Source organism: Chryseobacterium sp. R2A-55, assembly GCF_021401085.1.
Lineage (GTDB): Bacteria > Bacteroidota > Bacteroidia > Flavobacteriales > Weeksellaceae > Kaistella.
The window spans coordinates 115,344-173,014 of record NZ_JACBFP010000003.1; the positions used below are offsets into that span (position 1 = coordinate 115,344).

General features: G+C 40.8%; 44 protein-coding genes (2 of these 44 cut by a window edge). 28 read left to right on the top strand and 16 right to left on the bottom strand.

Annotated elements, in window-relative coordinates; genetic code table 11:
* A protein-coding gene (locus L0951_RS05750; RefSeq protein WP_234110203.1) for an ABC transporter ATP-binding protein crosses the window boundary here: on the top strand, nucleotides 1–636 show its 3' portion. The gene continues 60 nt to the left of window position 1, outside the view; 636 of the gene's 696 nt are visible here — the last part of the coding sequence; its start codon lies off the left edge, out of view; it ends in the stop codon at nucleotides 634–636.
* Nucleotides 637–718: 82 nt separating this feature from the next.
* On the opposite strand, the gene L0951_RS05755 is transcribed toward L0951_RS05750, so the two are convergent.
* Nucleotides 719–1,105: an SRPBCC family protein gene (locus tag L0951_RS05755; protein ID WP_234110206.1), complete on the bottom strand. Its 387-nt coding sequence runs from the start codon at nucleotides 1,103–1,105 to the stop codon at nucleotides 719–721.
* 32 nt (nucleotides 1,106–1,137) lie between these two features.
* On the opposite strand from L0951_RS05755, the gene L0951_RS05760 reads away from it, so the two are divergent.
* On the top strand, nucleotides 1,138–1,755 hold the full coding sequence (locus L0951_RS05760; RefSeq protein ID WP_234110209.1) for an NUDIX hydrolase: 618 nt from the start codon (nucleotides 1,138–1,140) through the stop codon (nucleotides 1,753–1,755).
* Nucleotides 1,756–1,768: 13 nt separating this feature from the next.
* Here the strand turns inward: L0951_RS05760 and L0951_RS05765 are convergent, their stop codons facing one another.
* Both L0951_RS05765 and gldJ read right to left on the bottom strand, forming a co-directional pair.
* Complete coding sequence (locus L0951_RS05765; RefSeq protein ID WP_234110210.1) at nucleotides 1,769–3,043, bottom strand: UDP-N-acetylmuramoyl-tripeptide--D-alanyl-D-alanine ligase; 1,275 nt, start codon at nucleotides 3,041–3,043, stop codon at nucleotides 1,769–1,771.
* 63 nt (nucleotides 3,044–3,106) lie between these two features.
* Nucleotides 3,107–4,711: a gliding motility lipoprotein GldJ gene (gene gldJ, locus L0951_RS05770; protein ID WP_234110212.1), complete on the bottom strand. Its 1,605-nt coding sequence runs from the start codon at nucleotides 4,709–4,711 to the stop codon at nucleotides 3,107–3,109.
* Between the two features lie 161 nt (nucleotides 4,712–4,872).
* On the opposite strand from gldJ, the gene porU reads away from it, so the two are divergent.
* From porU to L0951_RS05830, 12 genes are all read left to right on the top strand, one after another.
* Nucleotides 4,873–8,778: a type IX secretion system sortase PorU gene (gene porU / locus L0951_RS05775; RefSeq protein ID WP_234110214.1), complete on the top strand. Its 3,906-nt coding sequence runs from the start codon at nucleotides 4,873–4,875 to the stop codon at nucleotides 8,776–8,778.
* A 33-nt stretch (nucleotides 8,779–8,811) separates the two neighbouring features.
* Nucleotides 8,812–9,939 (top strand): type IX secretion system outer membrane channel protein PorV, encoded by a 1,128-nt coding sequence (gene porV / locus L0951_RS05780; protein WP_234110217.1) that lies wholly within the window; start codon nucleotides 8,812–8,814, stop codon nucleotides 9,937–9,939.
* Between the two features lie 75 nt (nucleotides 9,940–10,014).
* A complete protein-coding gene (locus tag L0951_RS05785) occupies nucleotides 10,015–12,270 on the top strand; it encodes an FUSC family protein (protein WP_234110219.1) in 2,256 nt (751 codons plus the stop codon).
* 222 nt (nucleotides 12,271–12,492) lie between these two features.
* Entirely contained in the window at nucleotides 12,493–14,007 is a 1,515-nt protein-coding gene (locus tag L0951_RS05790; RefSeq protein ID WP_410686105.1) for a catalase, read from the top strand.
* Between the two features lie 151 nt (nucleotides 14,008–14,158).
* Nucleotides 14,159–14,821 carry an NAD(P)-dependent oxidoreductase gene (locus tag L0951_RS05795; protein ID WP_234110222.1) on the top strand — a complete coding sequence of 221 codons (663 nt, stop codon included), beginning with the start codon at nucleotides 14,159–14,161 and terminating at the stop codon, nucleotides 14,819–14,821.
* A 100-nt stretch (nucleotides 14,822–14,921) separates the two neighbouring features.
* Nucleotides 14,922–15,971: an LLM class flavin-dependent oxidoreductase gene (locus L0951_RS05800; protein WP_234110225.1), complete on the top strand. Its 1,050-nt coding sequence runs from the start codon at nucleotides 14,922–14,924 to the stop codon at nucleotides 15,969–15,971.
* Between the two features lie 90 nt (nucleotides 15,972–16,061).
* Nucleotides 16,062–16,379, top strand: coding sequence for a GNAT family N-acetyltransferase (locus L0951_RS05805; RefSeq protein ID WP_234110227.1), 318 nt, complete (start codon nucleotides 16,062–16,064; stop codon nucleotides 16,377–16,379).
* Nucleotides 16,380–16,437: 58 nt separating this feature from the next.
* A complete protein-coding gene (locus L0951_RS05810) occupies nucleotides 16,438–17,337 on the top strand; it encodes a pirin family protein (protein ID WP_234110230.1) in 900 nt (299 codons plus the stop codon).
* A gap of 416 nt (nucleotides 17,338–17,753) precedes the next feature.
* Nucleotides 17,754–18,413: an MgtC/SapB family protein gene (locus L0951_RS05815; protein WP_234110232.1), complete on the top strand. Its 660-nt coding sequence runs from the start codon at nucleotides 17,754–17,756 to the stop codon at nucleotides 18,411–18,413.
* A 172-nt stretch (nucleotides 18,414–18,585) separates the two neighbouring features.
* Entirely contained in the window at nucleotides 18,586–20,022 is a 1,437-nt protein-coding gene (locus tag L0951_RS05820; RefSeq protein ID WP_234110233.1) for a sodium:solute symporter, read from the top strand.
* Between the two features lie 262 nt (nucleotides 20,023–20,284).
* Nucleotides 20,285–21,136 carry a transketolase gene (locus L0951_RS05825; RefSeq protein ID WP_234110236.1) on the top strand — a complete coding sequence of 284 codons (852 nt, stop codon included), beginning with the start codon at nucleotides 20,285–20,287 and terminating at the stop codon, nucleotides 21,134–21,136.
* 99 nt (nucleotides 21,137–21,235) lie between these two features.
* Nucleotides 21,236–22,183, top strand: a complete 948-nt coding sequence (locus L0951_RS05830) for a transketolase family protein (RefSeq protein ID WP_234110240.1) — start codon at nucleotides 21,236–21,238, stop codon at nucleotides 22,181–22,183.
* Between the two features lie 185 nt (nucleotides 22,184–22,368).
* On the opposite strand, the gene ric is transcribed toward L0951_RS05830, so the two are convergent.
* Nucleotides 22,369–23,088: an iron-sulfur cluster repair di-iron protein gene (gene ric / locus L0951_RS05835; RefSeq protein ID WP_234110242.1), complete on the bottom strand. Its 720-nt coding sequence runs from the start codon at nucleotides 23,086–23,088 to the stop codon at nucleotides 22,369–22,371.
* Between the two features lie 144 nt (nucleotides 23,089–23,232).
* Here ric and L0951_RS05840 point away from each other — a divergent pair, with 144 nt between their 5' ends.
* Nucleotides 23,233–23,694 (top strand): DUF1801 domain-containing protein, encoded by a 462-nt coding sequence (locus L0951_RS05840; RefSeq protein WP_234110245.1) that lies wholly within the window; start codon nucleotides 23,233–23,235, stop codon nucleotides 23,692–23,694.
* 21 nt (nucleotides 23,695–23,715) lie between these two features.
* Here the strand turns inward: L0951_RS05840 and L0951_RS05845 are convergent, their stop codons facing one another.
* Genes L0951_RS05845 through metG form a run of 3 tightly spaced genes read right to left on the bottom strand, consistent with a single transcriptional unit; the run spans nucleotide 23,716 to nucleotide 26,833 of the window.
* Complete coding sequence (locus tag L0951_RS05845) at nucleotides 23,716–24,264, bottom strand: L-threonylcarbamoyladenylate synthase (RefSeq protein ID WP_234110248.1); 549 nt, start codon at nucleotides 24,262–24,264, stop codon at nucleotides 23,716–23,718.
* A 7-nt stretch (nucleotides 24,265–24,271) separates the two neighbouring features.
* A complete protein-coding gene (locus tag L0951_RS05850) occupies nucleotides 24,272–24,766 on the bottom strand; it encodes a DinB family protein (protein WP_234110249.1) in 495 nt (164 codons plus the stop codon).
* A gap of 33 nt (nucleotides 24,767–24,799) precedes the next feature.
* Nucleotides 24,800–26,833 (bottom strand): methionine--tRNA ligase, encoded by a 2,034-nt coding sequence (gene metG, locus L0951_RS05855; protein WP_234110251.1) that lies wholly within the window; start codon nucleotides 26,831–26,833, stop codon nucleotides 24,800–24,802.
* A gap of 364 nt (nucleotides 26,834–27,197) precedes the next feature.
* Between metG and L0951_RS05860 the strand changes: the two genes are divergently transcribed.
* From L0951_RS05860 to L0951_RS05895, 8 genes are all read left to right on the top strand, one after another.
* Complete coding sequence (locus L0951_RS05860) at nucleotides 27,198–29,936, top strand: SusC/RagA family TonB-linked outer membrane protein (protein WP_234110253.1); 2,739 nt, start codon at nucleotides 27,198–27,200, stop codon at nucleotides 29,934–29,936.
* Nucleotides 29,937–29,946: 10 nt separating this feature from the next.
* Nucleotides 29,947–31,608: a RagB/SusD family nutrient uptake outer membrane protein gene (locus L0951_RS05865; protein WP_234110256.1), complete on the top strand. Its 1,662-nt coding sequence runs from the start codon at nucleotides 29,947–29,949 to the stop codon at nucleotides 31,606–31,608.
* 26 nt (nucleotides 31,609–31,634) lie between these two features.
* Nucleotides 31,635–32,747 carry a SusE domain-containing protein gene (locus tag L0951_RS05870; RefSeq protein ID WP_234110258.1) on the top strand — a complete coding sequence of 371 codons (1,113 nt, stop codon included), beginning with the start codon at nucleotides 31,635–31,637 and terminating at the stop codon, nucleotides 32,745–32,747.
* A gap of 18 nt (nucleotides 32,748–32,765) precedes the next feature.
* Nucleotides 32,766–34,196: a SusE domain-containing protein gene (locus L0951_RS05875; RefSeq protein WP_234110260.1), complete on the top strand. Its 1,431-nt coding sequence runs from the start codon at nucleotides 32,766–32,768 to the stop codon at nucleotides 34,194–34,196.
* A 78-nt stretch (nucleotides 34,197–34,274) separates the two neighbouring features.
* Nucleotides 34,275–36,431, top strand: coding sequence for a glycoside hydrolase family 97 protein (locus L0951_RS05880; RefSeq protein WP_234110262.1), 2,157 nt, complete (start codon nucleotides 34,275–34,277; stop codon nucleotides 36,429–36,431).
* 2 nt (nucleotides 36,432–36,433) lie between these two features.
* The gene (locus L0951_RS05885) at nucleotides 36,434–38,278 is read left to right on the top strand and encodes a glycoside hydrolase family 13 protein (protein ID WP_234110265.1); all 1,845 of its coding nucleotides are present in this window, start codon (nucleotides 36,434–36,436) and stop codon (nucleotides 38,276–38,278) included.
* A 41-nt stretch (nucleotides 38,279–38,319) separates the two neighbouring features.
* Nucleotides 38,320–38,883 (top strand): nuclear transport factor 2 family protein, encoded by a 564-nt coding sequence (locus L0951_RS05890; RefSeq protein WP_234110267.1) that lies wholly within the window; start codon nucleotides 38,320–38,322, stop codon nucleotides 38,881–38,883.
* Between the two features lie 30 nt (nucleotides 38,884–38,913).
* Nucleotides 38,914–40,308 carry an MFS transporter gene (locus L0951_RS05895; protein ID WP_234110268.1) on the top strand — a complete coding sequence of 465 codons (1,395 nt, stop codon included), beginning with the start codon at nucleotides 38,914–38,916 and terminating at the stop codon, nucleotides 40,306–40,308.
* 61 nt (nucleotides 40,309–40,369) lie between these two features.
* On the opposite strand, the gene L0951_RS05900 is transcribed toward L0951_RS05895, so the two are convergent.
* From L0951_RS05900 to L0951_RS05915, 4 genes are all read right to left on the bottom strand, one after another.
* Nucleotides 40,370–40,801, bottom strand: a complete 432-nt coding sequence (locus L0951_RS05900) for an RrF2 family transcriptional regulator (RefSeq protein WP_234110270.1) — start codon at nucleotides 40,799–40,801, stop codon at nucleotides 40,370–40,372.
* A gap of 11 nt (nucleotides 40,802–40,812) precedes the next feature.
* Nucleotides 40,813–41,187, bottom strand: a complete 375-nt coding sequence (locus L0951_RS05905) for a hypothetical protein (RefSeq protein WP_234110271.1) — start codon at nucleotides 41,185–41,187, stop codon at nucleotides 40,813–40,815.
* 69 nt (nucleotides 41,188–41,256) lie between these two features.
* The gene (locus tag L0951_RS05910) at nucleotides 41,257–41,727 is read right to left on the bottom strand and encodes an Lrp/AsnC family transcriptional regulator (protein ID WP_048498964.1); all 471 of its coding nucleotides are present in this window, start codon (nucleotides 41,725–41,727) and stop codon (nucleotides 41,257–41,259) included.
* Nucleotides 41,728–41,855: 128 nt separating this feature from the next.
* Nucleotides 41,856–46,634: a translocation/assembly module TamB domain-containing protein gene (locus L0951_RS05915; RefSeq protein ID WP_234110273.1), complete on the bottom strand. Its 4,779-nt coding sequence runs from the start codon at nucleotides 46,632–46,634 to the stop codon at nucleotides 41,856–41,858.
* A gap of 2 nt (nucleotides 46,635–46,636) precedes the next feature.
* On the opposite strand from L0951_RS05915, the gene tsaD reads away from it, so the two are divergent.
* Nucleotides 46,637–47,653 (top strand): tRNA (adenosine(37)-N6)-threonylcarbamoyltransferase complex transferase subunit TsaD, encoded by a 1,017-nt coding sequence (gene tsaD, locus L0951_RS05920; protein ID WP_234110275.1) that lies wholly within the window; start codon nucleotides 46,637–46,639, stop codon nucleotides 47,651–47,653.
* 55 nt (nucleotides 47,654–47,708) lie between these two features.
* Nucleotides 47,709–48,404 (top strand): RsmE family RNA methyltransferase, encoded by a 696-nt coding sequence (locus L0951_RS05925; RefSeq protein ID WP_234110278.1) that lies wholly within the window; start codon nucleotides 47,709–47,711, stop codon nucleotides 48,402–48,404.
* A gap of 15 nt (nucleotides 48,405–48,419) precedes the next feature.
* Here the strand turns inward: L0951_RS05925 and L0951_RS05930 are convergent, their stop codons facing one another.
* Complete coding sequence (locus tag L0951_RS05930) at nucleotides 48,420–50,561, bottom strand: S9 family peptidase (protein WP_234110280.1); 2,142 nt, start codon at nucleotides 50,559–50,561, stop codon at nucleotides 48,420–48,422.
* A 99-nt stretch (nucleotides 50,562–50,660) separates the two neighbouring features.
* Complete coding sequence (locus L0951_RS05935) at nucleotides 50,661–51,356, bottom strand: phosphatase PAP2 family protein (protein WP_234110283.1); 696 nt, start codon at nucleotides 51,354–51,356, stop codon at nucleotides 50,661–50,663.
* Nucleotides 51,357–51,738: 382 nt separating this feature from the next.
* Here L0951_RS05935 and L0951_RS05940 point away from each other — a divergent pair, with 382 nt between their 5' ends.
* The gene (locus L0951_RS05940; RefSeq protein ID WP_234110285.1) at nucleotides 51,739–52,248 is read left to right on the top strand and encodes a YceI family protein; all 510 of its coding nucleotides are present in this window, start codon (nucleotides 51,739–51,741) and stop codon (nucleotides 52,246–52,248) included.
* A 106-nt stretch (nucleotides 52,249–52,354) separates the two neighbouring features.
* The gene (gene ygiD / locus L0951_RS05945; protein WP_234110287.1) at nucleotides 52,355–53,182 is read left to right on the top strand and encodes a 4,5-DOPA dioxygenase extradiol; all 828 of its coding nucleotides are present in this window, start codon (nucleotides 52,355–52,357) and stop codon (nucleotides 53,180–53,182) included.
* 47 nt (nucleotides 53,183–53,229) lie between these two features.
* Here ygiD and L0951_RS05950 read toward each other — a convergent pair whose 3' ends face one another.
* The 3 genes from L0951_RS05950 to L0951_RS05960 all read right to left on the bottom strand — a co-directional run bounded on the left by L0951_RS05950 (nucleotide 53,230) and on the right by L0951_RS05960 (nucleotide 56,319).
* Nucleotides 53,230–53,877, bottom strand: a complete 648-nt coding sequence (locus tag L0951_RS05950) for a hypothetical protein (protein ID WP_234110290.1) — start codon at nucleotides 53,875–53,877, stop codon at nucleotides 53,230–53,232.
* 147 nt (nucleotides 53,878–54,024) lie between these two features.
* On the bottom strand, nucleotides 54,025–54,651 hold the full coding sequence (locus L0951_RS05955) for a hypothetical protein (RefSeq protein WP_234110293.1): 627 nt from the start codon (nucleotides 54,649–54,651) through the stop codon (nucleotides 54,025–54,027).
* A 39-nt stretch (nucleotides 54,652–54,690) separates the two neighbouring features.
* Nucleotides 54,691–56,319 carry an acyl-CoA carboxylase subunit beta gene (locus L0951_RS05960; RefSeq protein ID WP_234110295.1) on the bottom strand — a complete coding sequence of 543 codons (1,629 nt, stop codon included), beginning with the start codon at nucleotides 56,317–56,319 and terminating at the stop codon, nucleotides 54,691–54,693.
* Between the two features lie 742 nt (nucleotides 56,320–57,061).
* Here L0951_RS05960 and L0951_RS05965 point away from each other — a divergent pair.
* Nucleotides 57,062–57,671: the 5' portion of a DMT family transporter gene (locus L0951_RS05965; RefSeq protein WP_234110298.1), read on the top strand. 284 nt of this gene lie beyond the right edge of the window; only the first 610 of its 894 coding nucleotides appear in the window; its start codon is at nucleotides 57,062–57,064; its stop codon lies off the right edge, out of view.

The following is a 57,671-nucleotide window of genomic DNA, read 5'->3' on the forward strand; positions in this document are numbered from 1 at the left end:
ATCAATATCCACATTGACCAAGCAGAAATTATCGGCTTGCTAGGTCCAAATGGAGCCGGAAAGTCCACTTTGATGAAATCGATCGTCGGTGCCATAAAAATAGATGTGGGAGAAATTTCTTTCAACGGAAAAGACATCACCAAAAATGAAATTGATTCCAAACGGAAAATTGGATTCCTACCTGAAAACAATCCGCTATATTCCGAAATGTATGTCCGGGAATATTTAAATTTCGTGGCGGAGCTGCACAAACTGCCAAAAACCAGAATAGATCAAGTCATCGAACTGGTTGGAATAAGTCCGGAAAAGTCCAAGAAAATATCGCAACTTTCAAAAGGGTACAAACAGCGTGTCGGTTTGGCTCAAGCTATTCTTCATTCGCCTGATCTGCTGATTCTGGATGAACCCACCAACGGACTTGATCCCAACCAGATCATCGAGATCAGAAATGTGATTAAAGAGATCGGCCGCGAAAAAACGGTGATCCTCTCCACGCATATCATGCAGGAAGTGGAAGCACTCTGCTCCAGAGTGATTTTGATTCATCAAGGTTCGATCGTTTGGGATTCGCCGATTGACCAGTTTAAAGGAAAATTTGAGAGTCTGGAAGACGCGTTTGCCAATTATACCCACTAAATAAAAGAGTACTCCATAATTCAAATAAAATCCCTGAATTCATACAATTCAGGGAATTTTTAATTTTGGTTAAAGAGAATGCTTAGATTTTCTCGATGTTATCTGTCAAAGAATTGATAAAATTTTGCAGCGGTTTTTCAACCATCATTTTGATGAATGGATTGAAGTTGCCATCAAAAAGAAGTTGAACTTCAGTTTGATTTTCGCTGATCGGCTTCATCGCTCCTCTTAGCGCAAAATCCAGACTTGAACTCGCTGATTTCAGCACCACCTGCTCTGGCGAAACCTCTTCAATTTTTAGGGCAATTTCGGGCATTCCTTTCAAACTGAACTTAAAGCCTTGGTCACGAACTTCGAAACTTTGCAGCGATTCTGGCATGAGCGACCTGTAATCTTCAGGACTTTTCAGCATTTCCACCAAATCATTTACCGATTTATTTACCACTATTTTTCGTCCTTCTAAATTCATTTTTATATTTTTGTAAGATTAAAGAGCTGCAAATGTATAAAGTTTTTGTCAATGAAAAAAGATTAACCTTCAGTAAAAACCCGGAAGAAGGACAGAAGCAAATTCGGTTTAAAGATGCCACATCTTTAGAAATCGCGATCGATTTACTGGAAAATACTTCCTGTCCTGAAATCAGTATCTTCGGCGAAAATATAGAGGAAATATGGACTGAATTCGGAAAACTTTTCAAAACGGTGGGAGCAGCCGGAGGCGTGGTACAAAACAAGAACGGCGAAATCCTTTTCATCTATAGAATTGGAAAATGGGATCTGCCAAAAGGAAAAATTGAAAAAAATGAAACCCTGGAAACCGCTGCCATGCGAGAAGTGCGAGAAGAAACCGGCTTGCAAAATCTGGAATTAGAAAATTTCATCAACAAAACTTATCATACCTACACTGAGCGAGATGGCGTTAAAATATTGAAAACCACCCACTGGTTCAGCATGAAATTCGTGGGAGAAGAATTACCCATTCCACAGATTGAAGAAGGGATTTCTCAGGTTTCCTGGAAAAATAAAAGTCAGATCGAGGACGATGTTTTTCCGCGAACATTTAAAAACATCAAACTGATTCTGCAAGACTATTGGAAGTCAACCAAAATCGAGAATTGATCTACCCCATTTTCTAAATAAATTCCAAAACCTTTTCCAGTGCGATTCCGCGGGAACCTTTCAACAAAATATTTTTTGATTTAATTTTATTTAATTTCAAAAAATCCGCAAGTTCAGCCGAATTTTCAAAACCAATGGAGTCCGCAGCATTGAGTTCCAGGAAATTTTTACCCACAGTAATAATTTGGTCAAAATTCAACGATCTCGCCAGTTGCAGTATATGTTCATGTTCGTGATGAGACTCTACTCCTAATTCCAACATATCGCCGATAACGATGGTTTTGGTTCCCTGAAAACTGCTGAAATTCTGCAACGAAGCAGCCATGGAACTTGGATTCGCATTATAGGTATCCAAGATCAGAGTTTTTCCGTCTTTTTCCACGATTTGCGATCTCATGTTGGTGGGCACATAATTTTCAATGGCTGATTTGATCTCCAAAAAATCGATCCCGAAATGGAATCCTAGGCTTGCTGCAGCGCAAAGGTTAGTGAAATTGTAGTTTCCGGTAAGTTTCGATTGCGCAATATGGGCATTAAAACTTAATCCAACATAGTTTTGATGGGAAAATTCCTGAAAATGATAATCAGAACCGGCTCCACCAAAAGTAATCTTGGGTTGATAACCGCGCGTTTTTTGGAGCTGTATGGGATCATTTTCATTAACCAAAATTGTTTGATGATGAGATTTCAGATAATCATAGAGTTCTGATTTACCTTTGATGACGCCTTCCAGTCCTCCAAAACCTTCGAGATGTGCTTTTCCGAAATTGGTGATATAGCCATAATTCGGTTGCGAAATGGTGCACAACATTTCAATTTCTTTTTGATGATTAGCGCCCATTTCAATCACTGCCATTTCATGTTCTGGTTTGATTGAAAGGATGGTCAAGGGCACTCCGATGTGGTTATTCAGATTCCCGACGGTATATTGCACCTTGAATTTCCGGGAAAGCACAGCGTGAATGAGTTCTTTGGTAGTTGTTTTTCCATTGCTACCCGTTAATCCAATAATGGGAATCTGAAGCTGATTTCGGTGGTGAATTGCCAATTCTTGCAGGAACCTTAAGGTAGAAGGCACATAAAAAATATTCTGACTGGCATCAGCAAAATCCTCATCTTCCACAATTACCGCCAAAGCGCCTTTATTAATGGCATCTTTAGCTGAAATAGCTGCATTAAAATTCGTTCCCGAAAAGGCGAAGAAAATATTATTTTTTTCGATCTTCCTACTGTCAATGGTTACATTCGAAGCTTCTAGAAAAAGGGGATAAAATTGGACTGCGTTCATTTTTCAAAAATAGAAAATCCTTCTGCAAAAACAGAAGGATTTCCTGAATATTTTGTTTAAATCTTATCTTTTTGTTCTACCGGTTGCAGCAGATTTAGCGTCTTGTGCCACACGGAAACCAACCCATGCAAAAGACTTACCTTCTTCACGGAATCTTCTTTGACCCGGATCAAGCCAGTATGCTCCATCAAGCCAAGAACCTCCCTTGATTACTCTTACCTCATTACTGATTCTGGTCGTTCTGGACTGTCTGTCCTTTTGCAAAATCACTCTACCAAGCTCATCGACGATGAATCTTTTTCTTGGGGCGTTGTACATATTATATCCTAAAGTACTACTGTCTTCTGCTTTTCCATAGCCTGCATCCAAAGAGGACTGGAAATCACCATCTCTAAAGTTTCTGTTATCAGCGACTGTTTTTCTTTCATACTGACCTGGAAGTCCTTTGTAAACCAATCTTCCATCAGCTAGAGTATCATATTTCACCCCTTCGATTTTCTTGAAAGTTCCATCTGCATTTTTCACTACTTGCTGGGAAACATTTCCTCTGTAGTAGTTGAAGTCGCTTGCTTCCTGATCAATGATTGGTCTGTAAACATCTGCAGTCCATTCTGCCACATTACCGAACATTCCAAAAATCCCCAGATTGTTCGCTGGATATTGTTTCACGTCAGAGGTAGTAGGAGATCCGTCATTTTTCCAACCTGCAACTCCTGAGTAATCACCTCTTCCCTGTTTGAAGTTTTCCAGGTACATTCCTCGTTTTCTTCCTTTAGTCCCTTTCAGTTGTTCAATTTCCGGCTTTTTGTTCTGGTAGAGGTTGTATTCTCTATCTTTCTGCATACCCAAAGCTGCAAATTCCCATTCCACCTCGGTTGGCAAACGGAATTTTTCCACTACACCTGCAGTCGCATTTCTGTTTGCAGCCAAAATTCTTTGGTTGGTGGTTTTGATTCCTGATTTCTGCTGTAATCTTTGTTGATTTACGTAGGCCGCCATTTCCGGGTCATTGGCCTTAAACTTATCAAGGTTAAACGAATTTGCACCTTGATTGTTGGAATCATTGGAATAGTAATCTTTGGAGATTACCCCTTGGTTCATTAATGCCTTTTCATTTGCGCGGTCGGTCAACCAGTCGCAATATCTAGATGCTTGAAGCCAGGTAACACCCACCACGGGATAGTAATCATATTCTGGTCTTCTAAAATACGTTTCGGCAAAATCATTTCTGGATAGCTTATTGTTCCAAACCAAGGTATCGGGAAGTGCACCGGTATAAATTTCTTTAAAGCTAGGATCTGATGGAGGAAATACAAATTTCAACCAGGTCACATATTCGCGGTATTCGTAATTGGTAATTTCGGTTTCACCAATGAAAAATGCACTGACCTGCATTCTTCTCGGAGTATTATTCCAGTCATGCATCACATCGTCTTTCACCAACCCCATGGTAAAGGTACCTCCTTCCACATACACCATTCCTGGCCATGCTTTTTGTTTCTGTTGTTTTCCAGTAAAGAACCAACCTTTCTGTTCATTTGGCCTCCAACCGGTCTTACTCGTAAAACGCCCCTTAGTTCCACCTCCATTCTTCGCGCCGCCGCCGCAGCTCACTAACAGTACTGCAGAACCTAACAGCAACAAAGAAAACAACTTTAGTTTATTCATAATCAAAATAAAATTTTCAGTGTACAAAGAAAAAATAATTTATTTAATAAATCAAATTATCAATGTATTTTTTTGCAAAACGTTAACAAATTAATTTTATTGTACCATATTATTATTTATTATTTTTCGTTTAATTTGTAATCTCGAAAATCACAAACCAGATGAAGCGAATTCTATCATTCTCTATCTTTAATTTTTTTATCGTTTTTTTCTACTCGCAGAATGTGAAAATTGAATGGAATGGAAGTAAAGTCCAGGATTTTGGAACCTACACCATCACTGCGCCTTTTTTCACAAATGATGGCTATTCTTACGAGAATGGCAACATCATATTTCGTGGAACAACTAAATATTCCGGAACCAACAAGAAGATTTCCAACCTGCAGTGGGAAAAAGTGACACAAAAAGAACTTTTCGATCTCTCTACCACCAATATCCCGGCTGCTGAGAATGCTTTTGTGGACGTCTATACCAATCCGTATACAAAAGAAAAAACAATTAATTTTTCAGTTTCCGCTTTCAAGGTTGAAAAAGGGGTAATTTATCGATTAAGTTCATTCTCAATCATTAGCACCGGAGAATCGGCACCCAACACAGCGCCGTTCGGCGGGAAAATTGGAACCACGGAGAATCCTCTAAAATCGGGGACTTTCTATAAAATAAAGGTAGATAGATCGGGAGTCTTCAAGATCACGAAACAATTTCTGCAGGAAAATGGAATAAATCCAAGCAATGTCAATCCAAAAAATTTCCGGATTTACGGAAACGGCGGTTTGGCCTTGCCGGAATTTAATCAAGATTTGAGATATTCTGCATTGCAGGAAAATGCAATCCAAGTCATTGGTGAAGAAGATGGCGTTTGGAATGACGGAGATTATGCACTTTTCTATGCACAAGGACCGAATGGCTACAATTTGTACAAAACCTTTGGAGACACCAATGGAAGCGGAAGAAGAAGAACCGAGACCAGAACTGACCAATCCTTCAATTTCATCAATATCTATGACGATTTCGCCTACTACTTCATCAATTTCGATTTAGGTCCGGGAAAAAGGGTTTTGGTGGATGATCAAGCCATCAATACCAATGTGATTTCAAGATATGACGAATACCAATATATTAATGAAGAGAAATTTAATCTATTAAATATCGGCCGAATTTGGGTGGGAGATGCTATTACCGATACCAAAACCGTGACTTTTAACACGAAATCGCCGATCTTGCCCACAGACAACATTAAATATAGAACAAGATATATCGCATACCAATCGGGCGGAAATAAGATTAGTTTAAGTTTCAACAATCAAAGTCCTGAAACCCAAAACATCCCTCTTGACAACAGTATTTATTATGTGACCAACCTTTATTTTGGGAACATGACTAATTTGTCCGGAAACCAGCTGACTTTTAATTACCAAACAAATATTGCGAGCAATCCCAATGGGAAATTCTATTTTGATTATGCGGAAGTGCAGTATAAACAAGACCTAAGATTTGACAACGCGCAGATGAACTTCAGAAGTTACGACATTGAAGAAAATTCCGGGCAAACCTATACGTTCAACATTGCAAATGCTTCCGCGATCGAACAGGTATGGCAAGTCTCAGACATCACTAATGCCACTCAGAAAACCAATAAATCAGGAAATAGCGCCAACTTTAGTTTCGCCTACCAAGCAGCCGATAATAATTTTGTTAATGAATTTGTGGCTTTCAGAAGTTCAGATGCGTTCCAGCCCTCTTTCGTAGGAAAAATTGACAACCAGGATCTTTCGGGATTACAAAATATTGAGTATTTGATAATTACCCAACCCGAAATGATGGGTCACGCACAGCGATTAGCCAATTATTATCAGGGTAAATACAGTGTGGCCGTTGTTGACGTGAACAAAATCTACAACGAATTCAGCAGTGGCGGCAAAGACATTACCGCGATCAGAGATTTTGCCACAAAACTCAATACTCCTGCCGGGAAACTCAAATACCTCTTTATTCTGGGAGATACTTCTTTTGATTTTAAGGGAAGAAATTATCCAGGTTCAGATGTCATCCCGTCTTATCAAAGTGAATTTAGTGCGGATTACTCAAGTTCATTTGTTACAGATGATTATTACACCATGACTTCGCCCCAGATAAGTCCCACTTTATCGAATAATCTTCCGGATTTTCCCGTTGGGCGTCTTCCGGCTGGAAACATTGCAGAAGCCAAACTACTGATTGATAAGGCACTTTCATACAACAACGCACTTGCGGGCCAATCCACTCCGTTTGGTGAATGGCGAATGAAGCTTGATTTTGTGGTGGATGATGATGCAGATAATGGCACCCCTTTTCATAATACCATGAACGCTTCCCTGGTTAACGTTTTTGAGAATCCTGCCGGAAACTTGAGGAAAGAATATAATATTCGAAAACTTTACCTTGATTCATTTCAGGCACAAACCACTGCAGGCGGACAGAGATATCCGGCGGTCAACCAAACCATCTCAAACGATGTGGGAAACAGCCTTTATCTATTCTATTTCGGACATGGGGGAATCAATGGATGGGCTCAGGAAAGGGTACTGACCACTGATATGATTCAGAACTTCAACAATTACAACAATGTTTACAGCCGCTTCCCGCTGGTCTCCACCATTACCTGTGAGTTTACCTTGTGGGATGATCCTGCAACTTTTTCAGCGGGTGAACAGGTGATTAAATCAAAACAAGGCGGTGCGGCTACCATGATTACTTCCAGCCGTGCAATCCAGGTGGGGTATGGAGAGCAGTTTACCACAATTTTTACCAAGAATATCTTTGATCTGGTTAATGATGATTTTCAAAATCTGGGTGATGCATTCTTAAAGGCAAAAATTGAAAAGGGAGCGCATTCAGACCATTTTAAGGTCAATTTATTGGGAGATCCGGCCTCAAAGCTGAGCCGCCCAAAACGACTGATCACTATTGATGAGGTGGAAACCCCGGTTCCCGGTCAAATTCGCGCTTTAGATTTCGTGAAAGTAAAAGGGCACATCAACAAAGCAGACGGAACGCCTGACAATAATTTTAATGGCAGAGTGGCCATCAATATTTTCGATAAAAGATTAAACAAAAAGACACTTAATAACGACCAAAATCCAAAATTAAACCCTGTCTTGCAGTACACCGAGGAAGGCGGACCTATCGTAAAAGCTTCGGGACAAGCCGTAAATGGAGTGTTCACTGTGGAATTCTATGTACCAAAAGACATTAATTATGAAATCGGGAGCGGCCGCCTTTTGGCTTATGCCGACAATAAATCGTTTGATGTATTCACCAATCAGGCACAAAGCATCGGCGGAATCAACCCGAACGGAATTAATGACACGGAACCTCCAAAAATTAACCTGTACATGAACAACACCAACTTCGCGGACGGCGGTATCACCAATCAAAACCCCACTTTTTTGGCATGCGTCACCGATGATAAAGGAATCAATTCCACCGGATCCGGCATTGGACATGATATTACTGTGATTTTAGATGGAAAGATTGTGGAAACCATAGTTTTAAATGATTTCTATTTCTCCGGCGAAGGAAACGGCTGCACCAACCCTTCTTTGTCAGATTATCAAAAAGGCAACGTGAGTTATCCATTTAGGAACCTGGCTCCCGGACCACACCAATTGGTATTTAAAGTTTGGGATATTAACAATAATTCAACCACCGGAACGTTAAACTTTGTAGTAAAGAACGAAGAGGATCAGAAACTGATCATCAACAAGCCGCTGAACTGGCCAAATCCTTTTACCAATAAAACTTATGTACAGTTTGAACATAATTGTCCGGATATCCTGGATGTGAATGTGCAGATATACACCATTACCGGAAAACTGGTACGGACACTCAGTACTACGGTCACCGCAGAGCCTTTCTTCCAGGGATTCCGCACGCCGAGAACTGCTATTGAATGGGACGGAAAAGATGATTATGGTGATGCAGTTGGTAAGGGAACCTATATTTTTAAGATATTTGCAAAAGGTCAGGATCAGGAAAAATGCAAAGGTGGGGCTACAGCCATTGAAAAAATGGTTCTTTTAAGGTAAACAAATTGAAAAATAACGAATAAAAAAGATTTTATGAAAGTGACTAAAAAGCTATTCTTAAGTATCGGCATCGGAATCGGCGTCATGGCGGCTGCTCAAAGCAATCAGACCGTCCTTACCGGAGCACCTTTCCTAAGGATTTCTCCTGATGCGAGAGCCGGAGGTATGGGAGACCAAGGTGTTGCCACTACCAGCGACGGATTCTCACAGTTTTGGAATGCTGCAAAATACCCATTCAGCAAAACTACTTCGGCAATTGCACTCAACTATACTCCCTACATGGGAAAACTCACCAATGACGTTTTCCTGCTTTACGCGGCTTACCACAAATTTTTAGGGGACGAAGAGAGATCCACCATCTCAGCGAGTATCTACTACTTCAACATGGGTGAAGTGCAGTTGAGCGACTACCGAAATAATGTGTACACGGAAACAGGAAAAGCAAAACCCAATGAGTTTTCAATTGATGTCGCTTATGGTTTGAAACTTTCTGACAATTATTCCATGGCGGTTACGGGTAGATTCGTGCGCTCAGATTTATCCGGCGGCTTCAACTCAGATAATACCTTGAAACCCGCAAACACTTTCGCAGTTGATGTTTCCGGATATTACATGTCTGAAAAACACAGCAGTTTAAACGATATGGAAGGACGTGCAAGAGCCGGTTTCTCCATCCAAAACCTTGGACCAAGATTAGACTATACTGGTGATGAAGAATCCAGATCCTATCTTCCTACGATGGCAAGACTTGGAGCCGGTTACGATCTATTCCTGGATGATCTGAACCGAGTCGGATTAAACTTTGAAGCTTCGAAACTTTTGGTTCCGGGACCTGATAAAGACGGGGTAATTCCCAATGTGGGCGTGATTTCCGGAATCGGGACATCTTTCAGCAACCCCAAAAGCATCATGTTCAGCGGTGCTGTGGATTATGAATATGACAATGCATTCGCCGTGCGTGCAGGTTATTTCCACGAAAGCCCAGAACAGGGAGCAAGACAGTATGCCACTGTGGGTGTAGGTCTTAAATACCAATCCTTTGGATTGGATTTGTCCTACCTGATCAACACTTCGAAGGTCAATACGGCATTGGATAATACTTTGAGATTTGGACTTACATGGAATATTGGCGAAGATTCATCAAACGCACAAGATTACTAATCCCAGTAAAAAAACCATCTTAAAAGTCTCAATTTTTGGGACTTTTTTTATGCAATAATATTCTAAATTTGTAAGATGAACTACGCCACCGAACTCAAAAAATTTGCAACCAGCCAGTCGATTTATTCGGGTGTGCGGATTTCTTTGGCGATCGTAATTCCCAGTATTATTTTGGCTCATTTTGGTTTGCTGAAGGAATATTTCCTGTTCCCTCTCGCAACCAGTTTTGTGGGACTCACCGATCAACCGGGACCTTTCATCCGCAGGAGAAATGCATTGGTGCTTTCCATCATTTCATTTTTTATTGTGGCGGCGATTGCCAGTTTGGTTAAATCTTTCGCACCGCTCATCTACCTCGAAATTGTGATTTTTGGAATATTTTTTTCATTGCTCGGCGTTTATGGCCAAAGACTTGCGGGAGTCGGTGGACTTTCGCTCGTAGTGCTGGCAATTTTTATTGACGGACATTTAAGTGGCGGAAACATCTTCAAAAGTTTGTTGACCTTTTTCGCAGGTTCCGTATTATATCTCTTGATTTTTCTAGTTGTTTCCAAAATTCAGCCCTACAAACTCGCGGGACAAATGATTGGCGAGAACTATTTGGAACTTGCCGATTATCTGAGTTTAAAGTCTAAATTTTACCTGGAAAACCCAGACTTTGCCGGACTTCAAAAACAGATCATCTCGCAACAGGTAAGAATTAAAAATCTTCAGGAAGAAACCCGCGAAACGGTTTTCAAGACCAGAAAGATTGTTAATGAATCCACCACCACAAGCCGATTGCTCATGCTGATGTTCCTCAACTCAATCGACCTGCATGAAAAACTCATGACTTCTGAAAGCGACTATCAAAAAATCCAGAAAAGCTTCGGCGAAACCGGATTTCTAATTCATGTTAGTGCGTATTTATCAAAAATTTCAGAAGAGCTCACCAACATCGGAATCGCTTTGCAAAGCGGAATCAAAGCCAAACCCATTTACAATATCGATTCTGAACTTGATGGACTTTATGACAAATATTTCGACTTAAGGAATCAAAAACTTAATCCTGAAACCCTGGAGAATTTTATGATTATGCGGTTGATCTTGGTGCGAATCAACAATATTTCAGATGAGCTGAAAACCATCTACAATGTTTTCTCACAAGGGAATCGACTGGCAAAAAGCCTTTCCAGCGGTCTCGATGTGGAAAAGTTTGTCACTAATAATGAGAAACCCAACCTGAAAGTATTTGTTGCCAACATTTCGCTAAAATCTTCGCATTTCAGACATTCAGTTCGGATCACAGTCGCATTGCTGATCGGCTACTTTATTTCAAGACTAGACTTCCTGGGAATTGGGCATTCCTACTGGATTCTGATTACCATCATTGCCATCATGCGTCCTGCGTACTCCACCACCAAACACCGGAATCTTCTCCGGCTCTACGGAACCGTTTTCGGCGCCATCGCAGCTTATCTCCTCCTCTACTTCACGGAAAACGGCACCGTACTTTTCACGGTGTTTCTTTTAAGTATGATTCTGTGTTTCGCATTGTTGAAAGAAAAATATGCTTGGGCGGTTTTTTTCATGACGATCTATATTTTTTTGGCTTTCAATATGCTTAATCCCGGAAATGTGAATCTCGTCTTTAAAGACAGAATTTTGGATACCGCCATTGGCGGCGCGGTGGCGTTCTTGGTTTCCTATTTAGTACTGCCGGTTTGGGAACATACTCAAAATATTGAATTGATGAAAAACTCGGCGAAAAGTAATCTGGAATACTTTCGAACAGTGATGAAAACTTTCACCGAACATAAAACCCAAGTGGAAGAATACAAGTTGATGCGTAAAAACGCGGTCATTGATCTTGCAAATCTGTCCGATAATTTCCAGCGAATGATTTCTGACCCGAAAAACCAACAAAAACGGTTGGAAAATGTACATCAGTTTGTGATTACCGGACATTTGATTACTGCATACATCGCCTCGCTATCACAATATTCAAAATCTGCAGACCACTATCCAGAGATTGACTTTGAAAGTTGGAATACCAAAATTTCTGCTGAGCTGAAAAGTGTTTGCCTTATTCTTGATGATAAAGAGCTTCATGGCTCCATCATTGATAAAAGCACCATCACACCAGAAGACTCCGTGGAAAGACTTCTTGAAGGAAGAAAAAAAGAAATCAGAGACGACGAAATTTTCAACATCAGGGATCAAAACAGAATCACGCATTTAACCGAACTCAAAAATCTTACGGAAATCCTGGATCTGATTTACGATGTGGCAGCTGAACAACGCAAAGTCGCAGAAAAAATTAGTCCAGGTTACCTTCTCGAAAAAAACTGATGCTTTTGCCTTTTTGGTAAGTAATATCCACCTTTTTATGGAAAACTGATTGATTGCCATTTTCTTATTGGTAAAATGAGTGCATAAAATATATCTATTATCTGTAAATCTTTGTAACTTTAATACGTCATTTTAATAAGAGTTATTTGTCTTATCAATGGATAATCGTGATTTTAATTCATAAAATTTAAATAGCTTTACTATTCAATTAAAAAAGACCGTATTATGGAAGACCAAAAAAAACTTACAAGACAGACCGGAGCTCCAGTTCCTGACAATCAAAACTCACAAACAGCGGGACCAAGAGGACCGCTCTTAATGCAGGACGTCTGGTTTCTGGAAAAAATGGCCAACTTCGACCGAGAAGTGATCCCGGAAAGAAGAATGCATGCGAAAGGTTCCGGCGCATTCGGAACATTTACTGTGACCCATGACATTACACCATATACCAAAGCAGGCATCTTCAGCGAAATCGGTAAAAAAACCGATATGTTCGCAAGATTTTCTACCGTTGCAGGCGAACGGGGAGCGGCAGATGCGGAAAGAGATATCCGCGGATTTGCTCTGAAATTTTATACCGACGAAGGAATCTGGGATCTGGTTGGAAACAACACACCGGTATTCTTTTTCCGGGACCCACTGAAATTTCCCGATCTAAACCACGCCGTGAAACGCGACCCAAAAACCAATATGAGAAGTGCAAACAACAACTGGGATTTTTGGACCTTGCTGCCAGAAGCGCTCCATCAGGTTACCATCGTAATGAGTGACCGCGGAATCCCAAACGGATACAGACACATGCACGGTTTTGGAAGCCATACTTACTCATTTATTAACAAGGAAAATGTGAGACACTGGGTGAAATTCCATTTTGTGACTCAGCAGGGAATCGAAAACCTTTCTGACGAGGAAGCCGCAATATTAATCGGAAGAGACAGAGAATCCTCCCAAAAAGATCTGTTTGAAAACATTGAAAAAGGAAACTTCCCGAAATGGAAAATGTTCATCCAGATCATGACCGAAGAACAGGCGAAAACTTACCGTTTCCATCCATTTGACCTGACTAAAGTTTGGTCTAAAAAAGATTTCCCATTAATTGAAGTCGGTGAATTTGAATTGAACAAAAATCCTGAAAACTACTTCGCCGATGTAGAGCAGGCTGCTTTCAACCCAACCAATATAGTTCCCGGAATCGGTTTCTCACCAGACAAAATGCTGCAGGGAAGACTTTTCTCCTATGGTGACGCGCAGCGTTACCGATTGGGCGTCAACCATTACCAAATTCCCGTGAACAAACCGAGATGTCCTTATCATGCCTATCACAGAGATGGTGCGATGCGGGTTGACGGAAATTATGGGGGAACAAAACATTACGAACCCAACAGTTACGGTGAATGGCAGGAACAACCAAGCGCGAAAGAGCCGCCACTTGAACTTTCAGGAGATGCCTACGCACACAATTTCCGGGATGATGACGAAGATTATTTCACCCAACCCGGTGATTTGTTCAGAATCATAAAAGCGGACGGAAAAGCCGATGTTCTTTTCAAAAATACCGCAGCAAATGTGGGCGGAGCAGAAAAATTCATCCAAATCCGGCACATACGAAACTGCTACAAAGCCGATCCGGAATATGGAGCAGGTGTAGCAAATGCTTTAGGATTGTCCATGGACGAAGTGAATGCTTTCGATATGACGCCCTATGACCGTTGGGCTCCAAAACCCACAAACGGATAAAGTACCTTAATAAGAGAAGCCCTCATCAATGGTGGGGCTTCTTTTGTTTCAAAAACACACTTCTGTTCCACCGGAAACCTTTTAATTACCATACATCAACAATTCCCCGGTTTTTGCAAAGTATTTTTGTATCAATAATTTACCAGTCATTATGAAAATAGCTTTAATAGGCGCTACCGGATATGTGGGCAGCGCAATTCTGAACGAACTTACGCAAAGAAATTATCAGGTAACGGCCATTGCCAGAAATACCGATAAAATCAAAAATCCAAGTGAAAATATCACCAAAAGAAGCGTGAACATCTTCAATACCGAAGAACTCGCCGAAATCCTGAACGGAAGCGAAGTGGTGATCAGCGCCTATAATCCGGGCTGGACCAATCCCCACATTCACGAAGATTATTTGAAAGGTGCCAAAAGCATTCAAAACGCCACAGAAAAATCCAATTGCAACCGGCTGATTGTCATTGGCGGAGCCGGAACCATGAAAATTGACGGAAATTACCTGGTTGACAGTCCCGGTTTTCCAAAAGAAATCTACGCAGGAGCAAGTGCCGTAAAAAAATATTTTCTTGAAAACTTAAGTAAAAACAATTCCTTGGACTGGGAATTTTTCTCGCCGGCCATCGAAATGAATATGTTCAGCGAGGATAAAGACCGGGGCAGAACCGGAGCTTATCGGTATGGAAATGAATCGCCGGTCTTTGATGAAGAAGGTCGTTCCAGACATTCGGTGGAAGATTTGGCAGTAGCCGTGGTGGATGAAATAGAGAAAAAACAATTTGTGAGAAAGCAATTTACGGCAGCGTATTAGTAGGCTTGAAGCAAGAAGCTTCACGCTCTTAATCAGCAGATTAAATTTACCATCAGGAAGCCTGGATGAATGGCAATCCTAAGACTTCCAACATTAAGATATGAAAAAATTAGAATTTGGGTTAATGACTTTCGCCGATATGGAACCGGAAACCGTTCCCGGCAAAGGCATCAGTGCCCACCAAAGAATTCAGAATCTTCTGCAGGAAATAAAACTGGCAGATGAACTCGGCATAGATATCTTCGGGATTGGCGAGCATCACCGGGAAGACTATTCAGTATCAACACCCACCACGGTTTTGGCGGCAGCTGCAGCCATCACCCGGAATATCAAACTCACCAGTGCCGTCACGGTGCTCAGTTCAGACGACCCGGTTCGCACCTATCAGCAGTTTGCAACGGTAGATCTTATTTCCGGCGGCAGAGCCGAAATCATGGCAGGAAGAGGATCGTTCATTGAAAGTTTTCCGCTATTCGGTTATGATTTGTCTGATTACAATCAGCTTTTTGAGGAAAAATTAGCGCTTCTTTTAGCAATTAACAAATCCGAAAAAGTAAACTGGAGCGGCAATCTGCGCGCACCGATTCACCATCTTGGGGTATATCCGAGGGCTTTGAATGGCGAAATTCCCATTTGGTTAGCTGCCGGCGGAACACCTGCTTCGGCGATCCGGGCTGCAAAACTGAAACTGCCTTTAATGCTTGCCATCATAGGTGGAATGCCCGAAAATTTTGTTCCGTTTATCAATCTGTACAAGAAAACTTCACTGGAAAATGGCACTTCCATGGAAGAGTTGCAGCTGGGCATCAACAGCCACGTATTCATCGGAGAAAACGATGATGAAATTGCCGACGAATTCTTCCCGCACTATGCACAGATGATGGACCGCGTAGGAAAAGACCGCGGGTGGCAACCCATGTCCCGCGAGCAGTTCGAGTTCATGCGCAGTGAGCGCGGATCACTCTTGGTGGGAAGTGTGGAAAAAGTGGTCAACAAAATTGTGCTGGAACACCAGCTGTTCGGTTTCACCAGATTTATGGCACATTCCAGTTTGGGCACCGCCCCTCCTGAACTGGTTCTGAAATCCACGGAACTTTATGCAAAGGAAGTAATTCCCAGAGTGAAGAAGCGCCTCGGTGTAGCTCCATAACTCCGCCTTGAAATCATAAAAACAACTTAAAAAACCCATTGGCGGCTTTTTTTTCCGATTTTATTACTAATTTTAAAATAAAATAAATCGATGAAACCAGAATTTGAAAACATTCCATTAGTCAATAACGAGGAGAAAAAACGCTTCGAACTGGAATATAAAGGCGAGATTGCGTTTATCAATTACGGAGATTTCGGAAACCAGGTAGCGCTGGTGCATACAGAAGCTCCGAAGGAACTGCAGGGAACCGGCGCAGCACAGGCACTGGTAGAAAAAACATTGGCATATATTGATCATGAAGGCAAGAAAGTACTTCCTTATTGCCCTTATGTTTTTGCTTTCATCAAGAGACATCCGGAGTGGAAACATCTTGTGGATGAGCTTTTCGTAGGTTTTGACCAATTGTAAACCGCAACATCTAAACTGGTCTGCAAACAGGCAAGCCACTAATTTCAAAAATAATTTTATGTCTAATATAGAATTGATCATCGAAGAAAAAGCCGCCGATATAGGGAATTTTCTGGTGGGGCGGCTTTTGCCGTTCCGCGAGAAAAGAGCGGTGGGACCATTTGTCTTTATCGATCACATGGGTCCCACAAAACTTGCGGATTACCAGAATCTGGATGTTCCGCCGCATCCGCACATCGGGCTTTCCACTTTGACCTATCTTTTTGAAGGTTCCATTTTTCACCGCGATTCCTTGGGAAGTGCCGTGGAAATCCGGCCGGGAGCAGTGAACTGGATGACTGCCGGAAAAGGCGTAGTTCATTCGGAAAGAACGCCGGAATACCTGCGGGAAACAGACAAGTCGCTTCACGGATTCCAGATTTGGGTGGGGCTGCCCAAAAATCTGGAGCAGATGAACCCGGAATTCCATCACACCGAAGCATCAGAAATTCCACAATGGGAAGAAAACGGAATTCATTTTAAACTGATTGCCGGAGAAGCGTTTGGAAAAAAATCACCGGTTCCGGTGTACAGCAAATTGTTCTTTATCGAAATCAAAAACAGCGCAAAAACAAAACTCAGCATCGGCAAGGAACTGTTTGGTGAAGTGGCCATGTATGTACTGGAAGGCACGGTGAACCTGGAGGGAAATGAGTTCGGTTCCCAGCAGCTGCTCATTGCAAAAAATGCGACTTTATGTGAATTCGAGATGAATGAAAATGCCACGGTGTATCTTTTCGGAGGTGAGCCTTTTCCCGAAGAACGGTATATCTTCTGGAACTTCGTGAGTTCAAACCGGGACACCATCGAACAGGCAAAACTTGACTGGCACGACCAAAACCTGGATGCTTTCCCAAAAGTGGTGGGTGATGAGGAGGAATATGTGGATTTGCCGAGAGCGATCCTGAAACACAGATGAGGAAAAACAGCCGAAAAACCTTAATCTTTAAGCCTTAAACCCAAAATTTTAGCCTTGGAACCGAAAATTTTAGCCTTTGGACCAAAAATTTTAGCCTTTGAACCAAAAATTTTAGCCTTTGAACCCAAAGTTTGAGGCTTTGAACCCAAAAGTTGAGGCTTTGAACCCAAAATTTGAGGCTGTGAACCCCAAATTTGAGGCTTGGAACCCCAAACTTGAGGCTCGGAACCCAAAATTTGAGGCTTGGAACCCCAAACTTGAGGTCTTGAACCGCAAATTTGGACCTTTAAGCCTCAAACGCTAAACCTTAACCTGCCATACATGGAGAAATCTGTTTGGCAACAGCTGAGAGAAACCCGGATTCAGCAGCTGTTTGGGCATAGTCTTAAAAACCAACATTCAAAAAATCAAAGATCATGAACTATCTACAGGATTTGTTTTCATTATTCCGGTACCGAGATTTATTATTGATACTGGTAGCCATTGCAGTGGGAATGTCCATAGGAATGGAGCGCGAATACCACAACAAAACCGCCGGATTGCGCACCATCATGCTGGTGTGTGTGGGATCCTGCATTTTCACCATGCTTTCTACCAGAATCGGCACAGAAAGTCCGGATCGGATTGCCGCCAATGTCATCACAGGAATCGGTTTTTTGGGAGCCGGTGTGATTTTTAAAGACGAAAATAAAATCAATGGTTTGACGACTGCCTGCACGATTTGGGTGACAGCGGCACTGGGAATGGCAATTGGCTCTACCCATATTTTTCTGGCAGTCTTCGGAGCAGCGGTGGTGCTTTTGGTTTTGTGGGGCCTGCTCTATGTGGAAAGATGGATTGACCGGATCAATAAGACCATTGAATATAAAATCACCACCAATTTCGAGGAAGGGAAAATGGATGGTTTCAAAAGTCTCTTTAGAGAAAACGATCTGAAATCTTCCATAGTTTTTCAGTCCAAAACCCCTGAAAGGATCACCACATACTGGAAATTATCGGGCAAAAAAAAGGATCATAAAAGACTGAAAGATTTACTTTTTTCCCATGCAGATATTCTGCAGATTGATATAGTTTAACTCATCCTGAGCTAAAAAATACTGAATGATAATAGCTGCATCGTTTTTTGTGAGGGATTTTGTCTTGTGAAATCAGTCTGTTTGAATCTTTTTGACCGCTGAAACGGTCTTTTTTTATGTCTGAATTACCGGTGAAACAACTATATTTGTCGGTATTTTAAAATTTCAAACTATGAATCCGATTCTGTTGTTGTTCATCATCATCGCCTATTTTGCACTTTTACTTTGGGTTGCGTACCGCACCGGAAAAGGAAGTAACAACGACAGCTTTTTCATCGGAAACCGGAAATCCAACTGGATGCTGGTTGCGTTTGGGATGATCGGGACCTCGCTTTCGGGCGTGACTTTCGTTTCGGTTCCCGGTGCAGTGGGTCAGGATGCTTTTCACTACCTGCAGATTACCATTGGATATTTAATCGGTTACATCATCATCGCCTATGTTCTATTGCCGCTTTATTACCGGCTGCAACTCACCTCTATTTACGGGTATCTTCAACACCGAATGGGTCAGCTTTCCTACAAATCCGGCGCGTGGATTTTCATTGTTTCGAGATTAGTGGGAGCAACAGCGAGGCTTTATCTGGTGGTGAATATCCTACAAATCGCGATTCTGGACAGTTTGGGAGTTCCGTTTATTGTGACCACACTGGTCATCCTATTAATGATTATTCTTTACACCTACGAAGGCGGCGTGAAAACGATTGTCTGGACCGATACTTTGCAGACGAGCTGCATGCTTCTGGGACTGATCATCTGTTCCGGATATATGCTGAATCACCTGAATCTGGGATTTTTTGAGAGTTTGCAGCAAATGAACAAACTCGGCTACACCGAAGTTTTCAACACGGATCACAATTCCAAAGCATTTTTCTTCAAACAGATTTTGGCGGGCGCCTTCATCACCATTACGATGACGGGAATAGACCAGGAAATGATGCAGAAATCGCTTTCCGTAACCAAATTGAAAGACTCCCAAAAAAATATGGTGACCCTCGGATTTATCTTAGTGGGTGTCATTTCGCTCTTCCTTTTTATGGGCGGATTGCTGCATCTGTACGGACAAACCGAACATGTGACCAGTTCCGGCGACCAGCTTTTTCCGGATATTGCACTGAACCACATGCCGCCGTTTATTTCCATCATTTTCATCATCGCACTGATTTCGGCACTTTTCCCTTCTGCAGACGGCGCGATGACGGCTTTAACCTCCTCACTGTGCATTGATATTTTTGGTTTAAAGGAAAAAAACACCGATAATCAATCCAAAGAAAAATTCAGAAAAAGAGTCCATTTGATTGTTGCCGCAGCATTTTTAGCGATGGTGATTCTGTTTAAAATCATCAACGACAATTCCATGATCGGTCTGATTCTGAAATTGGCGGGATTCACTTATGGCCCGCTTCTCGGCTTGTTCGCATTCGGAATCTTCACCAAATACCAGGTAAAAGACAAACTCGTTCCGTATGTCTGCATCGCCGCACCGCTGATTTCCTTCTTCCTGGACAAATACCAGGAAAACTTCTTCGGTGAATTCAAGATTGGTTTAGAATTATTGATTATCAATGGGTTGTTGACGTTTTTTGGGTTGTGGTTGATCAGGAGGAAATAAATAATCTGATGAACAGAATTCCTGGGAAAACCCAACCTGATTATATCCGGGAAAAGTCAGTAAAATATCAGGAGAATTCAGATTTCGACCGGGGCTCAAGGTAATTTAGTGATGCACCCAATCGCAAAATATGTATTTACGAAATCCAATTATAGATCAATCTCCATTAAATTTTGATTACTAATCCTGCCAAAACCGCAGGATTTTTCATTTCCCAAACCCACTGATTTTTTGTAAATTCGCCATCAAATAAATCTAAACAATGAGCAAATCTATTGAAGAGCTGAAAACTCTTGCAACACAGATTAGAAGAGACATCCTGAGAATGGTGAATGCCGTGAATTCCGGCCATCCCGGCGGAAGTTTGGGCTGCACCGAATTCTTCATGGCACTCTATGGAAAGGTAATGAACTACAAACTTCCGTTCACCATGGAGGGCAGAAACGAAGACCTGTTCTTCCTTTCAAACGGGCATATTTCACCCGTGTTCTACTCCACTTTGGCGAGGTTCGGATTTTTCCCGGTGGATGAATTGCGCACCTTCAGAAAACTGGATTCCAGATTACAGGGACACCCCACCACGCACGAAGGACTTCCCGGAGTTCGCGTGGCTTCAGGTTCGCTTGGACAGGGACTTTCTGTAGCAATCGGTGCCGCTTTAGGTAAAAAACTGGATGGAGACAAAAGTCTGGTGTACACCCTTCATGGCGATGGCGAATTGCAGGAAGGCCAGATCTGGGAAGCACTGATGTTTGCCGCCGCAAAAAAAGTGGATAATATCATTTCAACCATCGATGCGAATAACAGACAAATAGACGGCGATGTAGAAGATGTTTTGAGCTTAGGAAATCTGCACGCAAAACTGGAAGCATTCGGCTGGACCGTTCTGAACGAGAAAAACGGAAACGATTTGGAAGCCGTGATCGGAATTTTGGAAAAAGCAAAAACCGAAACCGGAAAAGGAAAACCCGTAGCCATCATCCTGAATACCGAAATGGGATTTGGAGTGGATTACATGATGGGAACCCACGCATGGCACGGAAAAGCACCGAATGACGAGCAACTGGAAACAGCTTTTAAACAGCTTTATTTGGAAGCACCGGCGGATTATTAAGCCCCTAAATCCCCAAAAGGGACTTCAAAAAAACATCAACAAAAAATCTAAGGTTACGGTGATCACCGAAAGCAGATTGCCGGAAACCGAAAGCAAAAAATGAAATATACCTATACTGAAAAGAAAGACACCAGAAGCGGTTTCGGAGCGGGACTTGCAGAACTGGCAGATAAAAATCCGAATGTGGTCGCCCTCTGTGCAGACCTGATTGGTTCGCTAAAAATGGAAAAATTCATCGAGAAAGCACCGGAAAGATTTTTCCAGGTGGGAATCGCTGAAGCCAACATGATGGGAATTGCAGCAGGATTGACCATCAACGGGAAAATCCCCTTCACCGGCACTTTCGCCAACTTCTCTACTTCCAGGGTTTATGACCAGATCAGACAATCCATCGCCTATTCAGGAAAAAATGTGAAAATTTGTGCCTCCCATGCCGGATTGACTTTGGGTGAAGACGGCGCAACGCACCAAACTTTAGAAGACATCGGAATGATGAAAATGCTTCCGGGAATGGTGGTGATCAATCCTTGTGATTACAACCAGACCAAAGCGGCAACACTGGCCATTGCAGATTATGAAGGTCCGGTTTATTTAAGGTTTGGAAGACCCACAGTTCCTGTCTTCATGCCGGAAGATATGCCTTTTGAAATCGGAAAAGGAATCTTACTTCAGGAGGGAAAAGACGTGACGATCGTAGCAACCGGACATTTGGTTTGGGAATCGTTGGTGGCAGCTGATGAACTGGAAAAAGAGGGAATCTCCTGCGAAGTCATCAACATTCACACCATCAAACCTTTAGATGAAGAAATCATCTTGAAATCTGTAGAGAAAACCGGAAGAATTGTGACTGCTGAAGAACACAATTTTCTGGGCGGATTAGGTGAATCAGTTGCCGGAATGCTTTCACGAAGAAGACCGACCATCCAGGAATTTGTAGCAGTGAATGATACTTTCGGGGAATCGGCAACACCCGCAGAACTGATGAAGAAATACCAAATTGATGCTGCGGCGGTGAAAGAGGCCGTGAAGAGAATTTTGGTGAGATAATCTTCTCAAATAAACGTAAACATATCAAAACACGCTATTTGGGCGTGTTTTTGTTTGCATGATGACCTCGGTATTATGATAAAGATTTTGTAGCATCTTCGTCTTTTCAAAAAGAGGACTACTCCAAAAAAACAAAATCCGCCTCAAAAGATTCTGAAACGGACTTTGAAAAAAAACAGTGAAATTTAGCTCAATGATTTCTCCAAAAGAATTGCTTTTGGAAAAAGGATATTATTTTCTAGGTGGATGTGTTTGTGGAGATCACGCTCAAACTCTTCCAGCATTTTGTAAGTGACCTGGTAAGTTCCACATGCATCATCCGGAAACTGATAGCCATTGCTTAGTTCCGATATTTTTTCAAACCGCTCTCCTTCCACTGCATGTTCGTGCTTCATGGATTCTACAGGGTTTTCAACCGTGCCGAACCGAGGCGATTGCAAAGTTTCATTACTTCTTTCTGCCGCAACCATTTTTTTGATGAATGGGAAAAGGATCAACTCTTCTTTTTTCATGTGTGCCGCCAATTCCTGAGCACTTTCCAGGAAAAGCTTATGGATTTCAAAAAGTTCCGGATGTCTTGCACCATGTACTTTGCAAAGTTTTTCGAGATAAGGAACCAATAGCAGGGATTTTTCTTCCACATATCGGTGATGTGTTTTTTCGATATAATCAGCCAATAAATCCAGCGGCCAAGAATTAAAATCGATGTCGGATGATGAATTTCTGTTTTGGATTTCCTCCAGATCTTTGTAAATACTTTCTACATCTACATTCTTCTTTTCGCAAGCTTCCTCGATGGTTCTTCCCCCTTTGCAGCAGAAATCGATATTGTATTTTTTAAAGACTTCTGCGGTTCTGAAATCCTCTGCCACGTAATCACCAATTGTTTTTTCTTGGGTCAGCATATTTTCTTGTTTAAAATTATACCGCAAATTTAAAACTATTTTTTAAATAGGACAAATTTATCTTAATTAAATTAAAGAAAATATTCATAGGTCTAAATTGATGCAAAATTCATAGTTTTGTTTTAAAGTAAAATAAAAAAAACGATGCAGATTCCCGCAGAAACAGTAGAAGAATACCTGGAAAAAGTCCCCGAGGAAAGAAAAGACGCCTTCAAAAAATTATTTGAAACCATTTCTGAAAACCTGCCAAAAGGGTTTGAAACCCAAATCAGCTACGGAATGATTGGCTGGTGCGTTCCGCTGAAGAGTTTTCCTGCAGGATATCACTGTTCGCCGGGAACGCCGCTTCCATTCCTAAATCTGGCTTCTCAGAAAAATTTCATCGCGCTGTATCACATGGGAATTTACTCCAATCCAGAATTACTGGAATGGTTTGTTACAGAATATCCGAAATTTTCCAAACGAAAACTGGATATGGGAAAATCTTGTATCCGATTCAAAAAACCAGATGAAATCCCGTTTGAGCTGATTGCGGAACTGTGTAAGAAAATGACGCCCAATCACTGGATCGAAATCTATGAAAGCATGCTGAATAGAGACAAATAATGGAAATATCTCTATTTAAAATTACTCGCGGATTACCTTAATCCTTCCGTCATTCCAAACTCTGATAATCGACGAACCGGAAAATTCTGAAACCTTTTCCAGATTTTCTTCTACGACAAAATCAACAGCATCAACAATTTCTTTGGAAATATCTGAAAATTTCATCGGCGATTTCTCCCCGCTGAAATTAGCTGAAGTGGAAACCAAAGGCTTGTTGAGTTTTGAAATGAGCTTCTTTAAAAAATCATTTTTTGTCAGCCGAATTCCGATGCTGCCATCTTCAGCAAGCAGTTCCTTGGGCAGACTGCGCGGATTATCATAGATCAAAGTCACCGGTTTTTCTGACAAATCCATGATTTCCCACGCCATTTCAGGCACATCTACCAAATCCTGCAGCCTTTTTTCGGATTCTACCAAAATGATGAAGGATTTTGATTTTTCCCTTTTTTTGATTTCGAAAATTTTCTTGATGGCTTCCACATTTGTTGCATCACAGCCGATTCCCCAAATGGTATCGGTTGGATAGAGAATGGTTCCGCCAGTTTCTAAAATTTGGATAAGGTTTTCCATGTTCGTCTTAAAAATATCTTTCCCTAATCACGTTCAAATGGTGCAGGTGGTGTCCCACAATTAACTTGCCAATGGTTTCTACCGAGATTTCATTTCCGTTTGCAATTCCTTTTTGGGATAATTGTTCTGGATTTAAATTTTCGAAAAAAAGGATAGTGGATTTTCGAACCGCGTCAAACTCATCAATCAAACTTTGAAGATTTCTTTCATTTGAGCAATAATTTTTCGCATATTCTTCTTCGTCCCAACCTGGGAGTTCAGTGCGGTCCTTTCTTGCAAAAGTCAAAGCGCGATAGGCAAAAATCCTTTCTGCATCAATCAGGTGTTGAAGCAGCTCTTTCAAAGTCCACTTTCCTTCTGCATAGGCGAAATTTGACTTTTCTTCAGATATTCCCTGAAATAATTCCAAGGTTTTTTCACCAGAAATTCTCATGGCTTCCAACCAATTTTCAGAAGGAATGATTTCAAGGTAGGTTTGGATGTATTTTTGAAACGCTGTCATAGGTTCGGTATTGCTGCAAAACAAATATTTGATTTATCCGATTTCAATTCCGTTTTCCACTTTTTCATCTGGAGTTACGAATGCGAGTTTTCCGTCAGGTTTTGTAGTCAGGAGCAACATTCCCTGGGATTCGATTCCGCGGATTTTCCTTGGCGCCAAATTGAGCAGAATCATCACCTGTTTTCCGAGCAGTTCTTCAGGAGTAAAACTCTCAGCAATGCCGGAAACCACAGTTCTCACGTCAATTCCGGTATCGACTTTCAATTTCAAAAGTTTATCTGCTTTCTCTACTTTTTCAGCTTCTAAAATAGTGGCAGTTCTCAGGTCAATTTTAGTAAAATCATCAAATTGGATTTCGTCTTTCATGGGTGCAGCATTTGGATTGGTTTTGGCGTTTGACTGCTTGGTGTTCTCTAATTTTTGAATCTGGAAATCGATGGTTTCATCTTCAATTTTGGAGAAAAGCAATTCTGCCGGATTAATTTTATGTCCTGTTCTGATGAGGATTTTTTGGGTTTCAATTTCTTGCCAGTGCAATTGGTCCACCTTAAACATTTTCAGCAGTTTCGCAGAAGAAAAAGGCATGAAAGGTTCTGAAATCTGAGCTAACCCAACTGCGATTTGGGCTGCAATGAATAAAGAATTTGCGGCTTTTTCCGGATTTTCCTTGATGGTTTTCCAAGGCTCTTCGGACTGAAGAAACTGGTTTCCGAATCTTGCTAAATTCATTAATGATGATAAGGCATTTCTAAATTCAAAATGCTCCAGAAATGTTTCAATTTCCCTGGCATATTTTGAAATCTCATTCAGTTCTTCGGCGTTTTCGTTCCCGGCAGGAACTACTCCATCGTAATATTTATGGATCAGGACGGCAACCCTGTTGATGAAATTTCCAAAAATTCCAACCAATTCAGAATTGTTCTTGGTCTGAAAATCTTTCCAAGTGAAATTATTGTCCTTGGTTTCGGGAGCCGATGAAAGCAGTGCGTAGCGAAGTACATCCTGTTGTCCGGGGAATTCTTCCACGTATTCATGCGCCCAGACCGCCCAGTTTCTGGAGGTGGATATTTTGTCGTTTTCCAGATTAAGGAACTCAAATGCAGGAACATTTTTCGGTAATATATAGTCTCCATGCGCTTTCATCATCGCCGGGAAAATAATACAATGGAACACGATATTGTCTTTTCCGATAAAATGAACCAAATCAGAATTTTCATTTTGCCAATAATCTTTCCAGTTTTTTCCATTTTTCTCAGCCCATTGCTGCGTAAAGGAAATATATCCAATCGGTGCATCAAACCAAACGTACAGCACTTTCCCTTCTGCTCCTGGAAGCGGGACGGGAATGCCCCAATTGAGGTCTCGCGTCATTGCTCTTGGTTTCAGACCGTCGTTTAGCCAGGATTTTACCTGCCCGTAAACATTCGGTTTCCAATCCTCTTTGTGGCCTTCGATAATCCATTCATTGAGGAAATCTTCATAATCGTTCAAAGGAAGATACCAGTTTTTAGTTTCCTTTAGAATCGGCACATTTCCGCTCAACATGGAGTGCGGATTGATCAATTCAGAAGGTGAAAGTGTGGCACCACATTTCTCGCACTGATCGCCGTAAGCATTTTCGTAACCGCAATTTGGGCAGGTTCCCACGATGTATCGGTCGGCAAGGAATTCTCCAGCCTGTTCGTCAAAATATTGCTCGGAAACTTCTTCAGCGAATTTTCCTTTTTGATAAAGATTGGTGAAAAAATCCTGGCTTACTTCATAGTGTTTTTTGGAAGTGGTTCTGGAATACTCATCAAAAGAAATGCCCAAATCATGGAATGATTTTTTGATGATTTCGTGGTATTTATCCACTATATCTTGCGGGGTTACCCCTTCTTTTTTTGCACGTATGGTAATGGGAATTCCGTGTTCATCAGAACCGCAGATGAATGCAACATCCTTTCCCAATCTCCTCTGAAATCTAGCATACACGTCCGCCGGAATATAAACTCCCGCCAAATGCCCAATATGAACCGGTCCGTTTGCGTATGGCAAAGCGGCGGTAATCATTTTTCTTTCTGCCATTTTTTGCTCTTAATTTTTGCAAAGATAGGTTTTATGGATTTGAATTAAAAATTAACTAATGATTAAAGAAATGTTAATTGTTCAAATTGAGAAAATAATGAAATTTCATTCTACAGATTGCTTTTCGCTAAACATTTGTTTAACTTTTTGTTAAAATAATATTGCCTCTTTTTGAGAAATTGAAATATTAAGTTACTGCTAATTAGCTTATTATAACTTTCAAGTGCATCAAGATAGAATAAAATATCTAAATAATTAACATTTTTCTGAAAAATTTAATAATGATTGAAAAATTGATTAAATTGCAGAACTACTTGCATAGAAGTAGTTATGTATTGAATATTAATCCTTAAATTTTATTTTTGTGAGAAACTATACTACAGTTTTGAAAATTGCTCCCGCTTTTTTATTGGCTGGAACAATGTTGCTAAATGCACAGCAGACTGACTCAATTAGAAAGGAAACCAAAATTGAAGAGGTTGTACTGATTGGTTATGGTAAACAGAAGAAATCCGACCTTACCGGTTCCATTACTTCTATCTCTGCCAAAGATTTCAATGGCGGTGCTACTTCGCCTGCACAATTGATCCAGGGAAAAACGCCGGGTGTGTCCATTACTGGCAATAGCGGCGCTCCAGGTTCCGGTTCATCTATCAGAATCCGTGGTATCGGTACTTTGAGTGCATCTCAGTCACCATTAATCGTGATTGATGGGGTTCCGCAGGATTTCAACGGGATTTCAGGAGCGGCAGATCCGCTTTCGCTGATCAACCCGAATGATATTGAAACCTTCGATATTTTAAAAGACGCTTCTGCAACCGCCATTTACGGTAACAGAGCTTCAAACGGGGTTATTTTGGTGACTACTAAGAGAGGTTCAGCCGGGAATTTCAAAGTAAACTTTTCCTCATTGGCTTCGGTTTCCACAAAAATGAAGAACACTCCGGTTTTGTCTGCCAACGAATTCCGATCTTTTATCAATGCAAATGCATCAGATGCCTACAAAGCGAAATTAGGATATGCTGATACCAATTGGCAGGACCTTATTTATCAGGCGGCATGGGGAACAGACAACAATATTGCGTTCTCAGGAGGAATTAAAGGATTTCCATATCGATTGTCTTTGGGCTACAATGAGCAAAACGGGATCGTAAAAACCAACTCTTTCCGAAGGACTTCTGTAGGTTTAAACTTGAACCCAAAATTATGGGACAATCATTTGTCAGTAACAGTTAACGCGAAAGGAACATTTACTGACAACCAATTTGCTGCCGGTGGTGTTATTGGCAGCGCCACTTACTTTGACCCTACACAACCGGTTTACTCGGGAAATTCAAATTACGGAGGATATTACGAATGGCTGCTTAATGGAAATCTGAACGTTAACGCAAATGCAAACCCTTTGGCCCAGCTGGCTGCAACCAGAGATGTATCATCCGTGCTTAGAGGATTGGGAAATATCCAGCTTGACTATAAATTCCATTTTCTACCGGAATTACATTTCAATGTGAATGCCGGATATGATTATGCTAAAGGATACGGCGCAAAAACCGAAAGCGGTTTATACAAAACGGCATTTGCAGACAAAGGCAGATACAGAAGCTACAAGCAGGAAAAGAAAAACAAGCTTTTGGAAACATATTTAAGCTACACCAAAACCCTCGAAGCCATCAATACCAATGTGGATGTGGTCGGCGGATATGCTTATCAGAATTTCTACAGGTTTGAACCATTCGAACCTACTTACAAAGGAACCGGCAAAATTGATCCGGAAACCGGCAACAATCTGGACGTACGAAATGTTTTGATTTCATTTTACGGAAGAGGAATTTTCACCATTTCAAACAGATATATAATTTCGGCATCGGTAAGGAGAGACGGTTCTTCAAGATTCTGGAATGGTGTGGACACTTCGCATCTTTGGGGAACTTTCCCTGCAGTTTCCCTCGCTTGGAAAATCAATGAAGAGAGCTTTCTGAAAGGAAAAGGAATCAATACCCTGAAACTTAGGGCAGGTTGGGGAAAAACCGGTAACCAGGAATTAACAGGAGTCGGTGATTACCCTGCTTTTTCATCTTATAACTTAAGTAATGGTGGTGCTCAGTATTACATGGGAGACCAGTTTTACCAAATGTACCGTCCAGATATTTTCAACCCGAACTTAACTTGGGAAACCACTACCACCCAAAACCTTGGTTTGGATTTTGGTTTTGCACAAAACAGAATTTTTGGCAGCATCGACTTGTTCCAGAAAAAGGCAGAGAAATTATTGGTAGATTCGCCAATCTTTGCGGGAGATGTTTCCAACCACAATGTTTTGAACGCGGGAACTATGGATTCCAAAGGAATTGAAGGATCCATTACGGTGGTTCCGGTAAAAACAGAAAACACGACATGGGAATTATCATTTAATGCAACTCATTACAATTCTAAAGTCACCAATTTGGTGGATCGTGCAGATACCAGTTTCTTTATACCTCAAGGTGCAATTTCCGGAGGTGTAGGAAATACAATTCAGGCGCATGTAGTTGGAAATCAACCTTATTCTTTCTATGTTTACCAACAGGTTTATGGACCAGATGGAAAACCATTGGATGGCGTTTTTGTTGACCGGAACGGAGACGGTAAAATTACAGAGGCTGATAAGTATTTTTATAAGTCAACCCAACCCGATGCCATTTTAGGTTTCAACACCAAATTCACCTATAAAAACTGGGATGCAGGATTAAGCGCAAGAGCCGTGATCGGAAATTATGTGTACAACAATGCGGCATCTAACAGTTCGCTACAATCCGGTTCTACCAATGAGTATCTACAAAATGTCTATAATACTGCTGTCAATAATAATTTCTCAATACCTCGATATTTCTCAGACATCTTTGTAGAAAATGCTTCATTTTTCAGATTAGACAATCTGAATCTGGGATACAACTTCAGAGATATTTTCGCACCAGGTTCCAGTTTGAGAGTTTACGGTATGGCACAAAACATTTTCGTAGTGACAAAATATACAGGGGTTGACCCAGAAGTATTTGGCAACATTGACAACGGTTACTACCAAATGCCGAGAGTGTATTCATTAGGACTTAACTTTAATTTTTAATTGAGAAGAAATGAAATCATATAAAACAAAATTTAAATCAATTTTTGCAGCAGCAACTGTTGCATTGCTATTCTCGGCGACTTCTTGTATGAAGGATCTGGAGCAGACCCCAACGGTGAATGTGACTTCGGAAACGATTTATTCCAATTTTGCAAACTACCCACTTGCTCTAGCCAAATTATATGGTGGTTTTGCCCATGGCGGACAAGAAGGTGGTGGCGGAAACCCGGATATCACTGGTATCGATGGTAACTTCTCCCAATATACCAGGCAGCTTTTCACCCTGCAAGTGTTGCCAACAGACGAGGCGGTAATTGCCTGGAATGACGGCACTTTGCAAACCATCCATAAAATGAGCTGGGATTCCTCGAATGAGTTCATTGGCGCTTTTTACTACAGAATCTATACTGAAATTGCATTTTGCAACGATTTCATAAGAAATACAACCGATGCGAAATTGGCTCAAAACAATATTACCGGTGATAATCTGGTACAGGCAAAATATATGAGAACAGAAGCAAGATTCTTGAGAGCTCTTTCCTACTATTATGCTTTGGATATGTTTGGAAACGTGCCTTTTGCCACTGAAGACAATATGCCCATCGGGTCCACTCAGGCTCCGCCAAGAATTACAAGAGCAGATTTATATAAATATGTTGAATCTGAACTTTTGGCATGTGCGACTGACTTGAAAGATCCAAAAACTGCTGGATACGGAAGGGCTGATAAAGCTGCAGCGTGGTCAGTATTGGCTAGACTTTATCTTAATGCAGGAGTCTATACCGGCACCACGCAATATGCAAAAGTAATCGAGTACTGTAACAAAGTAATCAATGCGGGTTATGCATTGCAAAACAAAGTGATTCAGGTTCCAGACCCAAACAATCCTGGAGAAACCATCAGTAAAGATATCAGCTACCAAAGTTTATTCCTTGCAGATAATGACAAAAACAACACTGAAGTTATTTTCCCAATAGTTTTTGATGGCATTAAAGCTCAGACTTATGGCGGTACAACGTACTTGGTGCATGCTGCTGTAGGGGGAACTATGCCTGCAGCAGAATTTGGGATTAACGGCGGTTGGTCTGGTTTAAGAACAACCAAAGCTTACGTAGGACTATTCGGAGGTGCAGGTACCAATGATGTGCGTGGAAATTTCTACACAGATAAGCAAACCTTAGAAATCGACGATTTAGGCAACTTCTCCAATGGGTATGCTTTTATTAAATACAAAAACATGACCAGCAACGGTGTAGAAGGTTCAGACGGACCAACACAGGGTTCCGGAAACTATGTGGACACAGATATTCCATTATTCCGTTTGGCAGATATCTATTTAATGTATGCTGAAGCCAACCTAAGAGGCGGTGGCGGTGATGCCGGAACAGCACTTGGTTATGTAAACGCATTAAGAGCCAGAGCCAAAGCAAATCCAATCACCTCAATGAGCCTGAATTTCATCCTGGATGAAAGAGGAAGAGAACTGGGCTGGGAAATGACAAGAAGAACAGACCTGATCCGTTTTGGCAAATTCACCACTGCTTCTTATTTGTGGCCTTGGAAAGGTGGAGTGAAAGGTGGACAAGCTGTGGAAGACTTCAGAAATCTATATCCCATCCCGGCAAAAGATCTTGTGGCTAATCCGAACCTGGTACAAAATCCTGGTTATTAATTTCACTTATTAAGAAAAATACTACAATGAAAAACAATCATATTTTAAAAGCAATTTTTGCTTTTCTGGTTTTCCTTGGTCTCGCCTCATGTGACAACCGAGAGTTGATTCAGGTGGACAATACAGCAGCGCCGATCACTATGAACCTTTCGGCAGAACATCTTTTCCTGGATCAGAACTACCCAGACAATCCTGCGCTCAATATTACCTGGTCGCAAGCTGGTTACTCTGTTCCTGTAGAAATGAACTACCGAATTGAAGCTTCTGCGACTCAGGATTTTGCAATTCCATATACACTGGGTACAGTAGCACAATCCGTCAGGACCGCCACTTACACGGTTTCACAAATGAACACTGCGGCACAAACAATTGGTCTGACTCAGGATGTGGAAGGTAAAATGTATTTAAGAGTCACTTCCTATTTGGGTTCAGATGCTTTACCTTCTGTTTCTAATGTGACTTCTGTGATGATTACACCTTACGCATTGACTTATCCATCGTTTTACCTTGTTGGTGCTGCATCTGCAGTAGGATGGAATTCAGGAAGCGCACAGCTGCTTTACAAAAAAGACAGCAAATCAATGATCTATACTTACATGACGCCTGAAAATTTCAGATTCTTGGGTCAACAGGCTTGGTCACCACTAAACTACAGTATTGACGTTCCTGCAACTGACGAACCGAACAGGTATTTCAAACAGACCACCCCAAACATCGTTTTCGGTGATCATGAAAACATGAAATTTACGGATACTGAAGGAATTTATCTTTTGGAAATCGATGCAGACGGAACCAAGAAATCTTTATCCGCTACAAAATCTACTTTAGGTTATAATTATGATAATCTTTATATGGTAGGTTCAATCAACGGATGGGATGCGGGAAATCCTTTGACCATGACCAAAACTGGTGAAGGTGTCTTCGAAATAACCACCAATTTGGGTGCAGATGCAGAATTCAAGTTTATCGGCCAAAAAGCTTGGGCGGCTCTTGAATGGGGAAATATCCTTAAAGACAATCCAGGAAATTCCGGATATCTAGCTCCTAAAGACGCGAATTCAAATATCGTGTTCCAAGGAAACGGAGGATCATACAAAGTTACAGTAAACCTTAAAATGGGAACATTTACAATCCAATAACTAAAGCAGCTATAAAAAATGAAAAATATATTTAAAGTTTTAATGGTATTGATCCTACCATTGCTTTTACTGAACGCTTGCAGAGATGATGCAGATAAAAACTGGACTTCGCCGGAAAAAACAATTCATCTTTACAATACTACACTGAGTAGCAACACGCTCTATCCAACCATGGATAACAACACGTTCAGATTAGTATGGGACGATGCCAATGGCACCACCGGAACCTACACGGTGCAGTTTTCCAAAACAACCGACTTCAAAACACCGATCAGTTTTGGTACTTCACAGACCAATTCCCTGACGAAGTCCATCAGCAGCTTAAACACTGCGCTTTTGCAGGCAGGTTATTCACCTTATGCCCAAACCATGTTGTTTATCCGCGTGGTTAATGGAAACAATATCTCCAACACAGTTTCAGTTGGAGTTACTCCTTATCCTGTTTCTGTACCGGTGATCACTAATCCGCTTGCAGGTCAGTCTGTGGTATTGGACGGAACCAATCCAACAGCGAATGCCATTACGGTAACTTGGGCCGACTACGATTATGGAACAACCGTAAATTATACCATAGAAATCGCACCTAAAGGAAGTAGTAATTTCATAGTTGCTGGGACTGCAACTGAGAAGCTATTGCCTATGACTAATTTTGAACTGAACGAGGCCGTACAAAAAATCAGCTTGCCAAACGGCGTATCCTCAGAAGTTGACATTCGCGTAACTGCCAAAACTGAAAGTCCGGGCGGAGTGCTGACCAAAACTTCAGACTTGGTGACTTTCAAAGTAACGCCTTATCAACCGGCTTACAAAGATTTTTATCTTGTAGGAGGCGGAACAGCAGTAGGTTGGAATGCTGCTGGAGCTCAGCTGTTGCATAATGCTGCAAACATTTCAGAAATTTACACTTACTTGAGCAATAATGGCGATTTCAGATTCCTTGGTCAGCAAGACTGGAACCCAATCAACTACAGCCTGAACGCACCTGGAATGAATGACAGCTACAAATACTTCAACACCTGGTCCTCAAATCTGCAACCAAATGCACCAGAAAACATGACTTTCACAGGGGACTCCGGAGTTTACAAAATGGTAATCGATCAAAATACCAAAAGCATCAGCATCACTCCTTCATCTATTCCCACTCTTCCAACCAACTTATATTTGGTAGGATCAATTAATGGCTGGGATGCCGGTAGCGCATTGCCGATGACACAAGTAGGTGACGGAATCTATGAATACACCATCGCAATTCCAGACGGAGCTGAGTTCAAATTTATCGGTCAGCAGTCTTGGGGTGATTTGGAATGGGCAAATATCCATACCGGAGGAAATTCAGGATTCCTCGGTCCAAAAGGGGACAACAACAATATCCAGTACAATGGAGGAGGCTCAACCTATAAAATCACAGCCAATATTAAAATGGGCACCTACAAAGTAGTTCCACAATAACGAAAACTGATGATTAGACCAGAAACTGTTGCTTTTCAGCAGCAGTTTTTTTATATTTAATGCTCGAAATCTACGATAATGAAAAATCTAAAAATAGCGTCACTTTTCCTATTGATAGGAAGTTTCGCAATCAATGCGCAATCACTGAAATCTCCGGACGGAAAATTTGAAATGAACTTCCAACTCAAGTCCGGCGTCCCATTTTATAACCTGAAATACGACGGAAAAACCATTGTGGAAGATTCCAAACTGGGATTGAAACTTCTGCGTGACGGCGACATCCAATTTGCATCAGAAATTGAAAGAAAAGATCAGCAGGGAAAGGACCTCAATAGCGGTTTTGAAAAAACTGCAGAAAAGTTCGACTCCAAAAATGAGAGCTGGAATCCGGTGCTGGGAGAGAAAAAATCCTATATTAACCACTACAACGAATTGGCGGTCACTCTGAACCAGCCAGCAAACGATAGACACATCCTGCTGAAATTCAGACTTTTTGACGACGGACTCGCCTTCAGGTACGAATTTCCGGAACAGAAAAATCTCAACTACTTCATCATCAAAGAAGAAGATTCCGAAATCGACTTACCAAATGATATGAAAATCTTTTGGATACCGGGCGATTACGATTCACAGGAATATCTTTACACCGAAAGTAAAATCTCTGAAATCCCGGCGAAATGGCCGACTTCCTACGACGGAAATGCCTCCCAAACCTTAATTAAAAATGGAATCCAAATTCCTACCATCTTAAAAACAGAAGGGAAAACCCCATTTTACATGACGATTTCCGAAGCTGCTGTCATCAACTATCCAACAGCAAATATGGACGTAGATGCCATCAATTTCAAATTCAAAACCCACCTGACTCCAGACGGACAAGGAGCGAAAGGCTATATTCAAACTCCCGCCGTTTCGCCTTGGAGAACGATTATCGCCTCGCCAAAAGCAGAAGAAGTTTTGGATTCCAAAATGATTTTTAACCTCAACGAGCCGACTCACTACACAGACACTTCCTACATTAAACCCACAAAATACATGGGTGTTTGGTGGGAAATGATCATCGGAAAATCGCAGTGGGCCTACTCCACCGCAAACAATGTCCATATTGGAAAAACCGATTTCACCAAACTGACCCCAAACGGAAAACATGCTGCTAATAACACCAAAGTAAAAGAATACATCGATTTTGCCTCAGCAAATGGTTTCGATGCTTTACTGATCGAAGGCTGGAACATCGGTTGGGAAGACTGGTTTGGTCATTCAAAGGAATTTGTTTTCGATTTCATCACTCCTTATCCTGATTTCGACATTAAAATGTTGAATGATTATGCCCATTCAAAAGGAATCAAACTGATGATGCACCATGAAACTTCGGGTTCTGCAACCAATTACGAAAGGTGGGCCGACCAAGCATTTAAATTAATGAATCAATATGGTTATCCTTCTGTGAAAACAGGTTATGTAGGCAATATTATTCCACGTGGCGAACACCATTATTCTCAATGGACCATCAACCATTATTACAGGATTGCAGAAAAAGCCAATGAATACAAAATCATGGTCAACTCCCACGAAAGTGTGAGACCCACTGGACAAAGCCGAACCTATCCGAACTGGATCGCGGCAGAAGCAGCCCGTGGAACAGAATTCGAAGCGTTTGGCGGAAATAATCCAGACCATCAAACCATTCTTCCTTTTACCAGATTTATAGGTGGACCGATGGATTACACCCCTGGGATTTTCCAAACTAAACTGGATTATTACTTTCCGGGAGACACCAGATTCGTGAAAACCACTTTGGCGAAGCAGCTTGCACTCTATGTGGTGATGTATTCCCCGCTTCAAATGGCGGCTGATCTGCCTGAAAATTATGCAAAACACATGGATGCATTCCAGTTCATCAAAGATGTGGCAGCGGATTGGGACGATACCAAAATCTTGTCGGCTGAACCAGGAGACTATATCCACACCGCAAGAAAAGCAAAAGGAAAAGACGAGTGGTTTGTGGGCGGAATTACTGATGAAAATGCAAGAAACTTCACCGTGGATTTCTCGTTCCTTCCAAAAGGTAAAAAATATGAGGCAACGGTTTATGCAGATGGCGATAATGCAGACTATATCAGCAATCCGCAATCCTATAAGATTTATAAAAAAACCGTGACCACCAATTCCAAAATGCTCATGAAACTAGCTAGAAGCGGCGGTTATGCGATTTCAGTAAAACCTATCAAATAACTATGAAAAAGTCAATCCTGTTCATTTTTTTATCCATCCTCACTTCCGCACAGATCCAACGTGTGGAACCCACTTTTTGGTGGAAAGACATGAAGAATCCGGAACTCCAAATCCTGGTGTATGGAAAAAATATTGCCAATCAGAGTATCGAACTCTCAAACGGAGTCCAGATTAAGGATGTAAAGAAAGTTGAAAATCCAAACTACGTCTTCATCACCATCAACACCGATGAAGTCAACGTTCCGAAATTCAAAATCAATTTGAAGGACGGAAAAAGACTGGTGAATTCTTACGATTACGAACTCAGACAGAGAAATCCAAATTCCGCAAACCGAGAATCCTACACTTCAAAAGATGTGATGTACCTGATCATGCCCGATCGGTTTGCCAACGGAAATCCAGCAAATGATTCCAGCAAAAACCTTATCGAAAAATCAGACCGAAACAATCCGAACGGAAGACACGGCGGAGATCTGCGCGGAATCATCAACAATCTGGATTATATCCAAAATCTGGGCGCAACCGCAGTTTGGCTTACCCCCGTTTGTGAGGATAATGAACCGAGGACAACCTATCACGGCTATGCCCAAACTGATTTGTATAAAATCGATGAACGGTACGGAACCAATGAAGAGTACCGCGAACTTTCCCAAAAGCTCAATCAGCGCAACATGAAACTGGTGATGGATTACGTGACCAATCATTGGGGAGTTTCGCACTGGATGATTCAGGATTTGCCTGAAAAATCGTGGATTCATTGGTTTGATGACGGTGAAAAAGGGTTTAAGAGATCAAACTACAAAACCACTTCGCAAATGGATCCCAATGTTTCCGAAATCGATAGAAAATTGGCTTTGGATGGCTGGTTTGATACTTCCATGCCCGACATGAACCAAAGTAATCCATTGGTTTTAAAATACTTGACACAAAACTCTATTTGGTGGATTGAATATGCCGAATTGGGCGGTTTCAGAGTGGATACCTATCCTTACAACGACAAAGAAGCCATGGCAAAATGGGCAAAATCCATCACCGATGAATACCCCAATTTCAATATCGTGGGCGAAACCTGGATGTATTCCCCGGCAGATATTTCATTTTGGCAAAAAAATTCCAAAGTGGGCGAAATCTTAAACTACAACTCCAATCTACCATCCGTCATGGATTTCACACTTTTTTCTGAAATGCCAAAAGCCTTTTCCGAGGAAGCCGGTTGGGACAAAGGATTGATCAAGCTCTACAATGTTTTCACGCAGGACTATCTGTACCCAGATTTGAAAAACATGCTCGTTTTTTTTGAAAATCATGACACAGAAAGATGGAATGAAATCTTCAATTCCGACCCCAAAACCTATCAATTGGCACTTACCTTAATTTCTACCGTGCGTGGAATTCCACAGATTTACTATGGCTCCGAAATTGGGATGCGCGGAAGCAAACCCAAAGGAGGCGATGCAGATATCCGCAGAGATTTTCCGGGAGGCTGGAAAGGTGATGCCCAAAATGCTTTTCTTTCCAGAACTGATGAACAGAAATCCTATTACGATTTTACCGCAAAACTTCTGAACTGGCGCAAAGGAAAAGACGTAATCCATAATGGAAAAACAATGCATTTCATTCCTGAAAATAATGTGTATGTTTATTTCAGGTATGATCATTCAGAAAAAGTAATGGTAGTGCTCAACAGCAGTGAAAAAGAACAGACGCTTGATTTAAGCCGTTTTTCGGAAATGTTACAGGGAATTTCAACAGGAAAAGAAGTGATTACCGGCAAAGAGTTTTCAGTGAGTCCGCAAAATAAATTAAGGGTCGAAGCTAAATCTTCACTAATTTTAGAATTGGAATAAATTGATGCGCAGCAGCTTTATTGATGTGGAAACTCAGGTTGATGAAAAAAACCCACACTACCTGGAAGTTCCGTCTTAAAATCAGAAGCATGAGAAAAAGGTTATTATTTATATGTACAATAATTCTTGTCAACTTTTTTGTGAACGCCCAACAAAAAGGCTTTGATGAAAATGTTCAGAAGAAAAATGTGAGCAGAGTTCTGGATGATCTGAACTCTTTTGCGGCGAATGCAGATTTTAAGAACTATTTCAATCTTTTTGCTGAAGAATCAACCTTTATCGGAACAGATGCGACTGAAATTTGGAACAAAAAAAAATTCATGGATTACGCGAAACCTCATTTCGACGGTGGAAAAGCCTGGACCTTTAAATCGATAAGAAGAAACATCACCTTTAGCAAAGACGGAAAATATGCCTGGTTCGATGAAATACTAGATACCCAGATGAAAATCTGCCGCGGATCCGGCGTTTTGGAAAAAATCGGAAACCAATGGAAAATCCGCCAATATGTCCTTTCCATGGCCATTCCTAATGAAGTCTCAAACGAAGTCATCAATATCAAATCGGCAATTGAAGAGGCCTATCTTGAAAAATTAAAACCTTAAAAAAACGACCTTTAAAAAAATAAAATTTCTATGTCAAGAAAAGTGAAACCAGATCTTTCCCTAGCGCAAATCATCAACATGAGCATGGGATTCATGGGAATCCAGATGGCATTCGGATTACAGAATGGAAATGCGAGCAGGATTCTGCAAAATTTTGGAGCAGATGTTCATCATCTTTCGTGGTTCTGGCTCGTCGCACCCTTTACCGGATTGATTGTTCAACCCATTATCGGACATTTAGGCGATCATACCTGGTCTGAAAAATGGGGAAGAAGAAAACCTTATTTTTTAATTGGGGCGCTATTAACTGCAATCGGACTTGCTTTCCTGCCAAATTCTGCCTCGGTAAGTATTTTTCTTGCCGGTGGTGTTCTGGTTTTCGCAGTGCTTTTCCTTGCCATGATGGACGCTTCGATTAATGTGGCGATGGAACCATTCCGTGCGTTAGTAGGCGATATGTTACCGAAACATCAGGGGACCATTGGCTTTTCTGTTCAAACCATTTTGATCGGAATCGGCGCCGTCATCGGTTCCAATATGCCCGCTTGGCTTACAAAACTAGGAGTTTCTAATGTGGCGGCAGAAGGTTTTGTTCCTGATTCTGTGATCTACTCGTTCTATGTTGGAGCAGGCGTGTTGCTGCTGACGATTCTTTACACAATATTTACGACCAAGGAATATTCTCCGAAAGATTTCGCAGATTTTTCTGAGGAAGAACCCAAGGATGTAGAACCACGATTTTCAGACATTTTTCGTGATTTTGCGAAGATTCCGCCACTAATGAAAAGCTTAGGTGTAGTACAATTTTTCTCTTGGTTTGCTTTATTTACGATGTGGGTTTACACCACCAGTTCAATCGCAACACATCATTTCGGATTGTCACCAGATGATGCCAAATCTGAACAATTCAACAATGCTGGAAATTTAGTTGGTGAACTTTTTGGATATTATAACTTATTTTCGATCGGATTTGCGTTTGCCTTGATTCCTCTGGCAAAAAAAATCGGAAAGAAACAAACTCATGCTTTAGCGCTTTTCGCGGGTGGTTTAGGCTTGATTTCGCTTTACTTCATCAAAGATGCTTCACTGCTTTGGATCCCAATGATCGGCGTTGGTTTTGCATGGGCAAGTATTTTGGCAATGCCTTATGCAATGCTGATCAACGCAATTCCTTTAAAGAAAATGGGAGTTTATATGGGAATTTTCAATTTCTTCATTGTTCTTCCCCAAATTGTAAATGGCATTTTCGGTGGGCCAATCGTTCACAGCATTTTCGGAAACTATGCAATTGGTTATGTTGTTGTAGGCGGTATTGCTATGATTATTGCCGGTCTGATCTCCCTCACTTTGAAAGGAGTTGGTAAAGATAATGATTTTGAAGGTGCACTTGCATTGAAACAACACGTTATTCGTGAAGACAATTAATTTCCAAAAAATCCTTTCAAAATAATTTGAAAGGATTTTTTTTGGTGCAGTTTTTCCCAGATTATTTCAGCCATGCCAAACCCAGCTCCATTTTTTCGGCAAGATCATAAAATGAATATTTCTGGGTCATCATCAGCAGGTTTTCCCGAACTATTTTAAAATCGTCATGGACCGGGCATGGATTTTTTGGTGAACATTTGTGCAACCCCAATCCACACTCGGTGAAAATTCCATCGCCATCAATTATCCGTACCACTTCAAATATTTTGGTTTTCTTCTGCATCGTTTCGTCAAAAATAAACCCGCCCTGTTTTCCCCGAACCGATTTTAGAATATTTTCCCGACAAAGCTGTTGCAATATTTTCGCAGTGAAAGCTACCGGTGCGTTCACCGCATCAGAAACCGCTTTCACGTTCACGCGCTGGTTTCTGTTGCTTTTCTGGGCAATGTAGATTGCCGACTTTATGGCATACTCGCAAGCTTTTGAAAACATAAACTTAATTTTTATTTAAAGAATTGCCATTTGGGAATTATCGCGAGCAAACCCACTCCCACATACAAAAACATGTTCGTAACGTCTGTGTACAGGAAGGTGGCAAGGTAATAATTGTGCAAAAGGAAGTGAAAAACCACCGCTGCCGGAAACAGGAAGGCTCCGGATTTTCGGTAGAAAAAAATCAGGATCAATCCTACAATCATCAGTGAATCAACAAAATAAATAAGGTAAAAATACCAAAGCGGAATATTCATTTCGGTGTGTTGCGCAAATTCATCGGTGTCAATCCCAACTCCCATTAAACTGAAGAAAAGCAGGGCGATGAGTGAGAGGACAAATCCAAAATCCTTTTTAGGATTTTCGTTGGCAAATTCATTTTTCATAGCTTGTAAAAATAAAAAAACTTTTGAAGAATATTCAAAAGTTTTTTATGATTTAAGTTTCCAGATCTGTTAAATAGAAACCGCGTCGATCAGTCGGTTTTTATCAGAAAGGAATTCCTCCATGGAGATCATACTTTCGGTTCTCATCACATCCTGAATGTCATCAATTTGGTAGATGATCCGTTTTGCATCTTCGGTATTTTTTGCACGTACTTTTACGAAGATGTTGTACTTCCCTGAAATCACGCTGGCTTCGATCACGTTTGGAATCGTGGAAAGCTCTTTCAGCACATCATGGGTTCTGTTTGATTTGGTCAAAAGAATTCCGATGAATGCAGTGAAATGATAGTCTAATTTACCGTAATCGATATTTAATGAAGATCCCAGAATGATACCTGCATCTTCCATTTTTTTCACTCTTACGTGGATGGTTCCCGCAGAAACATCCATCTGTTTTGCGATTTCGGTGAAAGGCATTCTTGTGTTTTCTACTAAGAAATCAAGAATTTTCTTGTCTATTTCGTCAAGTTGATAATTCATTTTATATTTTTTTCAATTTTTTATACTTAATTCGAAAATTTCTGCAAATTTACAAATAAATATTAAAACGAAAAAATTTCATTAAACATTAACTATTTTTAACGTAATCAGCGTTTTTTATATTAAAATTAATATTTTATTGAATTATTCTTGGCAGAATCCCTTTTATTTTCATAATCAGGGGATTGTGCTGATTTATTTTTTTTCTTCTTTTTGAATAGCGTATTAAAACTTTTGCTGTACACCACACCTACCCCATAACTTTGGTTTGCACTGGCATTTCCTCCCGTCGCACCGGTTAATCCAATATTTGAAGGTTTGGAATAAGCCCTCAAAAGCCGTGTTCCATCATTGTTCTTTGACCAGTCATATTCAATAATTCCTTCACCGGAGAGGTAATTCTGGGTGGTGTTTTCGGTTTTTGAAATCGGTACTCCCAAACCGGTTTTCACTTTTACTCGGGGCGAAAGTGCAAAACTTACACTTGCATTGGCGCGGTCGCCGGTGTTGGAACCCGGATCACCTTTCAAATAATTTAAATCCACCTGGAATTCATTGCTTATGGTATTTAATACAGAACCGAGCTGTTTAAATAGCATATTATACCCCGAAGTTTCCAAGGTGTTTCCGAGATTAATATCAAACGCCGAACTTCCCACATTAAATGAGCTCAAAACCAAAACAGAACCAAACTGGATGACTTTTTCATCTTCATTGCTCATTTTTTCAGCCAAAGTTTCGCGAACACTGCTGGAAACATCCTGCGCCTGGACTCCCAGTTGAATTTTTGGGTTGGTCAAAGTTTGGGTTATTCTGGTGGTGAGCAAAACATTGATCGGCTGCAGTTGCCCCATATTCAGGTACTGTCCCGCGTTGGTCACAGTTCTAAGATAAGTTGCTCTGATGTCCAGATCCGGCGACATGGCATCTCCATCCCAACGGATGCTGCTTCCTCTGGCAATTTGAAAAGTTCTATTCAGAATCGCTTTGGAAATAAAAGTTCCATTATCTACAAAATAATCTCCCATCATCGAGATAGATCCTGTCCTGCTCATCCGGAATCTCAGTTTATCTGCATTTCCCCGCACGGAAATATCACCGATGTCATCTCCCACCAATACATTCACCGTGGTTCCCTTATCCACAGATGCAGTGAAATCTATGTTCAGGTTTGAGCTGGTATTTTTCTTTTTTTCCACGATGAAGGTGCCATCATCTTCCTTTTTCAGAAACCTCAGCATTTTAAATTCCTCTACATTCGAAGTGGAATTTGAATTAAAGGTAAACACCGAGTTATTGAGCGTCCTCATTTCCGGAGTAGATATATTGAGTGCCGAAACAGGTCCGTCCACATATAAAGTTCCGGTTCCGTAAATTCTGCCCCAAAACAAATCGAAATCCTTCTGAGTGGTGTTCAGCAGCAGTAGATTTTCTGCCCGCATCACCAAGTTTACGCCCATTGAGGATAAGGTTTCAAACTGAATCGCCCCTGAAATGGAACCTTTTGAATTGCTTCTGCCATCCTTTACACCGATGTCATTCAAGATCGCCAAACCTTTGGAAAGCGAAATCACGGTGTCATCAAAGGAATAGTCAACTCCCGTGAAATTTAACTTAAGACCAAATTGTTTCAACGCGATATCGCCACTGTAATCCACATCGTTCATTGGACCTTTGATTGCCAAATCACCGGTTGCTCTACCACGTAGATTTCCGAAAATACCTTTCACAAATTCCTGTGCAAAAGCCAGGTCAAATTCTCTCATTTCCGCATTCAGATTAAGACTCGGAGTGGAAGTATTATTATTGATGGTTCCGGTTACACGCAGGTTATTATCGCCAATGATTCCGGCAGAAACCACCTTGCCTTCCACATCAAAAACATTCGGAATACTGCTTTTCTTCACATTCAGATTCAATACTCCCATATTTTTTCCGTTCATCATGATGTCTTTCACATCCAAATCAATCACCGGTTCCAGAGTGTTTTTATCCTTTCTGATGTCGAAGGATCCATTTGCAATGCCTTTCAGATCCATGCTGTTCTCATTCTTGAGCAATGCGAAGACTTTCGAGATATCCAGATTTTTCACTTCGCCATTTACTGCAAAATCTTTTGCGGATTTAAAGGTGGCATCTTTCACTAAAACTTCGCTGGCATCTGAATATATCCGCAGATTTTGAACCAGAAAATCGCCTGATTTTTTTCGGTAGGTGATGGAGTGATTCAAATTCGGATCAGTATCTACCACCCATACCACATCATTGAATTTGACGGAAGTCGGTTCAAAATGAAAGACAAAATCTCCCGCAGAATTCGTACCCTGGTTTAAGTTTATTGCATATTCTTTCAGTTCCTGCTTCACTTCCTCATCAGGAGTTCCATGCTGGAAGTGGGTTGCGATGTGCAGTATCTGGTTGTTCTCATTTCTTCCGCTTAGCGTAATGTCTTTAAAAATATTATTGTTGTACTCCACGCGATCGATTTTCGCAAAGATTTGTTCCTGTAGATTCGCGGTATTGATTCTTACCATTAGATTGCCAATCATCGCAGTATCTTTAGAAACCTGATCGCGATCTGTCAGTTTGTAGGCGGGATTAGATTGCGCAAGTTCTTTGTCAGCTTCCGTGATTTCCACTTTTTTGGTCATCACATATTTCAGGGCTTCTGCGTCGATATTCAAGACGAGATCGTTTGCATTTCCGTCATAGGAACCATTTACAGCAGCACCTTTCGGAAGATGAAGGTTGGGATCGAAATAATTTATTAACACCTGTTTTACCTGAAAATCCATACTAAAGCTTTGCCCGCTATACAACTTTCTCGGCGGCGGTCCCACTAAGATTTTCCCCAAACCGTTTTCCACCATTCCGGCCAAATCTCCGAGTTGGAACCTTCCGGAAATGTTTCCAGTCACTGCGCCGGGTGCATCCACGGATACGATTCGGTTTCCGTTTTCGAGGTAGGCTTTTACATTTGCGTTTGGAATGAGATATTTATTTGTGGCATTGGCAAAATTCACATTCTTCAGCTCCGCATCAAGGTTCAAATCATTGACGTTTGTCATTGCAATTTTCCCATCTACCAAGCCTGAAACAATCTGGTTTCCTTTCCCACCCGTAAAATAATTGATGTTCAGATACTTCACATCGGCGTTGATGTCTGCAAAAATTCTTTTGGTGCTGAAATCAATCAGCCCTTTCACATCTGCTTTTGCCTGTTCGTCATTTACGTTAATGATGCCCCTGTATTTTCTATGGTCCAGAAATCCTTCCAGATAAACATTGTTAATGGTTTTATCTAAAATTTCAATTTTTGCGATCTGAGATTTTGTTCTAAGGCGCATCTTATTCACATCAAAACTTTCACCCTGGATATTGAACTTCCCGGAAATCAATCCAACCTCCTTGCTTTTTGTAATTACCGATGTATTTAAATCATGAACTTCCGCGTAGCCACGGAATCTCGGCAGGTCTGAACTGTAATCATTCAAATAAAACTGGGAGATTTTCGCTTGTCCAATTCCGGTAATCAGATCACCATTGGGAACGAAAACCTGTTTTGGGTTTACGCTCGCAGCACCACTGAATTTCAAGGTTCCAAAATCATCTGCAAAGTTTTTCATTTTACTTGAGATGAAAGTGGGCATCATCGCCTTTAAGTTCTGATAGGTAAAATTGGTGGAAATATGGTTTGATTCAATCTGAAAGTCTTTTTTTAGGATATCGGTCACTTTCAGATTTTGCGTTCGGATACTCACATCGGGATTGCTGATCACAAAATTTTCAAGAAAAAATTGATTCAGTGGCCCTCTCATTGAACCTGAAACATTGAAAGGTTTGTAATTATCCCAATCTGTGACAAAATAACTAATATCGAAGCCGCTGATCTGGGTTCCCTGCCGGAGATTCATTTCCCATTTCACTTTATTGGAAAAATCGCTCCATCTGCCGTTTCTCAGGTTAAACTTAATGTCTCCCTGCAGCAAGGAATGATCCGTGTTTAAAGTCAGATCCTTCAAAGAAAGAAATTCCTTGGTCAGGGAAAAATCTGTTGAAAAAGTATCCACGATATGCTTTTTGCCCCATCTCTCGGTGATGAAACGCATATTGCTGATTTGCGCAAAAACGTTTGGTCCGTTTACTTTAAGCTCGGGAATTACCAGATTTACATTTTCCGCGGTAAGCCATTTTCCTTCTTCGCCTTCATGGTTTTGGTTGACAATCGAAATTTTAGAGTTCGTGACATAAATCCTGGATTTCAACTCAAAAGGTGGCCTGTTTGGAATGGGAGCAGCACCGTCATCAAACAGATCAATGAATCTGATAAAGTTGGAGATGCTGTCACCTTTATAGGTAATCACCTTCAAATCTAAATCGTCAATGGAAAGTGACTGAAATAAAAGGTTTCGGGAATTTTTAATGATGGAAAACCAATTAGAATCGGCACGGATCGTTTTAGCCTTAATGAATGGAAAATTCTTGCCGTCTCTTGCCACCACATTAGAAATCGTGACATTTCCAAAATAGTTCACCTCTGCATTTTCGAAACTGATGTTGGTTTTCATATCCTCATTCAGGACTATATTTACCACCCGTTTTGCTGCCCAGTCTTTAGTTGCAGGCAGATTGATCACGATGACGATGGAAAAGAAAATAAAAAGTCCGGACCAAAAAAGTATCAGCAGAAGTTTTGCCCACCATTTGTAATCAGTGACATCTTTTGCTGCTTGTTCCACGAATTCCCCCGCTGTTTCCACAGGGTGCTTTACCGCATCGGAAGCAAGATTCGCTGCATCCTTCATCGTTTCCTTCACATTTTTTACCCCTTTCTGCATGGAATCCCCGATGTTTTCTGCAACGGATTTTTTGTCTTCTTTGTCGTTATTATTCTCTAAATTTGCCATTTATGAACAAGTCAATAATTTTAGGGATCGAGTCCTCTTGCGATGATACTTCCGCAGCAGTGATTTGTGGAAACAAAATCCTCTCCAATATTGCAGCCAGCCAAGCCATTCACAAGGAATACGGTGGTGTAGTTCCGGAACTTGCATCCAGAGCACACCAGCAAAACATCATTCCCGTGGTGGAAAAAGCATTCAGCAAAGCAAATATACAACAAAAACAGATTTCTGCTGTGGGATTTACCCGTGGTCCCGGACTTTTAGGATCGCTTCTGGTGGGAACTTCTTTCGCAAAATCATTGGCAATGAGCCTGAATGTTCCTTTGATTGAAGTAAACCACCTTCAGGCGCACATTTTAGCCCACTTTATCGACGATGCAAATAGCATGCCTCCGGAATTTCCTTTTTTATGTCTCACCGTTTCGGGAGGTCACACGATGATTGTCTTGGTTAAAGACTATTTCGACATGGAAATCATCGGTAAGACCACTGATGATGCCGCCGGAGAAGCGTTTGACAAAATTGGGAAGATTTTCGGGCTGGATTATCCGGCAGGTCCGATTGTGGATCGATTGGCGAAAAACGGAAATGAGCATTCATTCAAATTCAATAAACCGAGATTAGAGAATTACGATTATTCTTTCAGCGGAATCAAGACTTCCGTACTTTACTTCATTCAAAAAGAATTGAAAAAAAATCCTGATTTCATCAAAGAAAACCTAGATAATCTTTGCGCTTCCGTTCAAAAATCCATCATTGAAATCCTGATGGAAAAACTTGAAAAAGCCGCCGCAGATTATGGAATCAATCATGTGGCAATTGCCGGTGGAGTCTCTGCAAATTCTGGTTTAAGGGAGGCGATGAAAAAAAATGAGGAAAAATTGGGCTGGAACATTTACATCCCAAAATTTGAATATACCACAGATAACGCTGCAATGATCGCGATGGTAGCGCAACTAAAACTGGAACGCGGAGAGTTTGCGGATCTTTCAGCTTCTGCGACGGCTAGGTATGAACTTTAACACCTCAATGTAAGGACAAGTAGCGACTTGTCCCAGTGAAACCCACCGAAACCCAATGAAACTATTCCACGGAAATATCGAAAACGGAAAGGTAGAAATCCATCCTGAAGAACAACAACATATCTTGAAAGTGCTTCGCATGAGAGACGGCGATGAAATTTTCGTGACGGACGGAAAAGGAAATCTCGCCAAAGGAAATCTCACCTTCGAAGGGAAAAAGGTTTTATTGGAAGTTGCAGAAATTCAATATAATCTGCCCAGTTTTTCGACCAGACTGCATATCGCAATCGCACCGACCAAAAATATCGACCGGATCGAGTTTTTCATAGAAAAGGCGACCGAAATGGGAATTTCAGAAATCACCTTAATCCAAACCGATAAAACGGAAAGAAAAAACCTGAACATCGAAAAACTGCGCAAACAAAGTATTGCAGCATCGAAGCAAAGCTTAAGGTTTCATTTCCCGAAAATCAATGATTTGACGAAACTTTCGGATTTTATTAAAAGCATCAATACGGAAAAGACTTTCATCGCCCATTGCGACGAATCTTTTCCCAGAATCCATCTGAATGAAATACAGAAAATGGATGAAGTTTCTTTCTTAATCGGTCCTGAAGGTGATTTTTCTCCGAAAGAGATTCACGATTTATCATCACTCAACATTAAAGCTGTTTCACTTGGAAACCAAAGGCTAAGAACAGAAACAGCCGGGATTTTCGTGGCTGCGTGGAATTATTTTTTGGAAAGCTGATGAGTTCCTGACCAGTTATTTCTTAAGATATTCATCAAAATAATCCGTCACTTTTTGCATCAGATGAACCCTGTCTTTGCCCAAAACATTATGTGCATGACCGGGATAAACAAAATAATCCATCTGAACTCCATTATCCACCGCAGCTTTTAGAAATTTGATGGAATGTTGCCAAACCACCACATTATCCTGTGCTCCATGAATCATGAGCAAATGGCCTTTCAGGTTTTGCACTTTATCCAAAAGATTGGCTTGTCTGTAACCTTCGGGATTATTCTGAGGCGAATCCATATATCTTTCCGTGTACATGATTTCATACATATTCCAGTCGATTACCGGTCCACCTGCAACTCCCACTTTAAAAACTTCCGGATGTTTCAGCATCATACTCGTGGTCATAAATCCACCAAAACTCCAGCCATGAATTCCCATTTTCTCGACATTCACAAAGGGAAGCGTCTTCAAGTATTCCACTCCTTTCAACTGGTCATTCATCTCGGTTTCGCCTAAATTTCTGAAAACAGCCTGTTCAAATTTCTGGCCGCGATTGGAAGAACCCCTTCCATCCATACTGAAAACCACGTAACCTCTTTGCGCCATATATTCATACCACAAATTTCCGGAGGCCGGAAAAGTATTCGTAATCAATTGTAGGTGAGGTCCATTGTACAAATAAACGATTACGGGATATTTCTTAGTCGCATCAAAATCGGTAGGCAAAATAAGTTTTCCGTAAAGCGGAGTTCCATCATCCGCATTTAAGGTCACGTTTTTGATTTCAGGTCTTTGATAATTTTTCAAGGTATTTTCCGCAGTCAGAATATTTTTGGATTTTAGATTATTGGTATTAATCAGGTTTACGATCCGTGGTGATTCAGAATTGGAATAACTATCATAGAGGTAATTACCATCTAAACTCAAAATCCCGGTGTGCATTCCCGCGCCGCTGTCTAATCTTTCAGTTTTGAAAGTAGCCCAATTCACTTTGTAAAGATGCCTTTCCAAAGGAGTTTCCTGGGTAGAAGCATAGAATATTTCCTTCTTTTTTTCATTGAATCCCAGCAAATCGGTTACTACCCAATTTCCTCTGGTGATTTGTGCAACCAAGCCAGTATTCACATTGTAATGGAATAAATGATTGAAACCCGTTCTTTCACTTTGCCATATAAAATCAGTGGTAGAATTGGGAAAGAAAGTGAGTTGATGCTGTGGTTCCACGTATTTGTCGTGCTTTTCCTCAAAAACAGTTTTCACGAAATCTCCGTTGGAGACTTCATATTGGTTCATCTTCAAATGATTTTGGTCACGGTTTAGGACTCCAATAAAAACGGATTTGGAATCCGGATTCCAGGTAATTACAGTGAGGTACTGCTCCGGGTCGCCATCAGTTTTCACGAAAGTGGTCTTATTGGTTCTAAGGTCATAAATTCCCAGTGTCACGTGATGGGATTTGGTTCCCGCCATTGGATACTTAATGTTTCTGTTTACCGCCGGAACCACGCTCCAATCTATGATCGGATAATCAGTGACCATAGTCTGATCCATTCGGTAGAAAGCAATTTTTGAATGATCCGGCGAGATAAAAATGCCCTTGGTAATTCCGAATTCTTGCTGATGAACCGATTTACCGTTTACGATGTTTTCATCGGCATCATTAGTAATTGGAGTGACTTTTCCGTTTTTATTGACGAAGAGATTATTTTTTATGGTATAGGCAAAACCGCTATAATCACTGAATTGTTCAATATTTTCTGCACTTTCATCCAAAGAAATCCAGTCTTTAAGCTTCCAGTCTTTCCCCGATTTTTCAATCCAGTAATATTTGGAATTTTGAGAAAAATACCCTTTATCTTTATTGATGAAGGTAATCCGTGGAAAACTTTTCAGCTGTTTTTCCGCTGAAAGACCTTTATTCAATTGAGCCAAGGAAACTAAAGTATCCTGTTTCATGCTTTGAACCTCGGTCACCAAGTAGCCGTTTTTCACACTTTGGTAAAAAGATTTGTGATCATTGCTCCAAGAAAATCCGGAGATGTTTTTTACTGCAAGATTGCTTCGAAGCCCATTAACCGCTTCAGCGATGGTAAATTTTTGATTTTGACCAAAAAGAAAACTCCCCGCAACGAGGAACAGCAAAGATATTTTTGAAAATTTCATCTCGAAAATTTTAAGTGGCTAAATTTAAGAAATAAAATTGAGGTGTTAAAATTCTGTTAAAAGCAGACAAGAAAGCACCTTTCCGGTTCTGAAAATAAGTTAATAAATGCTCCCTAAGAAAGGATCTTTGATGGATTTGTGCTGATTCCATTGGTACTGATGGGTCCAATAAGCGACCTTCATCGATAAAATTCCCAGTCCTGCCCCGAAAAGCACATCAGAAATATAGTGCCTGTTATTGGCAATCCGCATTACTCCTACTCCAGCAGCAACTCCGTAAGCGGCATACGGAACCCATCTATGGTTTTCGCCATATTCTATGGAAAGCATTGCTGCGCCGGCAAATGCATTGGCAACGTGACCAGAAGGAAAAGAATATGCAGTTCCATCCGGTCGGGTTTCATTAAGTGTAGTCTTGAGCAAATACACCATTCCCAGATTGAGGAGCTGACCTTTGATTAAAATCGCGGTTCGGTTCTTCCAGTCGGTTCTTGGTTTCATACCGATCCACTCAAAACCGTAAACCGCAGCAAAAGGAAACATTTGGACATAGTCATCGAAACGGTTCTGAAATCCGGGAAGGTGTTCGTTTCGGTATTTTACAATTTCATTTTTGATGGATCCGGATCCATTTCCGTCAGTCGTAATCCCCGCAATCATTAATCCAACCGGAAAATAAAGATTTTTATACTGAAATTCGAGTCTTTTGTTTTCGATTTTCACGCTGTCCATTTCCTGTGCGAAGTGCAGCAACAATAAATTGAAAACCAATAAGAGGGAAATCCATTTCTTCATCCATAAAATTTTAAGCAAAACTAGCAGAATTTACTTCATCTTTTGGAATAATTGTGAAAAAAAACATTTCTTTTGCTTTTCAGCAAAACCAAGCAGCCAAATAATTAGCAAAATTGCAGAGTTCTTCATCTTATTAACGGTAAATAAGTGGAAATTAAGTTGGATGCGCCTGCTTACAGTAGCCTCATTTGACTGTATCTTTGGCCAACCGATTCCGAAACCTTTAATCTGTATCTGATTTTTCCCAAAAAAAAACATACAAAATTGATTATCAATGTATTTATTTAAGTCTGAATATTTATTATCATACATCAATGCTTAAAATTAAGTCTTGCATTATTTTTGCATAAGAATTTAAACATTAACCCAAATAAATATTAGTATGGCAACAAAATGGAACTTAGACCAAGCTCACAGCGAAATCAACTTTAAAGTAAGACACATGATGATCGCTAATGTGAAAGGGGAATTCAAAAATTTCAACGTGGATCTGGAAAGTGAAGATGATAACTTCAATAATGTGAAAGTTCATGCAGTAATTGAAACTGATTCTGTGAATACCAACAACACAGACAGAGATAACCACTTGAGATCTGCGGAGTTCTTTAATGCCGCTGAACATCCGCAAATTACTTTTGACACTACGTCCTTGAACGATGACGTGGTAGGAAACCTGACCATCAACGGAATTACCAAACCCATCACATTGGAAGTGGATTTCGGGGGAATCAATGTGGATCCGTGGGGACAAACCAAAGCAGGTTTCTCCTTCGAAGGGAAAATCAAAAGAAGTGATTTCGGATTAAACTGGAATGCCGCGCTTGAAGCAGGCGGAGTGATGGTTTCTGAAGAGGTGAAAATCTCTGGCGACCTTCAGTTCATCAAAGCATAAAAATCATCGCGTTACAGCATTGGTGTTGTTCGAAAAGGCCAGAATTAGTTCTTTCTTTTCGGGCAACACCTTTTTTTTCACTGAAATAGAATAAAATTTATCCAAAATGAACCTCAACGAACTTTCCAATATCTCAAACGATTTCAAAAACACCGAAAAAATGCCCGTGCTGTTTCTAGGACATGGCTCACCGATGAACGCGATTGAGGAGAACATTTTTGTACAGGGTTTCAGGAATATTGCCAAAGAAATTCCAAAACCCAACGCAATTCTCTGCATTTCAGCGCATTGGCTCACAGAAGGAACTTTTGTGACTGCGATGGAGAATCCAAAAACCATCCATGATTTCTACGGTTTTCCGAAAGAACTTTTTGAAGTGCAATATCCTGCGAAAGGAAATCCGCAATTAGCCGGCGAAACCAAAGAACTGCTTCTGCCAAATTTTGTGGAGGAGGATCAAAGTTGGGGACTTGATCACGGTGCGTGGTCAGTGTTGAAACATCTTTATCCGAATGCCGATATTCCTGTTATTCAGCTCAGTATTGATTACCAGAAGCCGCCGAAGTACCACTATGATTTAGCGAAGAAACTGGAAAAACTGCGTCATAAGGGAATTCTGATTATTGGCAGTGGAAACATCGTTCATAATCTGAGGATGATTGATTGGCGGAACATCAACTCCGTAGGTTCCGGTTGGGATTGGGCGATTGAAGCCCGTGAAAAAACAAACAACTGGATCCTTGACGGAAATTTTCAAAACCTGTTGGATTACCAGAAGCAAGGTTGGGCATTGCAAAACGCGGTTCCCACTCCCGATCACTATTTGCCTTTGATCTATTCATTGGCACTAAAGGACAAAACCGATGGTATTTCCTTGTTTAATGATGAATTGATCGGCGGAAGTTTGAGCATGACCAGCGTAAGAATCGGTTAGTTCAAAAAGCGTTGCCAGCGCTTAAAACGCCAACAACGCTCTAATTTCTAAAAAGTTACCCAATAAGTAGAATTATAAGACTTTGTGAAATTGCTGATACAGTTCGGCGAAGTAATTCTGACTTTAACCGAAGAAATCCCGTTGTCTTTCGAATAGGAAAAATTCGGGGTAGAATCAGTAGATGTTTTCACCTCACCATTCGCATAGGTTGCTTCCCATCGGTATTTATAGTCTGTGTTGGTTGTAGAAGGTACAAATGCTACCACTCCATCTGATTTACGCATTTCGGTGTAGTTCGTAAAATCTGAATTGCAGTTGGCCGCATTGGTCGTGGAATAATCAGTTCTATCTCTTGAACTTGTAGTTGCAGCTGCATTTGATGCGACATTATTTCCAACAGATATGGTTTTGTTACATTGGGAAATTCCTTTAGGAGTAAGCATTGCAAGAGACAAAGTCATGTTTCCCGTTGAATTCCCGGTTACTCTCACTGCGCGTTTTTTTGCATTCGAAGACATCGAAGCGACAGATCCATGATTTTCCCAAAGATGGCAATTGCTGCACTGCGCATCGTCCATATTTACTGAATAAGTTGCTGTGGAACCGACCGCCAAATTCGATGGTCCGTCGATCGTACATTGTGCAAATGCACTCGTCATCAGCGCGGAGCTGAATAAAACTAGAAGCTTTTTCATAATAATATTTTTTAAAATGTTGGTAAAAAAAGACCTACCAAAATCGTACCTTAAAAAAATATTATCGAAAGAAACCTGCCTTGAAATTTAGTTGAATACCTTACTGATGTCGGTTTAGGGTCATTAAAAAATTAGATGTGCCCAACTTCAGAAGTTATTCCAAAAGTTGGAATCATAGGTTTTCGTAAATGTTCGCATGCAATTCCCAGAGATCATTTTCACAGCAACACTGATAATTCCATGATCCTGAGAAAATGGAAATTGAGGTTTTTTTTCTGTTGACTGTTTTTGTTCCCCATCCGAATAAATTACCGTCCATTCATACTTATAATTGCGTTCGGTTTCAGTGGGAGAAAACAAAACCATTCCGTCAGCAACTTTCAGCTCCTGATATTCGTTGAAATCAATATCGCAATTGCCATTGGTGCTTCCTGGAGCCGTTTTATAGATGGTAATGTTTTTTACAGGTTCTGTAACCTCCACTATTTTGCTGCATTGAACCATTCCTTGCGGTGCAAGCATTGCCAATGAGAGTATGGTTTGCCCACCAGTATTTCCGGTTAACTTAATGGAATTCTGTTTCACATTTCCTTGAAGGGTTACATTGCCTCCATGGGTCGTCCAAAGATGACAGTCTCCACATTGCGCAATGTCCTTTTCCACAGTGTAAGTTTCTGTTTCCCCCGCTTTTATGCTGGGTTTTCCAAGGATATAGCACTGAGAAATTCCGTTTACAAAACTCAGAAAGCCAAATAAAAAAACAATTTTACTCATGAGTTCTTTAATTTTAAATTATTATTTAGAAAGCAGGTCTTAAACCTGGATTACTCCCAAATTAAATTTTTCGGAAATTGGGGCGTGATTGGCTGCTTCAATTCCCATGGAAATCCATTTTCTGGTATCAATCGGACTAATGATTGCGTCAGTCCATAATCTTGCGGCAGCATAAGTGGATTCTGTCTGTTTTTGATATCTTTTTGAAATCGTGTCCAGGATTTCTTGTTCCTCTTCTTGCGAAATTTCTTTCCCCTGTTTTTTCAGAGTGGAAGTTTGAATTTGTGCCAAAACTTTTGCAGCCTGACTTCCACCCATCACAGCCAATTCCGACCACGGCCAAGCTACAATTAATCTTGGATCGTAAGCTTTGCCGCACATCGCGTAATTTCCTGCTCCATAAGAATTCCCTGTAATCACGGTGAATTTCGGAACCACGGAGTTGGAAACCGCATTCACCATTTTCGCACCGTCTTTGATGATTCCGCCATGTTCTGACTTGGAACCCACCATAAATCCCGTGACATCCTGAAGGAAAATCAACGGAATTTTTCTTTGGTTGCAATTGGCAATAAATCTGGTCGCCTTGTCTGCGGAATCCGAGTAAATCACTCCGCCAAACTGCATTTCTCCTTTACCGCTCTTCACCAGCTTTCTTTGGTTAGCAACAATTCCCACGCTCCAACCATCGATTCTTGCGGTGGCACAGATGATTGTTTTTCCGTAATCGGGTTTATATTCCTCAAATTCAGAATGATCCACCAAAGATTTGATGATATCGAAAGTATCATATTGTTCTGCTCTGGAAATCGGCATAAAACCAAAAATATCGTCCATTTTCTGTTTGGGTGGAAAACTTTCAATTCGGTCAAAACCTGCTTTTTCGTAATCACCGAGGGACTTCATGATATTTTTGATGCGGTCCAAAGCGTCTTTATCATCTTTCGCCTTATAATCCGTCACTCCGGAAATTTCGCAGTGAGTGGTTGCACCGCCCAAAGTCTCATTATCAATATTTTCTCCGATTGCAGCTTTCACCAAATAGCTTCCCGCCAAGAATATGGAACCTGTTTGATCCACAATCATCGCTTCGTCACTCATAATCGGCAAATAAGCGCCACCTGCAACACAACTTCCCATAACCGCCGAAATCTGCACAATTCCCATGGAACTCATTTTGGCGTTGTTTCTGAAAATCCTCCCGAAATGTTCTTTGTCCGGGAAAATTTCGTCCTGCATCGGAAGGAAAACTCCGGCCGAATCTACCAAATAAATAATCGGCAGTCTATTTTCCATGGAAATTTCCTGGGCTCTAAGATTTTTTTTCGCAGTGATCGGAAACCATGCCCCTGCTTTCACGGAAGCGTCATTGGCAACTACCAAACACTGTCTTCCCGAAACATAACCCATCACCACCACTACTCCCGCACTGGGACAACCGCCTTGTTCTTGATACATTTCAAAACCGGCGAATGCACCAATTTCTATAGACTTTGAATCTTTGTCGAGGAGATATTCAATTCTTTCACGTGCAGTTAATTTGCCCTCTTCTCTTTGTTTTTGGAGTCGCTTTTCGCCACCTCCTTTTTTGATTTCCAAAAGTAATTTGTTGATTTCTGCAAGTTTCAGTTTATTGTGGTCTTCTCTCTTATTAAATTCTAAATCCATTCTTTGTAAAAAATTTCCATAAAGATAAGATATTTTAGTGTAAATGATTCGGACACAACCATTTGAACTAAACAATTGACTGACAGAAATTTAATTAATAAATTTTAACATTTTTTAAACGAATTGGCATAAAATAATTCCCCCAAATTTTCGTTGAAGGTAGAAATCCTGAAGCAGTATCATGAATTTTATATGCTGTTCCTAGTTTATTTTTTTTAATAGTTTATTATTTGAGGACCCCGAAAGTTGAAAGATTTTTGGGGTTTTTCTTTTGAGATTCGATTTGCTGGATTTAGGTCACGCATTATAAAACCAAAATAAGTTTTGGATTTAAAACCTGTTGTGCATTTAGAGGAAACACACAACTACTTGACTTGTAAATATTTGTAAATCACTAATAAGCGAAAGCGCCTTGGTTTATCTTAATAATATGATGTATTGCTTTAAGAATTGCCTTTGTCTGCCCTTGCGTGGAAAATAAAGACGAGGACAAACAAAGTTTCTTATCATTTTTATACTGCTTAAAAGCACATCTTTTAGGCTAGACAAAGGCGCTTTCGCTTATTGTTGCCAAACAAAGTTCTGAATGCAAAACCTGTGGTTAAAATAAAATTGTATTCAAACTTTAACTCAAAACACTGACCTTGAAATATGGTATTGCGGATTTCGTGTCACTCATCTTGTACCTCATAGCTCAATCCAAATTCGTACTTTTGCAGAACTTCAAAACAGACAGTTTTTCATGGTCAACAAATCTGCACTTTTTCGCCTACATTTCATCGTATTTTTATGGGGATTTACCGCTATTTTAGGAAAACTGATTCATGCCAATGCGCAGATCCTGGTTTTTTACCGAATGGCTTTTGCGGCATTCTTCCTCTTTTTGTTCATTCGTTTTTTTAAAGGTGAAAGCATCAAGATTTCCAAAAAACTTTTCCTGCAGTTATCGGCTATTGGAGGATTCATGGCGTTTCATTGGCTCTGCTTCTTTCATTCCATCAAGGTTTCCAATGTTTCCATTGCTCTGAGTTGTCTCTCACTTTCCACCCTTTTTGCATCAATTCTTGAGCCTATTATCTTTAAGAGAAAAATTGATATCTCAGAAGTCATCATGGGAATCGTGATCGTAATCTGCATGGGACTGATCTTTAAAACTGAATTTCAATATAAGGAAGGAATTTTCTTCGGCATTTTGACGGCCATTTTCGGAACTATCTTTTCCGTTTTTAATGGGAAAATATTTGGCAAAACCAGCTCTGGTAATATTATTTTTTATGAGATTTTTTCGGGATTATTAATTTTAAGTGTTTTCTATCTGTTGACCGGTCAAATTTCCCAGCTCCATGAAATAA

Coding starts and splice junctions, on each gene's coding strand:
- L0951_RS05825 (WP_234110236.1), top strand. CDS start 20,285: ATGAGCAAATCTATTGAAGAGCTGAAAACTCTTGCAACACAGATTAGA.
- L0951_RS05820 (WP_234110233.1), top strand. CDS start 18,586: ATGAATCCGATTCTGTTGTTGTTCATCATCATCGCCTATTTTGCACTT.
- L0951_RS05930 (WP_234110280.1), bottom strand. CDS start 50,561: ATGAAATTTTCAAAAATATCTTTGCTGTTCCTCGTTGCGGGGAGTTTT.
- tsaD (WP_234110275.1), top strand. CDS start 46,637: ATGAACAAGTCAATAATTTTAGGGATCGAGTCCTCTTGCGATGATACT.
- L0951_RS05765 (WP_234110210.1), bottom strand. CDS start 3,043: ATGAACGCAGTCCAATTTTATCCCCTTTTTCTAGAAGCTTCGAATGTA.
- L0951_RS05845 (WP_234110248.1), bottom strand. CDS start 24,264: ATGGAAAACCTTATCCAAATTTTAGAAACTGGCGGAACCATTCTCTAT.
- L0951_RS05755 (WP_234110206.1), bottom strand. CDS start 1,105: ATGAATTTAGAAGGACGAAAAATAGTGGTAAATAAATCGGTAAATGAT.
- L0951_RS05795 (WP_234110222.1), top strand. CDS start 14,159: ATGAAAATAGCTTTAATAGGCGCTACCGGATATGTGGGCAGCGCAATT.
- metG (WP_234110251.1), bottom strand. CDS start 26,833: ATGGCAGAAAGAAAAATGATTACCGCCGCTTTGCCATACGCAAACGGA.
- L0951_RS05940 (WP_234110285.1), top strand. CDS start 51,739: ATGGCAACAAAATGGAACTTAGACCAAGCTCACAGCGAAATCAACTTT.
- L0951_RS05905 (WP_234110271.1), bottom strand. CDS start 41,187: ATGAAAAATGAATTTGCCAACGAAAATCCTAAAAAGGATTTTGGATTT.
- L0951_RS05800 (WP_234110225.1), top strand. CDS start 14,922: ATGAAAAAATTAGAATTTGGGTTAATGACTTTCGCCGATATGGAACCG.
- L0951_RS05785 (WP_234110219.1), top strand. CDS start 10,015: ATGAACTACGCCACCGAACTCAAAAAATTTGCAACCAGCCAGTCGATT.
- L0951_RS05760 (WP_234110209.1), top strand. CDS start 1,138: ATGTATAAAGTTTTTGTCAATGAAAAAAGATTAACCTTCAGTAAAAAC.
- L0951_RS05850 (WP_234110249.1), bottom strand. CDS start 24,766: ATGACAGCGTTTCAAAAATACATCCAAACCTACCTTGAAATCATTCCT.
- L0951_RS05810 (WP_234110230.1), top strand. CDS start 16,438: ATGTCTAATATAGAATTGATCATCGAAGAAAAAGCCGCCGATATAGGG.
- gldJ (WP_234110212.1), bottom strand. CDS start 4,711: ATGAATAAACTAAAGTTGTTTTCTTTGTTGCTGTTAGGTTCTGCAGTA.
- ric (WP_234110242.1), bottom strand. CDS start 23,088: ATGCTGACCCAAGAAAAAACAATTGGTGATTACGTGGCAGAGGATTTC.
- L0951_RS05815 (WP_234110232.1), top strand. CDS start 17,754: ATGAACTATCTACAGGATTTGTTTTCATTATTCCGGTACCGAGATTTA.
- L0951_RS05950 (WP_234110290.1), bottom strand. CDS start 53,877: ATGAAAAAGCTTCTAGTTTTATTCAGCTCCGCGCTGATGACGAGTGCA.
- L0951_RS05935 (WP_234110283.1), bottom strand. CDS start 51,356: ATGAAGAAATGGATTTCCCTCTTATTGGTTTTCAATTTATTGTTGCTG.
- L0951_RS05925 (WP_234110278.1), top strand. CDS start 47,709: ATGAAACTATTCCACGGAAATATCGAAAACGGAAAGGTAGAAATCCAT.
- L0951_RS05870 (WP_234110258.1), top strand. CDS start 31,635: ATGAAAAACAATCATATTTTAAAAGCAATTTTTGCTTTTCTGGTTTTC.
- L0951_RS05895 (WP_234110268.1), top strand. CDS start 38,914: ATGTCAAGAAAAGTGAAACCAGATCTTTCCCTAGCGCAAATCATCAAC.
- L0951_RS05955 (WP_234110293.1), bottom strand. CDS start 54,651: ATGAGTAAAATTGTTTTTTTATTTGGCTTTCTGAGTTTTGTAAACGGA.
- porU (WP_234110214.1), top strand. CDS start 4,873: ATGAAGCGAATTCTATCATTCTCTATCTTTAATTTTTTTATCGTTTTT.
- L0951_RS05885 (WP_234110265.1), top strand. CDS start 36,434: ATGAAAAAGTCAATCCTGTTCATTTTTTTATCCATCCTCACTTCCGCA.
- L0951_RS05915 (WP_234110273.1), bottom strand. CDS start 46,634: ATGGCAAATTTAGAGAATAATAACGACAAAGAAGACAAAAAATCCGTT.
- L0951_RS05805 (WP_234110227.1), top strand. CDS start 16,062: ATGAAACCAGAATTTGAAAACATTCCATTAGTCAATAACGAGGAGAAA.
- porV (WP_234110217.1), top strand. CDS start 8,812: ATGAAAGTGACTAAAAAGCTATTCTTAAGTATCGGCATCGGAATCGGC.
- L0951_RS05910 (WP_048498964.1), bottom strand. CDS start 41,727: ATGAATTATCAACTTGACGAAATAGACAAGAAAATTCTTGATTTCTTA.
- L0951_RS05840 (WP_234110245.1), top strand. CDS start 23,233: ATGCAGATTCCCGCAGAAACAGTAGAAGAATACCTGGAAAAAGTCCCC.
- L0951_RS05880 (WP_234110262.1), top strand. CDS start 34,275: ATGAAAAATCTAAAAATAGCGTCACTTTTCCTATTGATAGGAAGTTTC.
- L0951_RS05830 (WP_234110240.1), top strand. CDS start 21,236: ATGAAATATACCTATACTGAAAAGAAAGACACCAGAAGCGGTTTCGGA.
- L0951_RS05960 (WP_234110295.1), bottom strand. CDS start 56,319: ATGGATTTAGAATTTAATAAGAGAGAAGACCACAATAAACTGAAACTT.
- L0951_RS05900 (WP_234110270.1), bottom strand. CDS start 40,801: ATGTTTTCAAAAGCTTGCGAGTATGCCATAAAGTCGGCAATCTACATT.
- ygiD (WP_234110287.1), top strand. CDS start 52,355: ATGAACCTCAACGAACTTTCCAATATCTCAAACGATTTCAAAAACACC.
- L0951_RS05865 (WP_234110256.1), top strand. CDS start 29,947: ATGAAATCATATAAAACAAAATTTAAATCAATTTTTGCAGCAGCAACT.
- L0951_RS05890 (WP_234110267.1), top strand. CDS start 38,320: ATGAAAAAAACCCACACTACCTGGAAGTTCCGTCTTAAAATCAGAAGC.
- L0951_RS05875 (WP_234110260.1), top strand. CDS start 32,766: ATGAAAAATATATTTAAAGTTTTAATGGTATTGATCCTACCATTGCTT.